At 71.5% G+C, this 51,934-nt stretch carries 44 protein-coding genes and 1 tRNA gene (1 of these 45 only partly in view); 26 read left to right on the top strand and 19 right to left on the bottom strand.

The window, feature by feature from the left end; all coding sequences use genetic code 11:
- Window positions 1-63: 63 nt before the first annotated feature.
- Entirely contained in the window at window positions 64-1,263 is a 1,200-nt protein-coding gene (locus tag AB0C15_RS12455) for an RtcB family protein (RefSeq protein ID WP_357351285.1), read from the bottom strand.
- Between the two features lie 370 nt (window positions 1,264-1,633).
- On the opposite strand from AB0C15_RS12455, the gene AB0C15_RS12450 reads away from it, so the two are divergent.
- Window positions 1,634-2,593, top strand: coding sequence for a YafY family protein (locus AB0C15_RS12450; RefSeq protein ID WP_357351284.1), 960 nt, complete (start codon window positions 1,634-1,636; stop codon window positions 2,591-2,593).
- Here the strand turns inward: AB0C15_RS12450 and AB0C15_RS12445 are convergent.
- Window positions 2,581-3,042 carry a hypothetical protein gene (locus AB0C15_RS12445; protein WP_357351283.1) on the bottom strand — a complete coding sequence of 154 codons (462 nt, stop codon included), beginning with the start codon at window positions 3,040-3,042 and terminating at the stop codon, window positions 2,581-2,583. The genes AB0C15_RS12450 and AB0C15_RS12445 overlap by 13 nt on opposite strands.
- Window positions 3,043-3,063: 21 nt before the next feature.
- Entirely contained in the window at window positions 3,064-4,371 is a 1,308-nt protein-coding gene (locus AB0C15_RS12440) for an RICIN domain-containing protein (protein ID WP_357351282.1), read from the bottom strand.
- A 157-nt stretch (window positions 4,372-4,528) separates the two neighbouring features.
- On the opposite strand from AB0C15_RS12440, the gene AB0C15_RS12435 reads away from it, so the two are divergent.
- The gene (locus tag AB0C15_RS12435; protein ID WP_357351281.1) at window positions 4,529-5,716 is read left to right on the top strand and encodes a spore photoproduct lyase family protein; all 1,188 of its coding nucleotides are present in this window, start codon (window positions 4,529-4,531) and stop codon (window positions 5,714-5,716) included.
- 2 nt (window positions 5,717-5,718) lie between these two features.
- Here the strand turns inward: AB0C15_RS12435 and AB0C15_RS12430 are convergent, their stop codons facing one another.
- Window positions 5,719-6,561, bottom strand: a complete 843-nt coding sequence (locus AB0C15_RS12430; protein WP_357351280.1) for a M15 family metallopeptidase — start codon at window positions 6,559-6,561, stop codon at window positions 5,719-5,721.
- Between the two features lie 321 nt (window positions 6,562-6,882).
- On the opposite strand from AB0C15_RS12430, the gene AB0C15_RS12425 reads away from it, so the two are divergent.
- Window positions 6,883-7,920, top strand: a complete 1,038-nt coding sequence (locus AB0C15_RS12425) for a LacI family DNA-binding transcriptional regulator (RefSeq protein WP_357351279.1) — start codon at window positions 6,883-6,885, stop codon at window positions 7,918-7,920.
- 153 nt (window positions 7,921-8,073) lie between these two features.
- Here the strand turns inward: AB0C15_RS12425 and AB0C15_RS12420 are convergent, their stop codons facing one another.
- From AB0C15_RS12420 to AB0C15_RS12410, 3 genes are all read right to left on the bottom strand, one after another.
- Window positions 8,074-8,871, bottom strand: coding sequence for a peptidylprolyl isomerase (locus tag AB0C15_RS12420; RefSeq protein ID WP_357351278.1), 798 nt, complete (start codon window positions 8,869-8,871; stop codon window positions 8,074-8,076).
- A 70-nt stretch (window positions 8,872-8,941) separates the two neighbouring features.
- Window positions 8,942-10,153: a D-alanyl-D-alanine carboxypeptidase gene (locus AB0C15_RS12415; RefSeq protein ID WP_357351277.1), complete on the bottom strand. Its 1,212-nt coding sequence runs from the start codon at window positions 10,151-10,153 to the stop codon at window positions 8,942-8,944.
- A gap of 47 nt (window positions 10,154-10,200) precedes the next feature.
- Entirely contained in the window at window positions 10,201-10,929 is a 729-nt protein-coding gene (locus tag AB0C15_RS12410) for a MerR family transcriptional regulator (protein ID WP_357351276.1), read from the bottom strand.
- 166 nt (window positions 10,930-11,095) lie between these two features.
- Between AB0C15_RS12410 and AB0C15_RS12405 the strand changes: the two genes are divergently transcribed.
- The gene (locus AB0C15_RS12405) at window positions 11,096-13,384 is read left to right on the top strand and encodes an excinuclease ABC subunit UvrA (protein WP_357351275.1); all 2,289 of its coding nucleotides are present in this window, start codon (window positions 11,096-11,098) and stop codon (window positions 13,382-13,384) included.
- Window positions 13,385-13,450: 66 nt separating this feature from the next.
- Here the strand turns inward: AB0C15_RS12405 and AB0C15_RS12400 are convergent, their stop codons facing one another.
- The 3 genes from AB0C15_RS12400 to hppD form a co-directional block, all read right to left on the bottom strand.
- On the bottom strand, window positions 13,451-13,870 hold the full coding sequence (locus tag AB0C15_RS12400) for a protein-tyrosine phosphatase family protein (protein WP_357351274.1): 420 nt from the start codon (window positions 13,868-13,870) through the stop codon (window positions 13,451-13,453).
- A 410-nt stretch (window positions 13,871-14,280) separates the two neighbouring features.
- Window positions 14,281-14,988: an RDD family protein gene (locus AB0C15_RS12395; RefSeq protein ID WP_357351273.1), complete on the bottom strand. Its 708-nt coding sequence runs from the start codon at window positions 14,986-14,988 to the stop codon at window positions 14,281-14,283.
- An 11-nt stretch (window positions 14,989-14,999) separates the two neighbouring features.
- A complete protein-coding gene (gene hppD / locus AB0C15_RS12390) occupies window positions 15,000-16,205 on the bottom strand; it encodes a 4-hydroxyphenylpyruvate dioxygenase (protein WP_357351272.1) in 1,206 nt (401 codons plus the stop codon).
- Between the two features lie 139 nt (window positions 16,206-16,344).
- On the opposite strand from hppD, the gene AB0C15_RS12385 reads away from it, so the two are divergent.
- The 7 genes from AB0C15_RS12385 (at window position 16,345) to AB0C15_RS12355 (ending at window position 28,967) form a co-directional block, all read left to right on the top strand.
- Window positions 16,345-16,848 (top strand): Lrp/AsnC family transcriptional regulator, encoded by a 504-nt coding sequence (locus tag AB0C15_RS12385; protein ID WP_357351271.1) that lies wholly within the window; start codon window positions 16,345-16,347, stop codon window positions 16,846-16,848.
- 79 nt (window positions 16,849-16,927) lie between these two features.
- Complete coding sequence (locus AB0C15_RS12380) at window positions 16,928-18,364, top strand: PQQ-binding-like beta-propeller repeat protein (RefSeq protein WP_357351270.1); 1,437 nt, start codon at window positions 16,928-16,930, stop codon at window positions 18,362-18,364.
- A gap of 124 nt (window positions 18,365-18,488) precedes the next feature.
- Entirely contained in the window at window positions 18,489-20,156 is a 1,668-nt protein-coding gene (locus AB0C15_RS12375; protein WP_238667174.1) for a fumarate hydratase, read from the top strand.
- Window positions 20,157-20,413: 257 nt separating this feature from the next.
- Window positions 20,414-23,395 carry a BTAD domain-containing putative transcriptional regulator gene (locus AB0C15_RS12370; protein ID WP_357351269.1) on the top strand — a complete coding sequence of 994 codons (2,982 nt, stop codon included), beginning with the start codon at window positions 20,414-20,416 and terminating at the stop codon, window positions 23,393-23,395.
- A gap of 257 nt (window positions 23,396-23,652) precedes the next feature.
- A complete protein-coding gene (locus AB0C15_RS12365; protein ID WP_357351268.1) occupies window positions 23,653-26,634 on the top strand; it encodes a BTAD domain-containing putative transcriptional regulator in 2,982 nt (993 codons plus the stop codon).
- Window positions 26,635-26,669: 35 nt separating this feature from the next.
- Entirely contained in the window at window positions 26,670-28,079 is a 1,410-nt protein-coding gene (locus AB0C15_RS12360; RefSeq protein WP_357351267.1) for a class II fumarate hydratase, read from the top strand.
- 288 nt (window positions 28,080-28,367) lie between these two features.
- The gene (locus tag AB0C15_RS12355) at window positions 28,368-28,967 is read left to right on the top strand and encodes a GNAT family N-acetyltransferase (protein ID WP_357351266.1); all 600 of its coding nucleotides are present in this window, start codon (window positions 28,368-28,370) and stop codon (window positions 28,965-28,967) included.
- On the opposite strand, the gene AB0C15_RS12350 is transcribed toward AB0C15_RS12355, so the two are convergent.
- A complete protein-coding gene (locus AB0C15_RS12350; RefSeq protein WP_357351265.1) occupies window positions 28,934-29,479 on the bottom strand; it encodes a CGNR zinc finger domain-containing protein in 546 nt (181 codons plus the stop codon). The two genes, AB0C15_RS12355 and AB0C15_RS12350, sit on opposite strands and share 34 nt — an antisense overlap.
- Before the next feature lie 86 nt (window positions 29,480-29,565).
- Here AB0C15_RS12350 and AB0C15_RS12345 point away from each other — a divergent pair, with 86 nt between their 5' ends.
- From AB0C15_RS12345 to AB0C15_RS12335, 3 genes are all read left to right on the top strand, one after another.
- A complete protein-coding gene (locus AB0C15_RS12345; protein WP_357351264.1) occupies window positions 29,566-30,552 on the top strand; it encodes a DMT family transporter in 987 nt (328 codons plus the stop codon).
- 13 nt (window positions 30,553-30,565) lie between these two features.
- Complete coding sequence (locus AB0C15_RS12340) at window positions 30,566-31,297, top strand: HAD family hydrolase (protein WP_357351263.1); 732 nt, start codon at window positions 30,566-30,568, stop codon at window positions 31,295-31,297.
- A gap of 172 nt (window positions 31,298-31,469) precedes the next feature.
- Window positions 31,470-33,161: a S8 family serine peptidase gene (locus tag AB0C15_RS12335; protein ID WP_357351262.1), complete on the top strand. Its 1,692-nt coding sequence runs from the start codon at window positions 31,470-31,472 to the stop codon at window positions 33,159-33,161.
- A 304-nt stretch (window positions 33,162-33,465) separates the two neighbouring features.
- Here the strand turns inward: AB0C15_RS12335 and AB0C15_RS12330 are convergent, their stop codons facing one another.
- Window positions 33,466-34,071, bottom strand: a complete 606-nt coding sequence (locus tag AB0C15_RS12330) for a hypothetical protein (protein WP_357351261.1) — start codon at window positions 34,069-34,071, stop codon at window positions 33,466-33,468.
- 210 nt (window positions 34,072-34,281) lie between these two features.
- Here AB0C15_RS12330 and AB0C15_RS12325 point away from each other — a divergent pair, with 210 nt between their 5' ends.
- Window positions 34,282-34,422 (top strand): hypothetical protein, encoded by a 141-nt coding sequence (locus AB0C15_RS12325; RefSeq protein ID WP_357351260.1) that lies wholly within the window; start codon window positions 34,282-34,284, stop codon window positions 34,420-34,422.
- Window positions 34,423-34,968: 546 nt separating this feature from the next.
- On the opposite strand, the gene AB0C15_RS12320 is transcribed toward AB0C15_RS12325, so the two are convergent.
- Window positions 34,969-35,628, bottom strand: a complete 660-nt coding sequence (locus AB0C15_RS12320; protein WP_357351367.1) for a helix-turn-helix domain-containing protein — start codon at window positions 35,626-35,628, stop codon at window positions 34,969-34,971.
- A gap of 279 nt (window positions 35,629-35,907) precedes the next feature.
- On the opposite strand from AB0C15_RS12320, the gene cysS reads away from it, so the two are divergent.
- Both cysS and rlmB read left to right on the top strand, forming a co-directional pair.
- Window positions 35,908-37,323, top strand: coding sequence for a cysteine--tRNA ligase (cysS, locus tag AB0C15_RS12315; RefSeq protein WP_357351259.1), 1,416 nt, complete (start codon window positions 35,908-35,910; stop codon window positions 37,321-37,323).
- On the top strand, window positions 37,323-38,453 hold the full coding sequence (rlmB, locus tag AB0C15_RS12310; RefSeq protein ID WP_357351258.1) for a 23S rRNA (guanosine(2251)-2'-O)-methyltransferase RlmB: 1,131 nt from the start codon (window positions 37,323-37,325) through the stop codon (window positions 38,451-38,453). Before cysS ends, rlmB begins: the two co-directional genes overlap by 1 nt.
- A 143-nt stretch (window positions 38,454-38,596) precedes the next feature.
- Here the strand turns inward: rlmB and ugpC are convergent, their stop codons facing one another.
- Window positions 38,597-39,688 carry a sn-glycerol-3-phosphate ABC transporter ATP-binding protein UgpC gene (ugpC, locus tag AB0C15_RS12305; RefSeq protein ID WP_357351257.1) on the bottom strand — a complete coding sequence of 364 codons (1,092 nt, stop codon included), beginning with the start codon at window positions 39,686-39,688 and terminating at the stop codon, window positions 38,597-38,599.
- 336 nt (window positions 39,689-40,024) lie between these two features.
- On the opposite strand from ugpC, the gene AB0C15_RS12300 reads away from it, so the two are divergent.
- The 4 genes from AB0C15_RS12300 (at window position 40,025) to AB0C15_RS12285 (ending at window position 41,943) form a co-directional block, all read left to right on the top strand.
- Window positions 40,025-40,101 (top strand) — tRNA-Thr (locus AB0C15_RS12300).
- A 248-nt stretch (window positions 40,102-40,349) separates the two neighbouring features.
- Entirely contained in the window at window positions 40,350-40,751 is a 402-nt protein-coding gene (locus AB0C15_RS12295) for an AraC family transcriptional regulator (protein WP_357351256.1), read from the top strand.
- A gap of 35 nt (window positions 40,752-40,786) precedes the next feature.
- Complete coding sequence (locus tag AB0C15_RS12290; RefSeq protein ID WP_357351255.1) at window positions 40,787-41,206, top strand: VOC family protein; 420 nt, start codon at window positions 40,787-40,789, stop codon at window positions 41,204-41,206.
- A gap of 92 nt (window positions 41,207-41,298) precedes the next feature.
- Window positions 41,299-41,943, top strand: coding sequence for a histidine phosphatase family protein (locus AB0C15_RS12285; protein ID WP_357351254.1), 645 nt, complete (start codon window positions 41,299-41,301; stop codon window positions 41,941-41,943).
- On the opposite strand, the gene AB0C15_RS12280 is transcribed toward AB0C15_RS12285, so the two are convergent.
- A complete protein-coding gene (locus AB0C15_RS12280; RefSeq protein WP_357351253.1) occupies window positions 41,931-42,473 on the bottom strand; it encodes a hypothetical protein in 543 nt (180 codons plus the stop codon). The two genes, AB0C15_RS12285 and AB0C15_RS12280, sit on opposite strands and share 13 nt — an antisense overlap.
- Before the next feature lie 131 nt (window positions 42,474-42,604).
- Here AB0C15_RS12280 and AB0C15_RS12275 point away from each other — a divergent pair, with 131 nt between their 5' ends.
- Both AB0C15_RS12275 and AB0C15_RS12270 read left to right on the top strand, forming a co-directional pair.
- Complete coding sequence (locus AB0C15_RS12275; protein ID WP_357351252.1) at window positions 42,605-43,372, top strand: enoyl-CoA hydratase/isomerase family protein; 768 nt, start codon at window positions 42,605-42,607, stop codon at window positions 43,370-43,372.
- 239 nt (window positions 43,373-43,611) lie between these two features.
- Window positions 43,612-45,243, top strand: coding sequence for a serine/threonine-protein kinase (locus tag AB0C15_RS12270; RefSeq protein ID WP_357351251.1), 1,632 nt, complete (start codon window positions 43,612-43,614; stop codon window positions 45,241-45,243).
- Window positions 45,244-45,310: 67 nt separating this feature from the next.
- On the opposite strand, the gene AB0C15_RS12265 is transcribed toward AB0C15_RS12270, so the two are convergent.
- The 4 genes from AB0C15_RS12265 to AB0C15_RS12250 form a co-directional block, all read right to left on the bottom strand.
- Window positions 45,311-45,754 carry an HNH endonuclease gene (locus AB0C15_RS12265; protein WP_357351250.1) on the bottom strand — a complete coding sequence of 148 codons (444 nt, stop codon included), beginning with the start codon at window positions 45,752-45,754 and terminating at the stop codon, window positions 45,311-45,313.
- A gap of 213 nt (window positions 45,755-45,967) precedes the next feature.
- Complete coding sequence (locus AB0C15_RS12260; protein WP_357351249.1) at window positions 45,968-47,176, bottom strand: hypothetical protein; 1,209 nt, start codon at window positions 47,174-47,176, stop codon at window positions 45,968-45,970.
- Between the two features lie 67 nt (window positions 47,177-47,243).
- Window positions 47,244-48,797: an FAD-dependent oxidoreductase gene (locus AB0C15_RS12255; protein WP_357351248.1), complete on the bottom strand. Its 1,554-nt coding sequence runs from the start codon at window positions 48,795-48,797 to the stop codon at window positions 47,244-47,246.
- Window positions 48,798-48,821: 24 nt separating this feature from the next.
- On the bottom strand, window positions 48,822-49,310 hold the full coding sequence (locus tag AB0C15_RS12250; protein WP_357351247.1) for an MSMEG_6728 family protein: 489 nt from the start codon (window positions 49,308-49,310) through the stop codon (window positions 48,822-48,824).
- Between the two features lie 96 nt (window positions 49,311-49,406).
- Here AB0C15_RS12250 and AB0C15_RS12245 point away from each other — a divergent pair, with 96 nt between their 5' ends.
- The 3 genes from AB0C15_RS12245 to AB0C15_RS12235 all read left to right on the top strand — a co-directional run.
- The gene (locus tag AB0C15_RS12245) at window positions 49,407-51,386 is read left to right on the top strand and encodes an NAD-binding protein (RefSeq protein WP_357351246.1); all 1,980 of its coding nucleotides are present in this window, start codon (window positions 49,407-49,409) and stop codon (window positions 51,384-51,386) included.
- Window positions 51,387-51,517: 131 nt separating this feature from the next.
- Entirely contained in the window at window positions 51,518-51,817 is a 300-nt protein-coding gene (locus tag AB0C15_RS12240) for a type II toxin-antitoxin system Phd/YefM family antitoxin (protein WP_357351245.1), read from the top strand.
- A protein-coding gene (locus tag AB0C15_RS12235) for a type II toxin-antitoxin system RelE/ParE family toxin (RefSeq protein ID WP_357351244.1) crosses the window boundary here: on the top strand, window positions 51,814-51,934 show its 5' end (the start). The gene runs 122 nt beyond the window's last position; only the first 121 of its 243 coding nucleotides appear in the window; it begins with the start codon at window positions 51,814-51,816; the stop codon falls past the right edge of the window. The genes AB0C15_RS12240 and AB0C15_RS12235 overlap by 4 nt, the downstream gene beginning before the upstream one ends.

Below are 51,934 nucleotides of genomic sequence, written 5' to 3'. Positions count from 1 at the left end.
GGGGTCTTCGTCGGCTTCTGCCCCGCGGCGGTGCGGGCCGGTCTCCCCGGCCCGCACGGCACGTCAACCCTTCACGCAGACCACCTGCTTGAGGTGCGCGACCACCTCGACCAGGTCCTCCTGCTGGGCCATCACCTCGGTGATGTCCTTGTACGCGCCGGGGATCTCGTCGACCACCCCGGCGTCCTTGCGGCACTCCACCCCGGCGGTCTGCGCGGCCAGATCCTCCGTGCTGAACGTCCGCTTGGCCTGCGCCCGGGACATCCGACGCCCCGCTCCGTGCGACGCCGAGCAGTACGCGTCCTGGTTTCCCCGCCCCCGCACCACGTACGACCCGGTGCCCATCGACCCGGGGATGATGCCCAGGTCGCCCCGGCCGGCCCGGATCGCGCCCTTGCGGGTCACCAGCACGTCCACCCCGTCGTAGGTCTCCTCGGCGACGTAGTTGTGGTGGCAACTGATCGGCTCGTCGTAGCCGACCTGGGGGAACTGCTCCCGCACCACGCCGCAGAGCAGCGCCAGCATGACCGCCCGGTTGCGCCGCGCGTACTCCTGCGCCCACCACAGGTCCCGCCGGTAGGCGTCCATCTCCGGCGTGCCGGCGAGGAACACGGCCAGGTCCCGGTCCGGAAGGTCGGCGTTGTGCGGCAGCCCCCGGGCCACCCCGATGTGCCGTTCGGCCAACTCCTTGCCGATGTTGCGGGACCCGGAGTGCAGCATCAGCCAGACCCGTCCCTCGTCGGCGCCGCCCTGCTCCAGGCAGACCTCGATGAAGTGGTTGCCGCCGCCGAGGGTGCCGATCTGCCGCTGTGCCCGCGTCTCCAGCTGCGCCACCCGCCGGTCCAGGCCAGCGAACCGGCCCCAGAAGTCGACCCAACCGGCCTGCTCCAGACCCCGGATCCGCCGCGGGTCGACCGCGTCCTTGCGCTGGGCGAAGCCGACCGGGATGGTGGCCTCGATCGCGGAGCGCAGGCCGGCCAGGTCGTCGGGGAGGTCGGCGGCGGTCAGCGAGGTCCGGACCGCTGACATGCCGCAGCCGATGTCGACGCCGACCGCGGCGGGCGAGACGGCCTGCCGCATCGCGATCACCGAGCCGACCGTGGCGCCCTTGCCGAAGTGCACGTCGGGCATGACGGCGACACCCTGCACCCAGGGCAGCGCGCCGATGTTGCGCAGCTGCTTGGCGGCCTGCGGCTCGATGGCGTACGGGTCGGTCCAGACCCGGACCGGGGCCCGGGTGCCGGCGAGGGGGGTGAATCCCATCGTGAGTTCCTTCTGTGAATGGTGACCGGAAATGGTCAGACACGGTGCGTGGATACGAAGAGGCCGCCCGATCCCGGTGGGATGGGGCGGCCGGCGGACGCGTCAGCGTCGGCGTCAGTCGCGCCACCCCGGCTCGTAGCGCCGCAACGGGCAGCAGGAAAGGGTTTTGGCGGTGGTTTGCCGAGGGGTGCCGGCGGGGAGCGGGCACCAGCGGGTGGCGGTGCGGACGCGTCGCGACATGGCGTACTCCCTCCGGGTCTGATCGGTTGGTGGTGCACCGACGACAGTAGGAGGGCAGCCTCGCGTCCGCAATGGATATCTCGTGATCGGCGCGCTCCCCTCGACCGGGTGGTAGGGCAGACTCGCGGACATGGTGGAGACCTCCGTACGCCTGCTGCGGCTGCTCACCCTCCTACAGGTGCGCCGGGAGTGGTCCGGTGCCGAGCTGGCCGAACGGCTCGCGGTCACCACCCGCACGATCCGCACGGACGTGGAGCGACTGCGGGTGCTGGGGTACCGGATCGAGTCACACCCGGGGGTGGCCGGCGGCTACCGGCTCGGTGCCGGGTCGGCGCTGCCCCCGCTGTTGCTCGACGACGACGAGGCGGTGGCGGTGGCCGTCGGGCTGCGGGCCGCCGCTGGCGGGTCGGTGACAGGCATCGAGGAGACCTCGCTGCGGGCGCTGGCCAAGTTGGAGCAGTCGCTGCCGGCCCGGCTGCGGCACCGGGTGGATGCCCTGCGCTCGGCGACGGTCTCCGCCGCCGGTGGTGGCCCGACCGTGGACGCCGACACCCTGACCGCCGTCTCCACCGCCGCGCACCGCCGGGAGCGGCTGCGGTTCGACTACGCCGGGCATGACGGCACGGTGAGCGTGCGCGACGTCGAGCCGTACCGGCTGGTCTACACCGGGCGGCGGTGGTACCTGCTGGGGTGGGACACCGATCGGGCCGACTGGCGGACCTTCCGCGCCGACCGGATCCAGCCCCGGGTGCCGACCGGCCCGCGCTTCGCGCCCCGGGAGCCGCCAGGTGGCGACGCGGTCGCGCACGTGCTGCGCGGCGTCGGCTCCACGGCCTGGCCACACCCCGCCCGGGTACGCCTGCACGCCTCGGCCGAGACCATGGCGCAGCGGATTCCCACCACGGCGGGCCTGCTGGAGGCGATCGACGAGGGGGCCTGCCTGCTGCACACCGGCGGGGAGTCGCTGGGCAACCTGGCCGCCTTCCTCAGCACCCTGCGGGTCGACTTCGACGTGCTCGACCCACCGGAGCTGCGCGCCGTCGTCCGGGACGTCGCCGCCCGGTTCGGTCGCGCCGCTCAGGTGTCGTAGAGGCCGTCCCAGGGCGGGTCGAAGCCCAGTTCGTTCGGAACGAACTCGGCGTGGTCCGCACCGTCGTAGTCCGCCGAACCGTCGACAAGCCCGAAGACGTGCCCGTCGACCTCGACCTGGAACAGCCCGATCGCGATGTCGCCGAAGGCCCGGCCCGGCAGCGCGTCGAGCCAGTCGACGAGGTGAGCCTCGGCCCGATCGACCGAGGCTTCCTCGTCCTCACTGGTGCCGGCGAACCAGATGTCCGAGTCGGTGTGCACACCGTCGGCGTCGAACCGGTGCAGCACCGCGTACCACCGCTTGTGGCGGTACCAGTCGTCTTCGGCCCCGGCACCGTCCGGCAGTGTCGCGGTGACGGAGCCGAAGAACAGGCCCTTGTCGTACCTGCCGATGTGGCGGGTGTGGTAGTCGGGTTCGTACGCGATCGGCACGCGGTCGGGAATCGCCATGGCCGTGAGGCTATAGCGCACCTACGACTGCGGCACCATCCGGAAGGACTGCGCCGCGGTGCCGTTGCAGGTGTACTGGATGAGCTGGACGCTGTCCGCGGTGGACGCTCCCGGCACGTCGAGGCACTTGCCGCTGTTGCGGTTGACCAGGCGGTAGTAGCCGTTGCCCTCGGGCTCGGCCCGCCACTGCTGGTTGTTGCCGCCGCTGTAGGACCAGAGTTGGATCGGCGCTGAGTCGGCGGTCGACCGGTCGGTCACGTCGATCACCTGGGCGCTGTTGTTGCGGTTGTTGACCCGCAGGTACCCGCCGCTGGTCGGGGCGAACTGGTACTGCTGGGCGGCGCTGTTGTTGCAGGCGTACTGCTGGATGGCCGTGCCGTTCGCGCTGGCCGCGGCCCGGGCGTCCACGCACTTGCCGTTGCCCCGGTTGACCACGGTGTGCCAGGCGGTCGGCGAGATGCCGTCCGAGGGCGGGGGCGTGGTCGGCGGGACGGTGCCGACACCGGCGAGCCAGTGCAGCCCGTCGATCAGCAGCTGGTTCTGCTGCGCGCTGTCGAAGGTGGAGGACAGCCCGGTGTTGGTGCTGTAGTTCATCGCGTTGTGGCCGAAGTTGGCGTACAGCATCTTGTACTGCCGGTTGCTCCAGACCAGCGGGTAGTAGCCGCCGTACCAGGACTGGTTGGGGTCGGTGCCCACCGGGAAGCTGGACGGGTCGACCGAGGCGAGGATGTCGATGTTGGGGTTCTGCCGCAGGTCGTTGCTCCAGGAGTACCACTCGCTGATCGACGACGGGAAGGTCGCCGGGAGGTTCCGGGAGGCCGCGTGGGTGCGGTTGTCGGCGCGCATCGTGACCCGGGTGGGCCCCCAGGTGTTCGTCTGGAACGAGCCGGTGCCGAGGAAGGTGTTGTAGTACCAGCTCCAGCTCGACGGGTTGGTGGTGAACGCGCTGACGTGGAAGCCCAGCCATCCCCCGCCGTTCTGCACGTACTGCTGGAACGCGGCCCGCTGCGCGGCGGGCGGCGCGTCGTCCAGGAACATGACGACCTTGTACTGGGCCAGGTTGGAGGTGTTCAGCAGACTCCAGTTGTTGGTGGCCTCCCAGGAGAAGCCGTACTGGGCGGCGGCCTGCGGGAACCAGGCCCGGGCGTCCTTGACGAAGTCGATGTGCGCGGCGTCCCAGGTGCCGTTGTAGAAGGCCAGGACCTTGAACGTCGGCGCGGCCTGCGCGCTGCGTGCCGCGCCGACCGCGACGCCGGCGGTCAGCGCGACGACCAGGGCGACGAACAACGAGAGGATTCGTCTGGTACGGGAGGAGAGTTCTGCGATCACCTGATCGTCCCTTCGGTGGGGACGCGCGCCGCCGCGTCGAGAAACATTTGTTCACAAGGTTTACAGATAGACGAAAGGTTATTCCTCTGACCTGTTCGCGTCAATCGCCGATGGCCCGAACGGGTGGGATTCCTGCGGCAGCGGGTACCCCGGCCCGGTGACCAGCCCGGACGCCGTCGACGTCGACGAGCCGCTCGCCGTGGACGTACCCGCCACTCCGCACGACGCCAGCGGCGAGCGGGTGCCGATCCGCGACCTGGCCGGCCTCGCGCCGCCGACCCGGCCCGCGCGGCGCTGGACCCCCGGTCGGGTGGTGGCCACCCCGGCCGCGCTCGACCAGCCGCACGGCCAGCGGATCATCGAGCGGATCCAGGCCCTGGGCATCGAGGTGGAACACCTGAGATCCAACCGGCTGACCGGGGTACGCGGACCCACCGACCGGGAGACCTACGCGCGGGCCAAGTCCACCCTGGCCATCGTGGTGAGCCCACCCGCACGGCGCGCCCTGCAACCCATCGCGCCAAGCGCCGACTGGCGGGTCGACCTGGCCGAGGGGTGCCCGGCCCACTGCCAGTACTGCTACCTCGCCGGATCGCTGTCCGGCCCACCGGTGACCCGGGTGTACGCGGACCTCGACGACATCCTCGCCGGGCTGGCCGAATACGCCGGGCGTGGGACGGTGACCAGCCGCAACGCGCGACGCGCCGACGAGGGCACCACCTTCGAGGCGTCCTGCTACACCGACCCCCTCGCACTGGAGCACCTGACCGGCAGCTGGCGCCGGGCGGTGCAGCACTTCGCCGACTGGGACGCCCCCGTCCAACTGCGCTGGACCACCAAGTACGCCGACGTGGACACCTTCGTCGGGTTGCCGCACGCCGGCCGCACCCGGGTCCGCTTCAGCGTCAACTGCGCCCCGGTGAGCGAACGGTTCGAGGGCGGCACCGCGCGGGTGCCGGACCGGCTGGCCGCGCTGCGCCGGCTCGCCCTGGACGGCTACCCGGTCGGGCTGACCATCGCGCCGATCATCGCCCTGCCCGGTTGGCGGGAACGCTACGGCGAGTTGCTCGACCAGGTCCGCGCGGCGGTCGACGGGGTGCCGGACCTGGACCTGACCGCCGAGCTGATCACCCACCGGTTCACGCCCGGCAGCAAGGAGGTGCTGCTCGGCTGGTACCCACGCACCCGACTGGAGATGGACGAGGAGTCCCGCACCCGCAAGCACGGCAAGTTCGGCGCGGTGAAGTACGTCTACCCCCGCGACACGATGGCCGAGCTGCGGGGCTGGTTCACCGACGAGCTGGCGGCCCGCGTACCGGCCTGTCGGGTCCTCTACTGGACCTGAGCTCACCCGACCGACGAGCGGGCGACCGGGGCGGCGAAGAACGTGTCCGGGTACGGCTCGTCGCGCAGGCTGTAGTGCCACCACTCACGGTCGTAGTTGACGAACCCGGCGTCGGTCATCAGCCGCTGCAACAACCGACGGTTGTCCTGCGGTGTCCCGGTGACGCGGGGGTCGGCGGTGTGCGCCCGTGGGTCGAAGCAGTCGAAGCCCGTACCCATGTCGATGCTGTTGTCGGCGAAGCGCTTCCCGCGCGGCGCGGTGCAGGCCACCAACGGCTGGCCGGGCCGGTACGGAGGTTGGCTGGCGGCGGGCTCGTCGACAAGGGTCAGGTCCAGGGTGCTGCCGCGGCTGTGCGCGGTGGGCGCCCCGATGTAACCGTCGGCGAAGAGCCTGTTCTTGGCCACGTCCGGGTAGAACTCGGCCTTGGTCTGCTGCTCGCCGGGGCGCTTCGACCAGGCGACGAAGTCGTCGACCGCCGGTTGCGGGCGGTAGCAGTCGTACACCTTGAGGCTGTGTCCACCGGTCAGCGCGGCGTCCTGGGCACGGCTCAACGCCTCGGCCGCCTGTTGGGTGAGCAGGCACAGCGGCTCGCGGTAGCCGGTGATCGGCCGGCCGACGAAGTTGTGCGGCGTGGCGTAGCGGATGTCGGCGTGGATGCGCGGGTCGAGGTCGGTCAGCACCACGAACCCCGGCAGCGGGGCTGCGGTGGAGGTGGACGGGGTAGGCGCGGGTGTGGGGCTCGCCGACGTCGGCTCCGCCGTGGCCGGCGCGGGGCGGGACTCCGGCGGCGAGCAGCCGCCGAGCAGCGCGGCGAGGGTGAGGACGACAGCCAGGCGGTGACGCACGATTCCTGTCTATCAGCCCAGCCGGGGCCGCCATCCCCGGATCCGCTCGGCCCGCCGGAAGTCGGCCCGTCCCCGGCCGCCGGACATCGCTGGAGTCGGGAAAGTCGGGTCGACGGTGCGCCGTCCGCCCGGTCGACAAGCGAAAGTGACCGAAAAAACTACGGAACTTTTCCGCAAATCAAGCGAAGCTTCGGTCGGCTCGGCATGTCGTCAGCCCCCGTCGGTGAGGCAAGATGGCCGGTGGGACGGGCACGCCGTTTCGGGACACACGGTGGGCGACGTGTTGTGGGTCGCCCCTCCGGCTCGGTGAAGGAGACGCGGGTGGGCGCGGACGACGGACGCAGGGTGACCATCACCGCGATCGCACGGGAGGCCGGGGTGTCGGTGCCGACCGTGTCACGGGTGCTCAACGGTCGCTCCGATGTGGCCCCGGACACCCGGGAACGGGTCGAGGAGTTGTTGCGCCACCACGGCTACCGGCGTCGGACCAGCCGCAGTGTTCGCCGCGCCGGCCTCGTCGACCTGGTCTTCAACGACCTGGACAGCCCCTGGGCCGTGGAGATCATCCGGGGGGTGGAGGACGTCGGGCACGGTGCGGGTGTCGGCACCGTCGTCTCCGCGATCCACCGGCAGCCGACCGCGGCCCGGCAGTGGTTGCAGAACCTGCGTACCCGGGCCACCGACGGCGTCATCTTCGTGACCTCGCACCTGAGCCCGCCGCTGCACGCGCAACTGCGTCGCCTCAACGTGCCGGTGGTGGTCGTCGACCCGGCCGGCGTGCCGGCCATGGAGGTGCCCACGATCGGCGCCACCAACTGGGCCGGTGGGCTCGCCGCGACCGAACACCTGCTCTCGATCGGGCACCGACGCATCGGCTTCGTGGCCGGGCCGACGCACCTGCTGTGCAGCCGCGCCCGGCTCGACGGTTACCGCGCCGGGCTGGAGGCCGCCGGGGTGCCGGTGGACGACACTCTGATCTACCCGGGCGACTTCTACCACGCCTCCGGGTTCGCCGGTGGAACGGCACTGCTCGACCTCGCCGACCCGCCGACCGGCATCTTCGCCTCCAGCGACCAGATGGCCTTCGGTGTCTACGAGGCCATCCGCCGCCGCGGGCTCCGCGTCCCGGACGACGTGAGCGTGGTCGGCTTCGACGACCTGCCGGAAGCCCGCTGGGCCTCACCGCCGCTGACCACCGTGCGCCAACCACTTGTCGAGATGGGACGGTTGGCGGCCCGGACGGTGCTGCGCCTGGCCCAGGGCGAGGGCATCGACTCGCCCCGGGTCGAGCTCGCCACCGAGTTGGTCGTTCGGGACAGCACCGCCGCCCCGCCGACCGGGTCGCCCGCCTCGGCGTGACGGCCGGAACTGCCCCGGAAACCGGTTGGACCACTTCCGGTCCGTTTCCGGAAGTTCCGGCCGCGTCGACGTCATAGCTGTCGACCAGCGCGGCACTCGTTCAGCTTCGACGGGCGCGGTGGGCGACCGAGGGTCACCCACCGCTCCGCACGGTCAGTGGTGGTGGTGCAAGCGGACGGCCTTGCGGATGCTCACCGGCAGCGCGGGCGCACCGTCGACAGGCGCCGGGTCCTCGGCGGTCGGCGCCACTCCCCCGGCGGCGATCCGGTCCAGGGTGGCCAGGCCGGCCGCGTCGACCTCGCCGAAGATCGTGTAGTTGGGGCGCAGCGCGGAGTTGGCGTAGACCAGGAAGAACTGGCTGCCGTTGGTGTCCGGCCCGGCGTTGGCCATCGCGAGGACGCCCCGGGCGTACACCTTGCGCTCCCCGGTCGGGTCGGTGGGCGCGGGCGGCAGGTCGGTCGGCAACTCGTCGCGGTACCGGTAGCCTGGGCCACCCTCGCCGGTGCCGGACGGGTCACCGCACTGCAGCACACTCAGCGTGGGATACGTGGTGAGCCGGTGGCACGACGTGCGGTCGTAGAAGCGCTTGCCGACCAGGTGCAGGAAGCTCTGCACCGTGCACGGCGCGGCGGCCCGGTCCAGGGTCAACCCGATCGGCCCATGGTTGGTCGCCAGGGTCACCCGGACGCTGCCCCGGGCCGGGGTGCGTCGCGGGTCGGGCGGCAACGGCACCGGCCGGGCCGCTGGCTCGTCCGGTGTCTCGGTGTACGCGCACGGGCCGTGGGTGGTGCGCGGCGGCCGGTCGGCGGCGTCCGGCGCGGCGACCGCGCTCGCGGACGCGCCGACGAGCAGCGCCCCGGCGAACACCGTCACCCCCGCGAGGCGGGTCAGGGCGCGCACCGGCCGGCGGGGTGCCGCCACTGCGGGACGCGGTTCGAGTTCACTCGACACAGGGATCCTCCTGGACTGGTGGTGCCAGAAAGACCGGAGTCTATGGAGGGCAGCGCCTGATGTCGATCCGTCAGGGCAACCGGCGGCGACGCCGCCACAGCAGGCCGCCCCACAGCGCCACCACCGTCGCGCCGCTCGCGGCGGTCACCGACCAGAGCCACCCCGAGCCGGTACGCGCCGGCCCGCTGGCCGCCGCCGGGCGGGGCGCGCCGGGTGCCGCGAGCGCGGACGGTGCCGCCGACGGGGTGGCGGTCAGCTCGCCGGGCTCGACCAGCCGACCCACCGTGGCGTCCCGGGGAAGCGTGAAGCCCCAGTCCAGCAGGGCCGCGCCCTGCTCCCAGCCGCGAGCCGGCGCCGACTCGGCACCCAGCAGGGTCACCACCAGCCGCCGTCCGCCGCGTTCGGCCGCCCCGACGTAGGTGTGCCGGGCCAGGTCGGTGAAGCCGGTCTTGCCGCCGAGCGCCCCCGGGTAGCGGTAGATGAGCTGGTTCTCGTTCTGGATCTCGAAGCCCTTGGTCCGTTGCGCCGGCTGGACCGGGATCGACGTCTGCTCGGTCAGCGCGTACCGGCGGAAGGTCGGCTGGGCGAAGCAGGCCCGGGCGATCAGCGCCAGGTCGTACGCGCTGGTGAACTGCCCCTTGCCGTCCAGCCCGGACGGGGTGACCGCGTGCGTCTGGAGCGCCCCGAGGTGGTGCGCGTGCTCGTTCATCGCCCGTACGCCGGCGGCGCTGTCCGTTCCGCTGCCGAGCCGGGCGAGGGCGTTGGCGGCCTCGTTGCCGGAGTTGAGCAGCAACCCGAGCCAGATGGTCTCGATGGTGTACCGACCGCCGGCGACCAGACCCACGGCCGAGGAGCCGGGCTCGATGTTCATGTCCGCCTCGGTGACGGTGACCGTCTGCTTCGGGTCGAGCCTGGGCAGCATCGTGGCCGCCAGCAGGAGCTTCTGCACGCTCGCCGGTGTGCCGTACTCGTGCGGGCCGCAACCGCCGAGCACCTGGCCGCTGTCCAGGTCGGCGACCAGCCACGACGTGGCGGTGACGCCCGGTGGCGCGGCGACGCCGGCCGGCACGACCAGGCCGGCCGTGTCCAGTGCCGCGCCACCGACGACCCGCTGCGAGGGCACCGCGGGTGGCGGCGAGGGCCGGGGCGGGCGGGACATCGCCGGCGCCGGAACACGGGGGCACCGCACCGTCGGTGCGGCGGCGGACGCTCCCGCCGCAGCCACCGGCACGGGAGCGAGCAGGACGGCGGACGTGGTGGCCGCCAGCAGCGCAGCTCTCATGTGCCCGACCCTAGTCACGAGGATCGGCCGGTGGGACGGGATGGCGGTCAATCCGCGTCGCCGCGACCACGCAGGTAGTCGTGCAGCGCGGCGCTGCCCCGCAGCCGGCGCAGGCTGCGGGTGTGCAGCTCCTGCTCGCGGCGGGCCAGCTCGGCGCGGACCCGCTGCGGGCTGCCGGTGCTGCGCAGCTCGTCCAGCACCGCCTCGATGATCTCGAACGGGTACGCCCCCCGACGCAGCAGCGCGATGACCTGCGCCGCGCGCAGCTCGACCTCGTCGTACACCCGGTAGTTGGTGCCTGGGGTGCGGCCCGGCCGCAGCAGCTCACGCTCCTCCCAGAGCCGCAGCTGCGAGGTGCGGACCCCGACCAGGGCGGCGACCTCGCCGATGCGGACGCCGTGGCGTCGCGCCGACCGGGCCGTCGGCGGGCTGGCCAGCACGGTCTCGAAGGCGCCGAGCACCCGGCGGATCTCGGCACGCTCCCGGTTCAGCTCGGCGTGGCCGCCGTCGAGCGCCGCCAGGGCCGCCGGCAGGTCACCGGCGTGCACCGCCGCCATGATCTCCCGGGTACGGCTCCAGCCGTGCCCCTCGGCCAACCGCCGCGCCACGGTCAACGCCCGCGCGTGCTCGCTGGTGAAGATCCGGTAGCCGCTTGCGGTGCGCCGCACCGGCGGCAGCACACCCACCTCGACGTAGTTGCGCACCTGCTGCACCGAGATCCCGACGGTGGCCGCCAGGTCCACCGCGCGCAGCCGATCCTTTCCCTCGGTGTTCACGACGGCAACCGTACTGGTTACGACGTGATTTGAGACTTTACGGGGCGTCCTGCCGCGCCATGCGTTCGAATGTCGCCGAAAGCCTCTACATGTGAATGAATGAGACAATGGAACCCGCCAGTGCTCGGCGGGGCGACGCCCCGCCACGATTCTGTGAAGGGTTCGCATGTCGCAGCCAGCATGGTCCGCCGCCGACAGCCACGACATGATCGAGGTACGCGGAGCGCGGGAGAACAATCTCGCGAGCGTCTCGGTCGACATCCCCAAGCGCCGGTTGACCGTCTTCACCGGTGTCTCCGGGTCAGGTAAGTCGTCGCTGGTCTTCGGCACCATCGCCGCCGAGTCCCAGCGCATGATCAACGAGACCTACAGCGCGTTCCTCCAGTCGTTCATGCCGAACCTCAACCGGCCGGACGTCGACTCGCTGCGCAACCTCAGCGCCGCGATCGTCGTCGACCAGGAACGGATGGGCGTCAACTCTCGCTCCACCGTCGGCACCGCCACCGACGCGTACGCCATGCTGCGGATCCTCTTCAGCCGGCTCGGCCAGCCGTCCGTCGGCGGCGCCGGGGCGTTCAGCTTCAACCTGCCCGAGGGCATGTGCCCCACCTGCGAAGGGCTGGGTCAGGTCTCCGACCTCGACGTCAACGCGTTGGTCGACGTCGAACGTTCCCTCAACGACGGCGCGATCACCGCGCCGAACTTCGCTGTCGGCTCCTGGTACTGGCAGACCATCGTCGGCTCCGGCCTGTTCGACCCCGACACCAAACTCCAGGACTTCACCCCACAACAGTGGGAGGACCTCCTACACAAGCCGGCCACGAAGATCAAGGTGGGCAGCAACAACTGGACGTACGAGGGGCTCGCGGTCAAGGTCAAGCGGCTCCTCCTGGCCAAGGACCGCGAGTCGATGCAACCGCACATCCGCGCCTTCGTCGACCGGGCGGTCACCTTCACCAGCTGCGGCGACTGCGGCGGCACCCGACTCAACGCGGCGGCCCTGTCAGCACGGATCGCCGGACGCAACATCGCAGACTGCTCGGCCATGCAGATCAGCGACCTGGCCGCGTTCGTCCGCACCGTCGACGACCCGGGGGCCGCGCCGCTCGTCGCCAACCTCCGCGACCTGCTGGACTCCCTGGTCGAGATCGGCCTGGGCTACCTCAGTCTCAACCGCGAGTCGGCGACCCTCTCCGGTGGTGAGGCGCAACGGGTGAAGATGGTCCGGCACCTCGGCTCCAGCCTCTCCGACGTCACGTACGTCTTCGACGAGCCCACCGTCGGCCTGCACCCGCACGACATCGCCCGGATGAACGACCTGCTGCTGCGACTGCGCGACAAGGGCAACACGGTGCTTGTGGTGGAACACAAGCCGGAGACCATCGCCATCGCCGACCACGTGGTCGACCTCGGGCCGGGCGCCGGCACCGACGGCGGTCAGATCTGCTTCACCGGCGACATCCCCGGTCTGCGCCGCTCCGACACGCTCACCGGGCGGCACCTGGACCACCGGGTGACCCTGCGTTCCGACGTACGCCGACCCACCGGGCAGCTCGCCATCCGCCAGGCCGACCTGCACAACCTGCGCAACGTGGACGTGGACATCCCGCTCGGGGTGCTCACCGTGGTCACCGGCGTGGCCGGCTCCGGCAAGAGCTCCCTGATCCACGGCTCACTGCGCGGCCGGTCCGGCGTCGTCATCGTCGACCAGTCCCCGATCCGCGGCTCACGACGCAGCAACCCCGCCACCTACACCGGGCTGCTCGACCCGATCCGCACCGCCTTCGCCAAGGCCAACGGGGTCAAGGCCGCACTGTTCAGCGCCAACTCCGAAGGCGCCTGCCCGACCTGCAAGGGAATCGGGCTGACCTACACCGACCTGGCCATGATGGCCGGCGTCGCGAGCATCTGCGAACGGTGCGAGGGGCGACGCTTCACCGACGAGGTGCTCACGTACACGCTGCGCGGCAGGAACATCAGCGAGGTGCTGGCCATGTCGGTCACCGAGGCGCACGCGTTCTTCCCGCACCCCATCCTCAACCGGCTGGTCGACGTCGGGCTGGGCTACCTCAGCCTCGGCCAGCCGCTGACCACCCTGTCCGGCGGGGAGCGGCAACGACTCAAGCTCGCCATCCACCTGGCCGAGAAGACCACCACGTACGTCCTGGACGAGCCCACCACCGGCCTGCACCTGGCCGACGTGGACCAACTACTGGCCCTACTCGACCGCATGGTCGACGCCGGCAACACGGTGATCGTCATCGAGCACCACCAGGCGGTCATGGCACACGCCGACTGGCTCATCGACCTCGGCCCCGGCGCCGGCCACGACGGCGGGCGCCTCGTCTTCACCGGCACACCAGCCGACCTGGTCGCCACCGGCGACACCCTCACCGCCACCCACCTGCGCGAATACGTCAACGCCCCGGCGGCTGCCCCGGCGGCGGTCAGGTGACGCGGCGGCCGGCCCGGCGGCTGCCCCGCCGGCGGTCAGGTGACGCGGCGGCCGGCCCGGCGGCGGTCAGGTGACGCGGCGCAGCCAACGCCGCTGCCAGGGGGTCTCCACCGCCTTCGGGTGGTAGCCGGCCCGAACCCACGGCACCGCCCGCTCGACCGGCAGGCCGTCGAGGATCGCCAACGCGGCCAGGGCCGTTCCGGTGCGACCCAGCCCACCCCGACAGGCGACCTCGACGCGCTCACCGTCGCGCGCCCGCCGCAGCGCCTCCCGCAGGGCGTCGAGAGCATCGGCGCGGTCGAGCGGCACCCAGAAGTCCGGCCACCGGATCCGCCGGTGCGGCCACGCCGGCTCCGCACCAGGGGCCAACAGCACGGCGAAGTCGGCGGGCGAGGTCGCGGCGGCGATGCGGCGTCCGCGTACCGTCACCCCACTGGGGAGCACGAGTACGCCCGGCTGCTCGGACCACGGCTGCGCGTCAGTCACCCTGACATTGTGCCGCCAGACAGCGCCGCCCCCGGCCTTGTGAGCCGGGGGCGGCGCTGGTGTCGGTGTGCAGGTCGCCTCTCGGCGAGTGGCACGACGCGGCTCCAGCCGAACGGTATTCCGCGAAGGCGATATTAGGTGAGGCCCGGGGACACTGAGTCACACCGACACTGTCCACAACCAGCCGTGGCCCGACGTTGTTCCCGCACCCGCTTCCTCGGGTTTCTCGGGCTTCCGCCCACTTCCACAGGTCCGCTGGACCGCCGGTCGCATCGCTGGACGGCCGGTCGCCTCCTCCCGACAACGACGCCGCCCACCCTGACGTCGACATTTACCGCGGCCACGACGAATCCGCGAACATCCTCACCCAGGGTCTTCGGCGGACACTCATGTTCGCTCGCTCCGCTCGCTCACGTGGACACCTTAACGACGATGGTTCCGGCGAACTTGTCGTGGAGGCACTGCTGCCACGGCTTGTCCCAGAGCTGCCAGAGCCCGTCGGCGTAGCTGCACCCCGGAACCAGCGACGAGGCCAGGAACTGCACCAACCAGCGCCGGCCGGCCATCCCGCGGTCCAGGGTGCGGGTCGGGTCGAGCGGCACCACGCGCAGGTTCATGACCTTCTTGCCGAGCGTCTGGCCGCCGCGCTTGAGGTACTCCACGTGGTAGAGCCAGTAGAGCCCGAGCATCAGCGCGAAGAGCGCGAGCTGGAGCAGCAGGATCGGCAGGAAGAACTCGACGATGAAGGTGCCCGGGTCGGGCTCCGCCAGGGTGCCGTCCGAGTTGGTCTGGCTCAGCTCGGTGAGCATCCGCCACCACAGGACGAAGAAGGCCGGCATGAACAGCACCAGCAGGACGGCACTCGCCAACGCCGTGTCGATCAGCCAGGCCAGCAGCCGGTCGCCGAAGCCGGCCAGCGGCTGACCGCTCGGGCTGAGCGGGGGAGGGGGCGGGCCGGGCGGCGCGGCGTACCACTGCGGCGGGGCGTACCCGGGTGGGGCGTACTGCGGCGGCGCGGCGTACCCCTGCGGGTGTGGTCCGGGCGGCGGCGCGACGCCGCCGGCAGCGGGCTGAGGCCCACCGGCCGGCGGCGTCGGGTACGACGGAGGCTGCGTCACGCTCGCAAGTGTTACAGGTTGCCGCGGGCTTCCTGCTCCCGCTCGATCGCCTGGAAGAGCGCCTTGAAGTTGCCCTTGCCGAAGCCGAGCGAGCCGTGCCGCTCGATCAGCTCGAAGAAGACCGTCGGACGGTCCTGCACCGGCTTGGTGAAGATCTGGAGCAGGTAGCCGTCCTCGTCCCGGTCGACCAGGATCTTGCGGGCCTTCAGCTCCTCGATCGGCACCCGGACGTTGCCGATGCGCTCGCGCAGTTCCGGGTCGTCGTAGTACGAGTCGGGGGTGTCCAGGAACTCCACCCCGGCGGCCCGCATGGCGTCGACGCTGGCCAGGATGTCGTTGGTGGCGACGGCGATGTGCTGCGCGCCCGGGCCCTGGTAGAACTCCAGGTACTCGTCGATCTGCGACTTCTTGCGGGCGATCGCCGGCTCGTTGAGCGGGAACTTCACCTTGCGGGTGCCGTTGGCGACGACCTTGCTCATCAGCGCCGAGTAGTCGGTGGCGATGTCGTCGCCGACGAACTCCGCCATGTTGGAGAAGCCCATCACCCGCTTGTAGAACTCGACCCACTCGTCCATCCGCCCCAGCTCCACGTTGCCGACCACGTGGTCGACGGCCTGGAAGAAGCGCTTCGGCTGGATGCCGGCGTCGATCATCGGCTGCCGGTCCACGATCGGGCCCCGGGCCACGAAGCCGGGCAGGAACGGGCCGGTGTAGCGGGACCTGTCGACGAGGGTGTGCCGGGTGTCGCCGTACGCGGCGATGGCGGCCATCCGGACCGTGCCGTGCTCGTCGGTCACCTCGTGCGGTTCGACGACGCTCGCGGCGCCCTGCGCGATGGCGTGCGCGTACGCGGCGTCCACGTCCGGCACCTCGAGCGCGATGTCGCTGACCCCGTCGCTGTGCTTCGCCACGTGCTCGGTGCCGTCGGCGTCCGGGCGCACCGCGCCGGTCAGCACGAAGCGGGCCGATCCGCTGGTCAGCACGTACTGGGCGTGGTCCCGGTAGCCCTGCTCGGGGCCGCGGTACGCCACGCAGGTCATGCCGAAGGCGGTGGAGTAGTAGTGCGCGGCCTGCTTGGCGTTGCCGACCAGGAAGTGCACGTGGTCGAGCCCACGGACCGGGAACGGGTCGTGGCTGACGTCGTGGTCGACAGCGCCGACGAGCCGGTCGATGTCGACGTCCTCGGTCGACTGGGGTCGGTCGATCGCCTGGGTCATGGTGGGCTCCCTCGCGTACCGGCCGGCCTTGTGGGCCGCCGTGGTCGGTTCTTGTGGCGAGGATCGCTGCCCCGACGTCGGCTGGGCAACTGTTGCCAGAATGGCTGGTCAGGTTGCGCATTCGGTATGGTCTGCACTCATGAATGGTGAGCAGAATGTACAGCTCGATGCGCTCGACGTGCGCTTGATCGAACTGCTCGCCGAAGAGCCGCGGATCGGGGTGCTGGAGTGCTCCCGCCGGCTCGGGGTGGCACGCGGCACCGTGCAGGCGAGGCTGGACAAGCTTGTCGAACGGCGGGTCATCAGGGGCTTCGGCCCCGAGATCGCGCCGGCCGCGATCGGGTTCGGGGTGACCAGCTTCGTCACCCTGGAGATCAGTCAGCGGCACGGCCACGACCCGGTCACCGCTCACCTCGCCGCCATCCCCGAGGTGTTGGAGGCGCACACCATCACCGGCTCCAGCGACCTGCTCTGCCGGATCGTGGCCCGCTCCAACACCGACCTGCAACGGGTCATCGACCAGATCGTCTCGTCCGCCGGCATCACCCGGGCCTCGACGATCATCGCGCTGGCCGAACAGATCTCCTACCGCACGCTGCCGCTGGTGCGAAGTGCCGTTCGGGCCGAGGGAAGGGTGCTGTAACACCTCCGAGCCCAGAAAGCGCGGCGACACGGCGGCGAGGGCGTACGGAAGATCCGTGATCGTGGCTACGGTGTGCGGTGTGGCGAAGGGGAGCGTGCGCGGTGGGCTGCTGCTTGGCCTCGCCGTGGTCGTCGCGCTCGCCGCGACCGGCGTGTGGAACCCGTTCCCCGGCCTGTGGGACTGGGTGGACCGCAGCGAACCCATCTCCGAGCCCGACGTGGTCTGGCAGCAGCGGGTCGGCGGCACTCCACGCAGCGTGACCATCGCCGGCGACGCCGTCGTGGTCGAGCAGCGCACCCGGGTCGAGGCTCGCAGCCTGGCCACCGGCGGCCAGCTCTGGGAGCGCAAGGCGGACTGGGCGGCGGTCGCCGGCGGCGACCGCGACCCGGTGGTGGCCGTGGGCAAGCTCCTGGTCAAGGGGTACGAGCTGCTCGACCCGACGACCGGGGCGACCCGGCGGCGTGACGACGACGCGGTGGCGGTCTGGACGTACCGCAACCTGCTCCTCGACGCCCGGTGTGTGGACGCCACCGACTGCACCCTGAGCGCCTGGGACCCGCGCGGCACCGCGCCACTCTGGACGGCCTTCCTGCCCGGGGTGCACAGCGGCCTGCTCGCCGACAACCCGGGTCTGCGCGGCACCCGTCGGCTCACCGCCACCCGGATCGACGACGGCGTGGCCGGCGCGGAGGCCGCGCCGCCGCTGCTCGGCTTCCCGGTCGACGGTCGGGTCCACGTGGTCGACACCGCCACCGGCCGGGTGTTGCAGAACGTCGAGCCCAGCCGGGACGAGCGGCTCTCCGTGGTGGGCGGCCGACTGCTGCGGATCGCCGCCCGCTCCCAGGACGGCACCTGCTACTTCGCCATCTCCGCCCGGGACTCGGCGACCGGGCAGGAGGCCTGGCAGCGGGCCGGCGTCAACCTGCGCACCGCCGACTCCGCGGGCTGCGTACAACGCGAGGACCCGCAGGGGGCCCGCAACGTGATCATCGGCGTCGCGCCGGACGGCCGCGAGGCGGTCATCGACGGGTACGACGGGCGACTGCTCTGGGTCGGTGAGCCGGGCACCAGGCTGATCGCGGTGGACGACCGTCAGGCGCTGTTCCGAGCCGCCGACAAGCGCTCGATGATCGCCCGTGAGCTGGGCACCGAGAAGGTCCTCTGGACGCGACCCGCAAGCGGCAAGTCCGGGGCGGCGCTCACCCCGTACGCGGCGGTGGTGTCCGACGAGAAGCCGTCCCGGCTGGCGGCGCTGGACCCGCGTACCGGCCGGGAGCTGGCCGCGCTGCGCACCTCGGCGAACGCCCTCGCGGTCGGGTCCCAGGGCATGATCATCGGTGAGGGGCGGGAGATCGGGTACGTCCGCTTCGGCGCGCCCGGAGGATCGCCCACCCGCCCGCCGAGCGATGGTGGGAATCCCAAGCCGGGCAGCACCGGCCCCGGCCGGCCGGACAACGACGACTGCGGGCCGAAGGGCGAACTCTGCCCCGACCCGGGCGGCGGCAAGGACGGCTGAGCGGCGGTTCGCGCGACGATCCGGACGGCGGCCGGGCCCGGTACGCCTGGTGGATGAGAGCGGCGTCCCAGGACCCGCCCGGCGGGTGGGAGTGATCGACCGGTCTGCCCTAGGCTTGCCGCTCATGAGCAGTGCCGCCGCATTCTCGTACGCCCCTCTGCTGCCGACCGGCCCGGACCAGACGGACTATCGCCTGGTCACCGACGAGGGCGTGGACGTCGTACACGGCCCGGGAGGCCGCCGGTTCCTCACCGTGGAACCGGCCGCACTCACCGCGCTGACCGCCGAGGCGATGCACGACATCGCGCACTTCCTGCGCCCCGCGCACCTGGCCCAGCTCCGGGCGATCATCGACGACCCGGCCGCCTCGCCGAACGACCGATTCGTCGCGCTGGACCTGCTGCGCAACGCCAACATCGCCGCCGGCGGTGTGCTGCCCATGTGTCAGGACACCGGCACCGCCATCGTGATGGGCAAACGCGGTCGGCACGTGCTCACCGACGGCGCCGACGCGGAGGCCATCTCCCGGGGCGTCTACCAGGCGTACACCAAGCTCAACCTGCGCTACTCCCAGCTCGCCCCGCTGACCATGTGGGACGAGCGGAACACCGGCAGCAACCTGCCCGCCCAGGTGGACCTGTACGCCGAGGACCCGGACGGGCACCCCGACGCGTACAAGTTCCTCTTCATGGCCAAGGGCGGCGGCTCGGCCAACAAGTCGTACCTCTACCAGGAGACGAAGGCGCTGTTGAATCCGACGCGGATGATGCAGTTCCTGGAGGAGAAGCTGCGGCTGATCGGCACCGCCGCCTGCCCGCCGTACCACCTGGCCATCGTCATCGGCGGCACCTCCGCCGAGTACGCGCTGAAGACCGCGAAGTACGCGAGCGCCAAGTACCTCGACGCGCTGCCCACCTCCGGCTCGATGAGCGCGCACGGCTTCCGTGACCTGGAGCTTGAGGCGGAGGTGCTGGAGCTGACCCGCAACTTCGGCATCGGCGCGCAGTTCGGTGGGCGGTACTTCTGCCACGACGTACGGGTGGTCCGGCTGCCCCGGCACGGTGCGTCCTGCCCGGTGGCGATCGCCGTCTCCTGCTCGGCGGACCGGCAGGCCGTTGCCAAGATCACCCCGTCGGGCGTGTGGCTCGAGCGCCTCGAAACCGACCCGGCGCGCTTCCTGCCCGACGTCACCGACGACTCGCTCGACGCCGAACTGGTCGTCCGGGTCGACCTCAACCGGCCGATGGACGAGATCCGCGCCGAGCTGTCGAAGTACCCGGTGAAGACGCGCCTCTCGCTCTCCGGGCCGCTCGTCGTCGCCCGGGACATCGCCCACGCCAAGATCGCCGAGCGGTTGGACGCCGGTGAGCCGATGCCGCAGTACCTGCGCGACCACGCGGTCTACTACGCCGGCCCGGCGAAGACCCCCGAGGGGTACGCGTCCGGCTCGTTCGGCCCGACCACCGCCGGCCGGATGGACGCCTACGTGGAGAAGTTCCAGGCCGCCGGCGGCTCGCAGGTGATGCTGGCCAAGGGCAACCGGTCCGGTCAGGTGACCCGCTCCTGCCAACAGCACGGCGGCTTCTACCTCGGCTCGATCGGCGGCCCCGCGGCCCGCCTCGCCCAGGACTGCATCAAGCACGTCGAGGTCCTCGAATACGCCGAGCTGGGCATGGAGGCGGTCTGGAAGATCGAGGTCGAGGACTTCCCCGCCTTCATCGTTGTCGACGACAAGGGCAACGACTTCTTTGCCGAGGTCACCAAGCCGGTGCTGACCGTCGGCCGCCGCTGACCCCACGGGCACGCGAACGGGCGCCGGGCGAATTCGCCCGACGCCCGTTCTGTCGTCCGTGCTCTGCCGACATCGGTACGCCCGCCCCGCTGGGGTGGGACGGGCGCACCGCCCCCGTCGGATGCCGTCACCGACAACCCACAGTGAGTGTGCTCAGCACCGCTGTTGATCCGCTATCGGATCGCTATCGCCTGACCGAGGCGAGCTGTTACCGCCGGACTACGCTGCTGGAAGTTGCACAGTGAAGCGAGGAGCAGATGCGGTTCGGGATCCTGGGGCCCCTGCGGGTGGGCGGTGGCGAGTCCACTGTCACCGCGGGACGCGACCGGACCGTGCTCGCCACGCTGCTGTTGCGGGCCGGCCGCCTCGTGCCGGTCGACGAGTTGGTGGACGCCGTGTGGGAGGAGCATCCTCCAGCCACCGCCCGGGCCCAGTTGCAGAGCTGCGTGTCGCGGCTGCGCCGCCGGCTCACCGAGCTGGGGCTGCCGCCGGAAACAATCATCACCGATCCCGTCGGATACGGCGTCCGGGTCGCCCCGGATGGCCTGGACGCCGACGTTTTCGGGCGTACGGTCGAGGCGGCCCGCACCGCCGTCGCAGCCGGTCGGGAGGTCGAGGCGAGTGAGCTGTTCCGGTCGGCCCTGGCGCTCTGGCGCGGGCCGGCGCTCGGCGGCATCGCCAGCCGCAGCGTCCGCCGCCGCGCGCAGGCGCTCGACGAGCGGCGCCTCACCGCCCTCGAGGAGTGCGTCGACCTTGAGCTGCGCCTCGGGCGGGCCGCCGAGCTGATCGGGGAACTCGCCGAGAACGTCGACCAGCATCCCCTGCGGGAGCGTCTGCGTGGCCAACTGATGCTCGCCCTGTCGTCGGTCGGTCGGCAGGCCGACGCGCTCGCCGCCTACCGTGAGGGCCGGCGGTTCTACGCCGACGAGTTGGGCATCGAACCCGGTGCCGAGCTGCAGGAACTGCACCAGCGCGTACTCGCCGGTGACCTGGCACTCGGCGGCGCGGAGGAGCGGACCTTCACCCCGGTCCGGGCACTGCCCCGGGCGATCAACGATTTCATCGGACGGCAGGAGACTCTCAACCGGCTGGTGAAGGAGATCGAGGAGGACGACGCCCGAATCCAGCTCGTCGACGGCATGGCGGGCAGCGGGAAGACGACGCTGGCCGTGCATGTCGCCACCGCGCTCGCGCACCGTTACCCCGACGCGCATCTCTTCATCGACCTGCACGGGCACAGCGAACGGGAGCCGATCCCACCCGCCGTTGCCCTTGCCACGCTGCTTCGTCAGCTCGGTGTCCCGGGTGACCGGATCCCCGCCGGCACCGACGAACGTGCCGCCCTGTGGCGGAGCAGAATGTCCGGACGCCGGGCGATCGTGGTGCTCGACAACGCCGCGAGCGCCGCTCAGGTCGTACCGCTGCTACCCAGCGGCCGGGACTGCCTCACCCTGATCACGAGCCGCCGCCGGCTCGCCGGTCTGGACGGTGGCAAGCCGTCGTCGTTGGCCGTGCTCGACCCCGAGGAGGCGGTGGAACTGCTCGGACGGGTGGTCGGCGCCGACCGGGTCGACGCCGAGCCGGAGGCGACCATCGAGGTGATCGCCCGCTGCGGGCACCTGCCGCTGGCCATCCGGCTGGCGGGGGCCCGACTCGCCCACCGGCCCCGCTGGCGGGTCCGCGACCTGGCGGACCGGCTCGCCGCCGGACGGAACACGCTTAGCGAGCTGTCGGCCGGGGAACGCTCCGTCGGGCAGGCATTCGCTCTGTCGTACGCACAACTCGACCTCGACCAACAGCGGATGTTCCGGCTGCTCGCGCTGCATCCCGGAGGCTTCTTCGACGATCGGGTGGCGGCGGCGCTCGCCGACCTGCCGCTGCCGGACGCCCAGGACCTGCTGGACAATCTCGTCGACGCGCACCTCGTCGACGAGCCCGAGGCCGGCCGTTTTCGCTTCCACGACCTGATGCGCGAGTACGCCCGACAACTGCTGGAGACCGACGAGACCGCAGCGAGCCGGACGGCCGCCATCGTTCGACTCCTTGACCACCACCTGCATGTGGCCCACGCCATCTCCGGTCGGATGGAGCCGGTGTCCAGCCGATCCGCCCTGATGCTGCCGGAACCTCCCCGAGCCGACCTGGTGCGAGCATCCGTCGCGGACGGCACCGGCTGGTTCGACGCCAATCGGGCCGCACTTCCGGCGCTGGTGCGGTTGGCCGCCGCCGAGGGGCAACTGGAACGGTGCTGGCAGCTGGTCCGCACATCCTGGTTCTACCTGTACTCGCACGGCCACCTGGACGAGCTGATGGACACGCACACAGTGGCACTGCACGCCGCCGAGCAACTGGGCGACGCGGGGGCCATTGCGACAGTGCAGAACTATCTGTCCTCCGGCTACTTCCGGCTCGGGCGCTATCCGGAAGCCATCGACCTGATGGAGCGAGCGCTCCGGTCGCGTCAGCGGCTCGGCGACCTGCGTGGCGAGGTGACCGTCCGTCGAAACCTGACCGTCGCGTACGGCGCGAACTGGCAACTGGCTCCCGCGATGGCTCACTCCGCCGCGGCCCTGGCGCTCATCACCGCCGGCGACCAGCCGGTGGAGGTCATCGCGATACTCAACAACCAGGCGCTGTTGCTGTTGGCCTGGGGTCGCTATCCGGAGTCGCGGCAGGTCTCGCGGCGCCAGTTGCACCTGGCCCGCGAGGTCGGGGACATGAACAACGTGTTCAACGCCCTCGGTCACCTGGGCGTGGTGCGTGCCCGACTCGGCGACTACCCGGGCGCGCGCCGGTTCCTGCGGCTGGCGTTGCAGTTCAAGCGCCGGGAGGGCAACCGCTTCGGCGAGGGTGAGGTCCTCAACGAGTTGGGCAGCATCGAGCGGATCCTCGGCCGGCCGGAGGAAGCCGCGATGCTGCATCGCGAGGCGCTCGCCGTGGTGGTCAAGTCCGGAGACCGCCTCGCCGCCTGCATGTCACGTAACCTGCTGGCCCGTGCGCTCCTCGACCAGGGGGACGCGGCCAGCGCCGTGGACCTGCACCGCCGGGTGCTCGCCGATGCCGTCCGGATGGGTGCCCGGCACGAGCAGGCCCGGGCGCTGGACGGCATCGCCCGTTGCCTGCGGGACACCGACCCGGCCGCGGCCCGGTCACACTGGATCCGCGCGCTGGCCCTGTACGAGCAGATCGAGTCGCCGGACCAGCACGAGGTGAGCCGACTGCTCACCGAGTTGGGCTGAGGGATTATCACGCGTGGAGGCGCCAGGCTGCTGCCTGGCGCCTCCAGCGTCGGTAGTTCTGCACCGACATCGGTACGCCCACCCTCCTGGGGGTGGGACGGGCGCACCGCCCCCGTCGGATGTCGTCACCGCCAACCTGGAACAAGTTTCCGGTGTGCCGCCCTCGATCCGCTCTCACATCGCTATCACCACGCTGTGTCGGGCCGTGACAACGGGACTACGCTGCTGGTTGGGGTGCCACGGGGGTGGAGGAGCAGATGCGGTTCGGGATCCTGGGGCCTCTGCGGGTTGGTGGTGGCGAGTCCACCGTCACCGCGGGTCGGGATCGAGTCGTGCTCGCCACACTGCTGCTGCGTGCCGGTCGGCTCGTGCCGGTCGACGAGTTGGTGGACGCGGTGTGGGAGGACAGCCCTCCAGCCACCGCCCGGGCCCAGTTGCAGACCTGCGTGTCCCGGTTGCGCCGCCGGTTCGCCGAACTCGACCTCGCACCCGAACTCATCGTCACCGACCCGATCGGGTACGGCGTCCGGACCAGCCCGAACGACCTGGACGTCGAGGTCTTCGTTCGGGGGGTGGAGAGGGCCCGGGGCGCCGTGGTGGCCGGCCGGCTGGCCGAGGCGCGCACGGGTTTCCGTGCCGCCCTGGCGCTGTGGCGAGGGCCGGCACTCGCTGGTATCCCGAGCGTCAGCGTCCGTCGTCGCGCGCAGACGCTCGACGAGCAACGCCTCTCCGCGCTTGAGGAGTGCGTCGACGTCGAGCTGAGGCTCGGCCGGGCCGCGGAGCTGATCGAGGAACTGGCGGAGAGCGTCGATCGGCATCCGTTGCGGGAGCGCTTGCGCGGTCAACTGATGTTGGCCCTGTCGTCGGTCGGACGGCAGGCGGACGCCCTCGCCGTCTACCGGGAGGGCCGGCAGACGTACGCCGACGAGTTGGGCATCGAGCCGGGCGCCGAGTTGCAGGAGCTGCACCAGCGGGTACTCGCCGGCGACCTCGCCCTGGCCGGTCGACCGGCCCGACCCGCCGGCCCGGTCCGTGCACTGCCCCGGGCGATCGGGGACTTCATCGGTCGGCAGGAGACGGTGGCCCGCCTGGTCAAGGAGATCGAGGAGGACGGCACCCGGATCCAGGTGGTCGACGGAATGGCCGGCAGCGGCAAGACCACGCTCGCCGTACACGTCGCGACAGCGCTCGCCGACCGCTATCCCGACGCGCAGCTCTTCATCGATCTGCACGGGCACAGCGAACGCCGGCCGTTGACGCCGGCCACGGCCGTGGCCGCCCTGCTCCGTCAGCTCGGTGTGCCCGCCGAGCGGGTGCCGGAGAACCTGGACGACCGGCTGGCGCTCTGGCGGATCGAGCTGGCCGGACGCCGGGCGTTGGTGGTGCTCGACAACGCCGCCACCGCCGATCAGGTGGCACCCCTGCTGCCCAACGGTCCGCACTGCCTCGTGCTCATCACCAGCCGTCGTCGGCTGGTCGGGCTCGACGAGGGTCGGCCGTCCTCGCTGCCGGTGCTCGACGCGGACGAGGCGATCGAGCTGCTCGGTCGGGTGGCCGGCGTGGAGCGGGTCGCCGCCGAACCGGAGGCGGCGGCCGAGGTGGCAGGCCGGTGCGGTCACCTGCCCCTGGCCATTCGGCTGGCCGGCGCACGACTGGCGCACCGGCCGCGTTGGCGGGTCGCCGACCTCGCCGAGCGGCTGGTCACGGGAGCGGGGCCGCTGGCCGAGCTGACCGCCGGGCAGCGCTCGGTGGGGCAGGCGTTCGCCCTGTCGTACGAGCAGGTTTCACCGTCGGCGCAGCGGCTGTTCCCTCTGCTCAGCCTGTATCCGGGGGGCCGTCTCGACAGCCGGGTGGCCGCCGCCCTCGCCGAGCTGCCCCTGACCGACACCCAGGACGTGCTGGACGAGCTGGTTGACGCGCACCTGGTGGACGAGGTACAGCCGGGCCGGTACCGCCTACACGACCTGCTTCGCGAGTACGGCCGGCTGCTGCTCGCCGGCGCGGAACGGCAAGCGGAGCGCCGGGCCGCCCTGGAGCGGTTGCTGGACCACCATCTGTCCATCACGTTGGCGATCGCCCGGAGGATCGAGGCGGCGGGCAGTCGTCGCAGCATTCCCGCGGACACGCCCCGCCGTCCGGATCTGCTTGTGGTGCCGGTGGCTGAGGGGTGGGGGTGGTTCGAGGAGAACCACGCCGCGCTCACCGCTCTCGTGCGGGTCGCCGAGGAGGAGGGCTTCCCGATCCATTGCTGGAAGTTGGCCAGGGCCTGCTGGCGGCTCAACTTCGACCTCGGGCACCTCGACGAGGTGATCGAGACCCACACGATCGGGCTTCGAGTCGCCGAGCGGCTGGGCGACGAGGCGGCCATCGCCGTGATGCTGAACTACCTCGCCTCGGCGTACTTCCGGCTGGCCCGCTTCCCGGAGGCGATCCGGTCGGCGGAGGTGGCGCTCAGGTTGCGCCGTCAGCTCGGGCTGCGCGGCGACGTGATCAGCACACTGTGGAATCTCGGCGTCTCGTACGCCGCGAATGGTGACTTCCGGCAGGGCAAGGCGAAGTTCGACGAGGCACTCAGCATGACCCGCAGCCTGGGCGGCGCGCACGAGCTGACCAATCTGCTGCACAACCTGTGTTACGCGTCGATCCGGTGGGGGCGGTACGACGAGGCGCTGCGGCACGCCCGGCTGCACCTCTGGCTGGCTCGCCAGGCGAAGGATCCCCGGCAGACCCACAATGCGCTGGGGCAACTCGGGATAACTCGGCACCGGATGGGCGACCTGGCTCCTTCCCGCCGCCTGCTGCGGGTCGCGCTGTCCCTCAAACGCCAATCGAGCGACCGTTTCGGTGAGGGGGAGGTGCTCAACGAGATCGGCGTGATGGAACGCGCCGCCGGCGATCCGGAACGTGCCGCGGCCCTGCACCGGGACGCGCTGGTGGCGATGATGGAGGTGGGCGACCGACTGGGCGAGTGTGCCTCGCGCAACCTGTTGGCCCGGGCGATCCTGGAGCAGGGGGACGCCGCCAGTGCGCTCGACCTGCACCGCCGGGTGCTCGCCGACGCCGACCGACTCGGCGCCCGCTATGAGAAGGCCCGAGCGTTGGAGGGCGTCGCTCGCTGCGTACGGGCCACGGATCCGCCGGCGGCCCGCGCGCACCTGGAACAGGCGCTGATGCTGTTCCGGCAGATCGAGTCGCCGGACCGGCACGAGGTGGAGCGGCTCCTGGCCGAGTTTGGCTGACGGATCATCTGCGAGTCGGCCACGGGCGCGGCAGGATGGTGAGCGTGACGACTCCAGAGGCGACCGGTTACCGCATCGAACGCGACTCGATGGGCGAGGTGGAGGTGCCCGCCGAGGCGCTGTGGCGGGCGCAGACCCAGCGCGCGCTGCAGAACTTCCCGATCTCCGGCCGGGGCCTCGAACCGGCGCAGATCAAGGCCCTCGCCCAGATCAAGGGCGCCGCGGCCGAGGTCAACGGTGAGCTGGGCGTGATCGACGCCAACGTGGCCGCCGCCATCGCCGCCGCCGCCGCGCACGTGGCCGAGGGCGGTTACGACGACCAGTTCCCGGTGGACGTGTTCCAGACCGGCTCGGGCACGTCGTCGAACATGAACACCAACGAGGTGATCGCCACCCTGGCGACCCGTGAGCTGGGCTCACCGGTGCACCCGAACGACCACGTGAACGCCTCCCAGTCGAGCAACGACGTCTTCCCGTCCTCCATCCACCTGGCGGCAACCCAGTTCATCGTGGAGGACCTGCTGCCGTCGCTGGCCCACCTGGCGGACGCGCTGGAGGCCAAGGCCGCCGAGTTCGAGACGGTGGTCAAGGCCGGGCGTACGCACCTGATGGACGCCACGCCGGTCACCCTCGGCCAGGAGTTCGGCGGGTACGCCGCCCAGGTCCGCTACGGGATCGAACGCCTGGAGGGCGCGCTGCCCCGCCTGGCCGAGCTGCCGTTGGGCGGCACCGCCGTGGGCACCGGCATCAACACCCCACTCGGCTTCGCCGCCGCCGTGATCGACAAGCTGCGCGAGTCGACAGGTCTGCCACTGCGCGAGGCGCGTAACCACTTCGAGGCGCAGGGCGCGCGGGACGCGCTCGTGGAGACCTCGGGGCAGTTGCGGACCGTGGCAGTCGGCCTCTACAAGATCGCCAACGACATCCGCTGGATGGGCTCCGGCCCCCGTGCCGGCCTGCGTGAGCTTCGCATCCCCGACCTCCAGCCCGGCTCATCGATCATGCCGGGCAAGGTCAACCCGGTGGTCGCCGAGGCGATGCGGCAGGTCTGCGCCCAGGTGGTCGGCAACGACGCGACGGTCGGATTCGCCGGCTCGCAGGGCGACTTCGAACTGAACGTGATGCTCCCCGTGATGGGCCGCAACCTGCTGGAGTCGATCCGCCTGCTCGCCGCGGTGAGCCGACTCTTCGCCGACCGTCTGGTGGTCGGCCTGGTCGCGGACGCCGAGGTCTGCCTGGCGTACGCCGAGGGCTCACCCTCGATCGTCACCCCACTGAACCGCTACCTGGGGTACGACGAGGCCGCGTCCATCGCCAAGGAGGCGCTGGCCAAGCAGACCTCGATCCGCGAAGTGGTGATCTCCCGGGGCCACGTCGACTCCGGCAGGCTCACCGAGACCCAGCTCGACGAAACGCTGGACCTGCTCCGGATGACCCACCCCTGACCCACCCCACGCTGGGCTGACTCACCCCGCCCCGCCCCGCCGAGATCGTGCTCGATCCTCGGTGGGGTGCGGGATGGTGGTGACTCGGTCGGGGCGGGATGGCGGTGACTTGGCCGGGCCCGTGTTCGTTGTCGACGCCTACTCCTGGCGGCTCTTCGTGGCCGTGCCCGCGCGCGGACCCGACCACCTCGCCCGCGACGGTGCTCTGGGAAGTTGTGTGGATCTTGGACGGCCCTGGGGAGGAAAAGGGGTCGACGGGGTTTTGAGCGGGGGCGGATGATCCGGGCTGTGGGTGACGATGGCGTGGGTGTGCCGGCGGGAACCGAGCGGCTGCGGCTGCGGCGGCTGACCAGGGCCGACGTGGAGGCGCTTGTCGAGTTGGACAGCGACCCCGAGGTGATGCGGTTTCTGACCGGTGGCGTCGCTACCCCGCTTGCCACCGTGCGGGACGAGCAGTTGCCGAGGTTGCTGGCCCAGTACGACAGGCATCCCGGGTTGGGTCGGTGGGCGGCGCACGATCGGGAGTCCGGGGCGTTCCTGGGTTGGTTCGCGCTCGACCCGTCGGAGGATGGCGCCGAGGCCGAGTTGGGCTACCGGCTGCGTCGCGAGACGTGGGGACGAGGGCTGGCCACCGAGGGATCGCGGGCCTTGGTGCGGTACGCCTTCGACACCGTCGGGGTGCGTCGGGTCTGGGCCGAGACGATGGCGGTCAACGAACGCTCCCGGCGGGTGATGGTGAAGGCCGGGCTGCGCTACGTGCGGACCTTCCACCCTCAGTGGGACGACCCGATCCCGGGCACCGAGCAGGGTGAGGTGGAGTACGAGGTGCGGGCCGAGGAGTGGGCGACCGTCGGTCAGGAGCGGCCGGCGGCCCGGCGGGCGCGGTAGGCGGTCACCGCGGCGCGGTTGCCGCAGCCGGCCTCGCAGAACCGCCGGGACCGGTTGCGGGACAGGTCGACCACCACGTTGTCGCAGTCCGGGTACTCGCAGATCCGCAACCGGCTCAGCTCGCCGGAACGGACCATGTCCGCAATGGCCATGGCGGCCTCCACCGCGATCCGGGTGGCCAGCGGCGCGTCGCGGGGCACGGCGTGCAGGTGGTACGGCTCGTCGTCGTGCTCGATGAGCTGGGGCAGCGCCCGGTGTTCCAGCAGCAGGCCGTTGACCACCGTGACGATCTCGGGTGGCTCGGCGTGCCAGATGCGGCGCAGTTGGAGTCGCAACTCCCGGACCGCCCGCAGCTCGTCGTCGGTGTGTTCGTGCCGGCCGCTGTACGAGTAGCGGACGAAGAACGCGTCCAACGCCGCGATGTCGGGCAGCAGCTCACCGTCCCGGCCCGCGGTGTTGACAAGCGCCGCGGCGGCGATCAGCGAACACTCGGTGTCATGAGCGAATAGCAACTTGACTCCTGTCATGGCTTCCGCTTAGCGTCATCAGCACAAGGATAGTTTGCTCATGACACGGTGCCCATTGCGAGGAGCGCGACATGCACTCACGACCTGCTGCCGGCGTCGGGTTGGCGCTGCTCGCCGCATTCACCTTCGCCACCTCCGGCACCTTCGCGCGATCGCTCGTCGAGGCCGGCTGGTCGGCCGAGTCCGCGGTGATCGCCCGCGTCGGCGTGGCCGCCCTGGTGCTGGCGATCCCCGCCCTGCTGTCGCTGCGGGGCAAGTGGCACGTGCTGCGCAGCAACGCCACGGCGATCGGGCTGTTCGGGCTCCTCGGGGTGGCGCTGGCCCAGGTGTGCTTCTTCAACGCCGTGCGCTACCTGCCGGTCGGTGTCGCGCTGCTGCTGGAATACCTGGGCATCATCCTCGTCGTGGTCTGGATGTGGCTGCGGCACGCCCAGCCGCCCCGTCGGCTCACCGTCGCCGGGTCGGTGGCCGCGCTGGCCGGGTTGGCGTTCGTGCTCGACCTCGCCGGCACCGCCGACTTCCACCCGGTGGGCGTGCTCTGGGGGTTGGGCGCGGCATTCGGCCTGGCCGGCTACTTCGTGCTCGCCGGCCAGGTCGACCCTCGGCTGCCCTCGGTCGCCATGGCCAGCGGTGGCATGGCCGTCGGCGCCGCGGTGCTGCTCCTCGTCGGGTTGACCGGCCTGCTGCCGCTGCACGCCACCTTCGGCGAGGTCACCTTCGCCGGGCAACCCACCAGCTGGCTGGTGCCCATCGCCGGGCTCTCGCTGGTGGCCGCGGTCATCGCCTACCTCGCCGGTATCGCTGGCAGCCGGATCCTCGGCCCGCGCCTGTCGTCGTTCGTCGGACTGGCCGAGGTGCTCTTCGCGGTGCTGATCGCCTGGCTCTTCCTCGACGAACTGCCCACCGGCTGGCAGCTGTTCGGCGGTACGTTGATCGTCGCCGGCGTCGCCCTGGTCCGTCTCGACGAGCTGCGTCGGCCGGCTGCGTTGGACGTGCCGGCCTCGCGGCCCGTGCCGGCCACCTCGGCCCGGCCCGAGGTCGCGGTGGACGGTCGGTGAGAGGATCGGCGTCGTGCTGACCACTGTGGTGTTCGACGCTGACGAGACGCTGCTCGACCTGCGGCCAGCGGTCACCGGGGGGTTGGTGGCCGTCCTCGACGAGATGCGGCGACGCACAACGGCGGCGGCCGGGGTCACGCTCGACGAACTGGAGTCGGACTGGGGTGCGGTGTTCGGCGAGCTGACGGCGGCCCCGGTGGTGGAGATCCGGCGCGCCGCACTGGCCCGTTCGCTGGCCCGCGCCGGACTGGTCAACCACCTGGACGAGATCGCCGACCTCTTCTTCACCCGGAGGTTCGCGCTCACCCGACCGTTCCCGGACGTACGACCGGCGCTGGCCACGCTGCGCGACAGGTACACGTTGGGCTTCGCCACCAACGGCAACAGTCGCGCCGAACGGTGTGGGCTCGCCGACGAGTTCGCCTTCGAGTTGTACGCCCACGAGAACGGCCTGCCCAAGAAGCCGGCCCCGGAGTTCTACGCCGCAGTGGTCGCGGCGGCCGGGGTGCCAGCCGGTCAGATCGTGTACGTCGGCGACTCGTGGGAGCACGACGTGGTGGCCCCCCGGCGGGCCGGACTGCGATCGGTGTGGCTGAACCGGCTCGGCCTGCCGCGCCCCCTCGGCCTGCCGCGCCCCCTCGGCCTGCCGCGCCCCCTCGGCTGCACGCCGGACGCCGAGATGTCGAGCTTGGTCGATCTGCCAGCCGCGCTGGCGACTCTGCGGGTCGATGCCGTCGGCGTCTGAGTCGACGACGCGGTCGAATGGGCAGAGTGGCGTGGTTGGTGCGTATGTCGATGCGGCCCGTGCGGGCCTCGAAACTCAACGGATTCACCACCATAACGGGCGCTTGGCTGGCGTAATCCGCATCGTTGTTGTGTGATGGCTGCCACGTCCCTCAACGAGAGGATCCGATGTGGTGAGCAAGCGCTTCACCGCCCGCACGGTCGCTACCGCGGCAGTGCTGGCACTTACGGCTACGGGGTTGGGTGTGCCGGCGAACGCCGCGCCGAGCAATTCCCGCACCTTCACCGTCGTCGCCGAGGACGGCGTCGCTGCGGACACGGCCGTCGCCGCGATCCGGGCAGCAGGCGGCACGGTGGTGTCCCGGTCCGACGAGGTCGGCATGTTCCAGGTCAGCAGCGACCGGGCCGACTTCGCCGCCAGGGCGACCGCCGCACCGACGCTGATCGGCGCCGCCGAGCAGAAGGCCATCGGCCGCAAGCCGAAGCTTGACCGGGTGGAGCAGGAGCACCTGACTGCCGCTGCCGGCGCTCGGGCCGGCGCCAACGCTGCCCGGAAGGGCGCCAAGCTCGACCCGCTCGATGACAAGCTGTGGGGCCTGGAGATGATCCGGGCCGACAAGGCCCGCAAGATCGAGCCAGGTGACCGCCGGGTGACCGTCGGCGTCCTGGACACCGGCGTCGACGCCAGCAACCCGGACATCGCGCCGAACTTCAACTGGTCGCTGTCGCGCAACTTCGCGCCGGACCTGATCGACGTGGACGGCGCCTGCGAGGTGCCGAGCTGCCTCGACCCGGTCGGCACCGACGACGGCGGGCACGGCACCCACGTGGCTGGCACCATCGGTGCCGCGGCCAACGGCTTCGGCCTCTCCGGCGTGGCCCCGAACGTTTCGCTGGTCGAACTCAAGGGTGGCCAGGACTCCGGCTACTTCTTCCTCGACCCGGTGGTCAACGCCCTGGTCTACGCCGGCAAGTCCGGGATCGACGTGGTCAACATGTCGTTCTACGTCGACCCGTGGCTCTACAACTGCACCGCCAACCCGGCCGACTCGCCTGCGGACCAGGCCGAGCAGCGGGCCATCATCAAGGCGATGAAGCGCGCGCTGACCTTCGCGCACAACAAGGGAGTCACCCTGGTGGGTGCGCTCGGCAACAACAACGAAGACCTGGGTGCACCGCGTACCGACGTGACGAGCCCCGACTACGGCGCCGACCCGTACCCGCGACCGATCGACAACGAGAGCTGCTGGAACCTGCCCACCGAGGGCCCGCACGTGATCGGCGTGTCGTCGGTTGGCCCGTCCGGCAAGAAGTCGGACTTCTCCAACTACGGCACCGAGCAGATCTCGGTCGCCGCGCCGGGAGGCTGGTTCCGGGACGGCTTCGGCACCGACACCTTCCGTACCGACGCCAACATGATCCTCTCGGCGTACCCGAAGCATGTGCTCCAGGAGGAGGAATCGGTCGACGCCGACGGCAACATCGTCGCCGGCTTCGAGAACTCGGTCTTCAAGCAGTGCAAGGCCAACGGTGAGTGCGGCTACTACACCTACCTCCAGGGCACCTCGATGGCGTCTCCGCACGCCGCAGGCGTCGCCGCGTTGATCGTCAGCCGCTACGGCAAGGCGCAGGGCCGGACTGGCTTCGGGATGTCGCCGGACCAGGTCGAGCAGCACCTTTACCGCACGGCCGCCGAGCACGCCTGCCCGGAGCCGCGCCTGCAGCAGTACCGCAACGAGGGCCGGGACGAGACCTACGACGCGTACTGCGCCGGTGGGGTGAACTTCAACGGCTTCTACGGGTACGGGATCGTCGACGCCTACGCGGCGGTGAAGACCCCGTTCAAGCCGAACGCCCGCCCGTAGCGCATATCGCGCTGCGGCGGCGGCCCGAACGCTACCGCTGCCCAGGCCCGGTCGACGCTCGTCGACCGGGTCTGGGCTCGTCCGGGACCGCTGCCCGTCATCGTCTGGGCCCTGTGGAGGCGTGTCGTCCTGGACCTGTCGTCCTGGGGTCCGCCGGCTTGGGGCTCGCCGCGTCGGGCGGGCCGTCTCGGGCTCGGTCCGGGCCGTCGCTCGGGCCCTCATCATGATCGACTCGGTTTCCTTGAAGGCGCGGTGTTGGCGCCTGAAGGATGGCGCGGTTTCCAGAAAGCCGAGTTGATCCTGGTCATCTGGGCGATCCTCGTCGCCATCCGCGGCTGACCAAGGCTTCGCGCACCTCCCGAAGCACCGACGGGAACTCGCCGTGCAGCCGTCGGCTGGTGACGTGCAGGACCAGCCAACCCGCACCCACCAGCTGATTCAGCCGACGGCGGTCGCGGTGCAGCTGCTCCGGGTCGGAGTGCCACTGTCCGTCGTACTCCACCGCTACCCGATAGTGCGGCCAGGCCAGATCGGGGTGCAGAACAAGGCCGGTGGGCAGGCGTATCGGATGTTGAACCGCCGGGCGCGGTAGCCCGCTCAACACCAACCGCACGCGTAGGTGTGACTCCGGCGGCGACTCGGCTCCGCCGTCAGCCATGTCGAACACCCACCGCGCTCGTCGCCCACCGGGCCGATCAGCGTTGCGGGCAGCCATGGCCTCCAGGCTGTCGCGGTCGACCAACTCCTGCCCGAGCAGCGAGTCGACGATGGCGACTGCCCGGACCGGGTCGAGCCACAGGGCCGTCTCCCAGGCGGCCCGCCCGGGGTCGGATCGGGGGATCGGGACGTCCCGCTCGTCACACCGGAACGTGCCGGCCGGGGCCGACCCGTAGTCGTGATTGGCCGCCACCGTGCCTGCTGCTGCGGCGGCCGTTGGGCGGGACGGGTGCCTTGCGTGGCGTGGTGACACTGCACCGACAGGTGGACGCCCAGCTCCCGTAGGTCGCGCCGCGTCACGTGGGCGTGCGTCTGTCGGTCGTCTCGTGCCCGGCGATCGTCGTGTGGGTCGCACCGCCAGCTCAGGGACCCCACTCGCGATCAGTGGAGTGGTGGCGTTGACGTGCACGCGGAGGCCGCGCTGTGGGCCGACCCGCAGCGGTCGAGGCACGAGGACGTGCACATCGTCGGTGAAGCTCGCGGCATGGTGAACGCCGTGCAGGTAGGCGGCGGACGGACCGCCGACCACCACTCCGGGCGGTAGCCGGAGAAGAGCGGCACGACAGGCGAGGGCGTGGTCCCGGTCCAACCGGGAATCGGCGTAGATGTCGTGGCGCAACCGCACCCAGGCGGAGTTGCGCAACTGATGCTCGGTGAGCAGGCCGTGCCGGACAGCGTCGGAGCCGCGGAAGACCTGCCAGGCCAGGGCATCGGGGCGATGCGGACGTGGGGGCATGACGAGCAGCCTGCCGACCACCGGCTGGCCACCGAAACCCCTGTGGACAACCCAGCCCTCGCGTGCCGCCGTACCTGTGGACAACCGACGATCCGTTCGCCGATCTTGGTATGGAACCTGCCCAGGGGTCGACCAACCTGGACATCGGGGCTGGCGGCGGGCTGTGATCCACTCGCGTTTCTGGAAATCGGGTGGTCACCGGCTGCGGTATCGCGCGACTTCCGTGAAGCCGAGTCGATCAAGCCTGGCACGACCGGAACGGACGAAGCCGAGGGAGCGCCCGGCGGTGAGGCGGCTCGCTGCGCCGAGGGAGCGCCCGGCGGTGGGACGGTGCCCGGCGGCGGGGTGGCGGGGTCAGCTGAGGGCGATGGTGATGGCTCGGGCGGCGGCCAGCACCTGCGGCCCTGTCGTTTCGACGTCAAGTGGAGCGAGCGCGACCACGCCGACACTGGCTTCCAGACCGGGTACGCCGAGCACCGGTGCGGCCACCCCGTACGCCCCGGCCTGCAACTCTCCGCTGCTGCTCACCGGCTCTGCCGCCCCGATTCGGCCAGCCAGGATCGCCCGGCCCGCCGCTCCCTGGTCGAGTGCGTGCCGAGCCCCGGCCCGGTACGCGACGTGGAACGACGTCCAGCTCGGTTCGACAACGACCAGGGCGACACCCTCTCCACCTTCTACGACGGTCAGGTGCGCGGTCGCGCCGGCCTGCTCGGCGAGGCTGCGTAATGCGGGTAGCGCACCCTCGGCGAGCAGTGGTTGGGCCCGTCGGGCCAGGTGCAGCAACCCGGCGCCGAGGCGCAGCCGACCGTCTTCGTCGCGGCGCAGCATGCCGTGCCCGGTCAGCGCACTCACCAGCCGGTAGACGGCCGCCCGCCCGATGCCGAGTTGATTCGCGGCCTCGGTGACGGTCAGACCACCAGGGGCATCGGCGACAAGGTGCAGCAGCCGCAACCCCCGGTCGAGCGTCTGCGACGTCTCCCGGCCCCGCCCCGCGACCACGTCGGCCCGCCGCACGCCGGCGTCGGCCGGTCCGAAGGCTGCCGCGTCGGCCGAGCCGGAGGCCCGCCCGAACGCCGCGTCGGCCGAGCCGGAGGCCCGCCCGAACGCCGCGTCGGCGCGCCGCACACCGGCGCCGGTCTGCGCGGAGGTCCGCCCGACGGTCGGGTCGGCGGGGGCGGTGGGGTTGGCTGGCGTGTCACCGGAGCCACCGGAGCGTGCGGTCGCATCCACGCCTGGCAGCGTACGACCCGGCACCGGCGGACCCGGACAGGCACGGACAGCTACCCTTGTACGGTGACGCTACGCCTGTATGACACCGCCACCCGATCGGTGCGGGACTTCGTCCCGCGGGAAGCCGGCAAGGTGGGGGTCTACCTGTGTGGTCTCACTCTCCAGGCGCCGCCGCACATCGGTCACCTTCGTTCCGGCGTCAACTACGACGTCCTGCGTCGCTGGCTGTCGGCCACCGGCTACGAGGTCACCTTCATCCGCAATCTGACCGACATCGACGACAAGATCCTGGTCAAGGCGGGCGAGCAGGGTCGGCCGTTCTGGTCGATCGCGTACGCGAACGAGCTGCTGCTCGCCGAGTCGTACCGGTCGTTGAACGTGTTGGCGCCCACCTATGAGCCGCGCGCCACCGGGCACATCCCCGAGATGCACGAGCTGATCACGAAGTTGATCGCCGACGGGCACGCGTACCCGGCGAGTGACGGCTCCGGTGACGTCTACTTCGACGTGGCGTCCTGGCCGGCGTACGGGTCGCTGTCGGGTCAGTCCCCGGACGCCATGCAGTCCGCCGGGGACGCCCCGGATCGGGGCAAGCGGGATCCGCGCGACTTCGCGCTCTGGAAGGGCGCCAAACCGGACGAGCCGGCGGACGCCTACTGGCCGTCGCCGTGGGGGCTGGGCCGTCCGGGCTGGCACATCGAGTGCTCGGCGATGTGCTGGCGTTATCTCGGCCCGGAGTTCGACATCCACGGCGGTGGGCTGGATCTGACGTTCCCGCACCACGAGAACGAGATCGCCCAGTCCCAGGCGGCCGGGTTGCCGTTCGCCCGCTTCTGGGTGCACCACGGGCTGCTGAGTATCGGCGGGGCCAAGATGGGCAAGTCCGCGGGCAACGCGCTGGGCCTGGCGTACGTGGACTCGCTCGGGGTGCGGCCGGTGGAGCTGCGCTACTACTACGCCGCCGCGCACTACCGCTCGGTGATCGACTACTCGGAGGATTCGCTGCGCGACGCGGGCACCGCGTACCGGCGGATCGAGGGTTTCGTGCAGCGGGCCGCGGAGCGCGTCGGTGCCGGGCAGCTCGGTGAACTGCCCGCCGGCTTCGTCGCGGCGATGGACGACGACCTCAACACGTCAGCCGCGCTGGCTGTGCTGCAACAGCACATTCGGGACGGCAACACCGCGCTAAGCGTCGGCGACGATGTGACCGTCCGCACCACGCTGGCCGTGGTACGGGCAATGCTGGATATCCTCGGGCTCGACCCCCTCGACCCGTCCTGGACCGGCGGCGGCCGATCGGACGATCTTCGTGCCGTGGTGGACTCCCTGATCGCGCTGGCCCTGGAGCAGCGTGCGCAGGCGCGGGGCCGCAAGGACTGGTCCGCCGCGGACGCCGTGCGTGACCAGCTCAAGCTGGCCGGTGTGGTGGTCGAGGACACCCCCCAGGGCCCCCGTTGGACTATTGGAGAGCAGGACTGATGGCCGGCAACTCGCAGCGCCGTGGCCGGCGACTGACGTCGAAGGCAGGCGCCCCCAAGGGCACCGGCGGCAAGAACAAGGACTCGTTGGCCGGGCGGGGTCGCACCCTGCCCGCGGACGAGCGGCCGTGGCACAAGGGCTACTCGGGCACCGAGAAGTTGCCGCAGCGCACCGCCTGGAAGCAGGACAAGGAGCGCCGCGCGGCGGCCGAGGAGGGGCGCGCCCCGAAGATCGGCCAGCCCGGCTCCAAGGACACCACCTGGGGCAAGGGCGGCGGTCGGGGCGTACCCGTCGGTCGGGGTGCCACCGGCGGGCGGGGCGGCAAGCCCACCGGGCGGTCCGGTCCCCGGGTCGCGCCGGGGCGCAAGTCCAACCCGTCCAAGGACTCCCCGGAGCTGCTGGTCGGGCGTAACCCGGTGCTGGAGGCGCTGCGCGCGAACGTGCCGGCGACGGCGCTCTACACGGCGCAGGGCATCGACATGGACGACCGGATCAACGAGATCATCCGGACCGCCGCCGACCGGGGCATCGCCAACCTGGAGATCAGCCGCGCCGAGTTGGACCGGATGACCGGCGGGGTGCTGCACCAGGGGGTCGGCTTGCAGGTGCCGCCCTTCGCGTACCAGCCCTTCGAGGACTTGGTCGCCGCCGCCCTGGAGCAGCAGGCTCCGCTGCTTGTCGCGCTGGACGGTGTCACCGACCCGCGCAACCTGGGTGCCGTGATCCGGTCGGCTGCCGCGTTCGGCGCGCAGGGTGTCTTCGTACCCGAGCGTCGTGCCGCCGGGATCACCGCGACCGCCTGGCGGACCAGTGCCGGCGCGGCCGCGCGGGTGCCCGTGGCGCAGGTGACCAACCTGACCCGGTCGCTGAAGGCCTGCCGGGACGCCGGCTTCATGGTCGTCGGTCTCGACGCCGACGGCGACACCGACCTCTACAACCTGGAGGCCGCGGTCGGGCCGCTGGTGGTGGTGGTCGGTTCCGAGGGGCGCGGTCTCTCCCGCCTGGTCGGCGAGACCTGCGACCTGACCGTCAGCATTCCGATGATCTCCGAGGTCGAGTCGCTCAACGCCAGCGTGGCGGCGGCGGTCGCCCTGGCCGAGGTCGCCCGTCGGCGCTCCGTCGAGCTGTAACGCACATCGAACGAAGGCCCTCTCCCGCCGAGCGCGGGAGGGGGCCTTCGTCGTCAGGCGTCCCGGCCGGCTGAAGATCCAGTTTCGGTACGACGAAGGGGCGGCCCGCCGAAGCGGACCGCCCCTGTCGGTACGGCGTTACGTCAGATCCGGCCACCGGTGGTGGCGTGGAAGACGTGGCTGCGACCTGCCACCGGCTTGACGAACACGGTGTCACCCATGTTCGGCATGCTGCGCCGGTCGGTGCGGACGACGAAGCGCTCCGAGTTGCCGCCGAGCGCGGCGTGGCCGTAGACGTTGGCGTCCGAGCCGAGGTCCTCGACCAGCTCGACCACGACCGGCATGCCGCCCTCGGTCGGGCTGACCAACTCGCAGTCCTCCGGGCGGAAGCCCACGGTGACCTTGCCGTCGCCACCCTCGGCGCGGGCCGCCTCGACCTGCTCCCGGGTCAGCGGGATGTACATCTCGGCGAACTCGGCACCCTTCTCGTTCAGCGGAACGGTCTTGATGTTCATGGCGGGCGAGCCCATGAAGCCGGCGACGAACACGTTGGCCGGGGTGTCGTAGAGCGCCCGCGGGGTGTCGACCTGCTGGAGGACACCGTCGAGCAGCACCGCGACCCGGTGACCCATGGTCATGGCCTCGACCTGGTCGTGCGTGACGTAGACGGTGGTGACGCCCAGCTTGGCCTGCAGGGAGGCGATCTGCGTACGGGTCTGCACGCGGAGCTTGGCGTCGAGGTTCGACAGCGGCTCGTCCATGAGGAAGACCTGCGGCTCGCGGACGATCGCCCGGCCCATCGCGACACGCTGCCGCTGACCACCGGAGAGGGCCTTCGGCTTACGGCTGAGGTACTCCTCCAGTTGGAGCAGCCCGGCCGCCTCCTTGACCCGACGGTCGATCTCCGACTTGGAGGTCTTGCGCAGCTTGAGGGCGAACGCCATGTTCTCGTACACCGTCATGTGCGGGTAGAGGGCGTAGTTCTGGAAGACCATCGCGATGTCGCGGGCCTTCGGGGGAAGGTGAGTAACGTCACGCTGGTCGATGTAGATCGAGCCGGCGTCCACGTCCTCCAGGCCGGCGAGCATCCGCAGGCTGGTGGACTTGCCGCAACCGGAGGGGCCGACCAGGACGAGGAACTCGCCGTCGCCGATCTCGAGGTCCAGCTCGTTGACGGCGGGACGCTCTTGGCCCGGGTAGACCCGGGACGCCTTGGAATAGGTGACCGTAGCCATGGTGAAGCGCTTCCTTTCACCGGCAGGAACGTGCCGGACGATCCGAGTGAAGGAGCAACCGGCACGTAGCCGTGCCGGTCATCGGACGGCGCGCGGTCGCGGGGGCGCCCGTCGTCGTCCGTGAGTGAACCGTAAACGCGTTTCCCCGTGCTGCCAAGGTCGGGGGCCGTCGAACGTCGCGGACGGCCTACGCATTCCGGTCACTCCGGCACGGTCGGACATCAATCGACGCGGCGCTACGCGGGCGTGCGTCGGGTTGTTGACGATTCCCGTGCTCGGGAGGGATCGCGAGCGGGATAACCGGACGTCAGTCGCTATGCTGACCTCGACACACGCGCCCCTGTAGCTCAGCTGGCCAGAGCACTCGCCTTGTAAGCGAGATGTCGCCGGTTCGATCCCGGCCGGGGGCTCCAATTACATCAGACCTTCCCGATCGGCGCTGCCACAAGTGGAGCGTTGGCGGGCATCGCTTCCCGACTTGTCGCCCGCCTGAGACAGGCGGCAACCGGGGGTTCGGGCCGCCTTTGGCGGGACCGTTGCCGTGGACGAGGAAGATCCGACCATCCGCCACGGCGGATGCCCCGACGCCGGCCGACCTGACGACGAAGTGCCTGGCGGTAGCCTGGGCTCCGGCGGCGAGCGGAGTGGGGCCGGGGGGTCGATGAGTCGCGCGGTGGAGGAGTCGAACCGGGCGATGCTGCGCGCCCGGGACGCGATGGACCGGGCGTACGCCGAGCCGCTGGACATTCCCACGCTGGCCCGGATCGCGCACGTCTCGGAGGCGCACTTCATCCGAACCTTCCGGGCCACCTTCGGCGAGACCCCGCATCGCTACCTGCAACGTCGCCGGGTGGAGCGGGCCATGTCGGTGCTGATCGAGACCGACCGGGACGTAACGGATATCTGTTATGCCGTCGGCTTCGGCAGCCTGGGCACGTTCAGCCGAACGTTCCGGCAGATCGTCGGGCAGTCTCCCTCGGACTTCCGGCGTCAGCGCGCCGCGCCGGCCAACGTGCCGTCGTGCTTCACCAAAGCCTGGACCCGACCCAGCAGTTTTGGATAAGCCGCAGGTCACGGTCTGCCTCTAACGTCATGGGCATGACGATGAACGCGATCAGCCGCTCCCAGATCTACGTCCTCGACCAGGATGAGGCGCTCGACTTCTACGTGAACAAGCTGGGCATGGAGGTCAACACCGACCAGGACCTCGGCTTCATGCGGTGGCTCACGGTCAACCTGCCCGGCGACCCGGAGCGGGAGATCCTGCTGGAGAAGCCGGGCCCGCCCGCTCTGGACCCGGCGACCGCCGAGCAGGTCCGGGAGCTGCTCACCAAGGGCGCCCTCGGGGGGTACCTCTTCATGACCACCGACGACGCCCGCAAGACGCACGAGGATCTCGTGGGGAAGGGCGTCGAGATCACCGACGAGCCGACCGAGCGCCCGTACGGGATCGACTTCGGCATCCGGGACCCGTTCGGCAACAAGATCCGCATCGGCCAGATGTTCCCCCGGGCGTAGGGGGCGGCGGGCCGGTGTGCCCGCCTGGGCCCTCGGTTGGCACCGGGAAGTGCGGGTCGAGCCCGTACCTCCCGGTGTGTTGAGCTGGGGCCATGGTGACCCGGTTGCTCTACCTGACCCGACACGCCGAGCAGGACCTGTCCGAGCCGAGTGGCCCGGATGCCGGCGAACCGGACACCGGCCTGTCGGAGCGCGGCCGGCAGCAGGCCATCCTGCTGGGCGAACGCCTGCGGGCCCGCCGGTTCGCCGCCGTCCATCACGGGCCGCTGCGCCGGGCCGCGCAGACCGCCGAGCTGATCGCCAAGTCGCTCCCCGACGTTCCGGTGTACGAGACGGAGCTGGCCGGCGACCACCTTCCACACGACACGGATCCAATTGGCCTGCCGCCCGCGTACGCCGAGTTTCTCACCCAGTTCTCGGCGGCCGAGCGGGTCGACGGGCCGCGAGTGACGGCGGACGCGGTGCGGCGGTTCGCCGGCCCGGTCGGCGAGGGGCCCGCCGACGGCGAACCGATCCGTGAGCTGGTCGTGACGCACAGCTTCCTGATCGCCTGGCTGGTGCGGCACGCCCTCGACGCGCCGGAGTGGCGGTGGCTGGGGTTGAACTCGCACAACGCGGGTCTGACGGTCATCCGGTACAGCGCGGCCGGCCCACCGGGTCTGATCGCCGTCAACGACGTGGCGCACCTGCCCCAGGAACTTCGGGGCACCGGCCTGCCACCGGACTACCTGACATAGGTCTTGGTGGTCCGCAGCAGCAGCTTGACCACCGCCTGGGTGGCCGGCGGAGGGGTCCCGTCTTCCGGGCAGGTGGTGTAGACGGTGTCGTTGCTGGCCACGCTGAGGCGGTAGTGCATGGCGTCCGAGCACTTCGTGGCGGTGGTCGGCCGCCGGGCCTCGGTGGCGAGCCGGGGGTCGGTGGCCAGTCCCGCCAGGGTGCCCTGGTCGGTGGCGGCGAGTCGACCGATGCGCCGACCGCCGGCCCGATCCGTCACGGTCCACTGACCGTCCGGCTCGACGACGACGGACTCACCGCGCGCGGCGAAGCCGCCGGTGATCCGCAACGTCACCCGGGGGGCCACGGCGCTGGCGCTGGCGCTGGGGGTGGCGGTCGGCTGCGCGGTGCCGATGCTCGGGGCGGCCGGCCCGGTGGCGGTGGTGGCCGAGGGCTGGCCCGAGGTGGTGGGGGCTCGGTCGACGCTTGTGCAACCGGTCAGGAGCGCGGCCAGAAGTGCGACCGTGACGGCGGTCGTCGATGCGGGTCTCATCTCCGTCGGACGCGCGACCCGAACCGTTGGTTCCCACCCGGCCGGCTTCGCTAGGGTCGCCGCACCGGCGTGCGTGACGCCGGCGGGCAGGGTGGCGGCGTCGCTCCAGGTGACGCGAGAGGGGAGCGGACGTGTCGGACGCCGAGTTGACGATCGAGGTGACCGGGCCGGTCGCCACAGTTGTCATCAGCAACCCGACCCGGCGCAACGCGATGACCGCCGCCATGTGGCGTCAGTTCCCCGTACTGCTCGACCGGCTGGAACCCGACCCGACCGTACGGGCGTTGGTGCTCACCGGCGCTGGCGACGCCTTCTGTGCGGGTGCCGACCTCGGTGACCTGGCCGAGTTGCTCGACGCCGGTGACGCCAGCATCGCGGTGGCCGCCGAGGAACGGTTGGCGCGCTTCGCCAAGCCGACGATCGCCGCCATCCGGGGCGCCTGCGTCGGCGGTGGGGCTCAGCTCGCGGTCGCCTGTGACCTGCGGATCGCCGAGGACGACGCCCGTTTCGGCGTACCCCCGGCCCGGCTCGGGCTGGTCTACCCGGCGCCGACGACGCGCCGGCTGGCCCGGCTGGTCGGCCCGTCCGCAGCCAAGCACCTGCTGTTCACCGCCGAGCTGATCGACGCCGAGCGCGCTCTGCGGATCGGCCTGGTCGACGAGGTGGTGCCCGCCGACCGGCTCGCCGCGCGGGTTGGCGAACTGACCGCGACCATCGCCAAGCGGTCACCGCTGAGCATCGCCGCCGCCAAGGAGATCATCGACGAGCGGGCCGAGCCCGCGCGGATCGCCTGGTGGCACCGGAAGGTGACGACCACCGGCGAGGCCCGGGAGGGGGTCGCGGCGATGAGCGAGCGGCGTACGCCGCGCTTCGCCTGGCGGCCACCCGCCGACAACTGAGGGCCTTGCCTGCCGCCGGTGCCCGCAACGACGCCGCTACCCGAGCGCGCGAGGCCACATCAGGCCGGACGGTTACTCGGTCGGCGTTTCGACGGTCGTCGTCGATGGGTAGATCCCGTTCCAGGCGTTCCTGCGCGCCCACCCGACGCTCGGCGAGCGGTAGCCGAACAGGTCCCACCCATCGCGATATCTCGATCCCGGGTACCGGATCCACGGTCCGGTGCGGCAGGCTGTCCGTTGTGCAGCGTGATCAGTTGCTCGCGGGCCGCTACCGGCTCCTGGAGCGCCTCGGCAGTGGCGGCATGTCGGCCGTGCATCGGGCGTACGACGAGGTGCTCGAACGGGACGTGGCGGTGAAGGTGCTGGTCGGGTCGGACACCGACGCCCGCCGACGGATCCGGGGCGAGGCCACGGCTGCGGCCCGGTTGTCGCATCCGCATGTCACGGGCGTCTACGACTACGGCGAGTCCGAAGTGGACGGTGCGCAGGTCCCGTTCGTGGTGATGGAGCTGCTCGGCGGTCGCACCCTGGAGCACCGGCTGGCGGCCGGGCCGTTGCCGCCGCGTGCTGGTCTGCGGGTGTGCGCGGAGGTCGCCTCGGCGCTCGCCGCCGCGCACGATCAGGGGTTGGTGCACCGCGACATCAAGCCGGGCAACGTGATGCTCACGCCTACCGGCGCGAAGGTGCTCGACTTCGGCATCGCGGCGGCCGCCGGTGCTCCGGAGATCGATTTCGAGGGACGGCTGATGGGCACGCCGGCGTATCTGGCGCCGGAGCGGTTGCGGGCCGGCGAGGTGTTGCCGGCCAGCGACGTGTACGCCCTCGGCCTGCTGCTGCACCGGGTGCTCACCGGCCGACTGCCCTGGCCCGCCGAGCCGCCGGTCCAGGTGCGCCATCTGCACCCGCACGTCGAGCCGGGTCCGCTGCCCCCGATCGATGGCCTGCCGCCCGAGGTGCACCGTCTCTACCGTTGGTGCCTGGCCGACGACCCGGCGGACCGGCCACCGGCCACGGACGCGGCGCGCATCCTCTTCGTCGCCGCAAGCGGAGTCGCCCCCGATGCGGTCGCCATTGCCACCGAATCCCCGGCGACCGTAGCCAAAGCGAAAAGCACCGGGTCGACGGGCACGCGGGCGACCGGCGCCGAGTCGGCCGGCACCGAGTCGACGGGCACGGGGGCGACGGGCACCGAGTCAGCCGGCGCCGGGTCGGCCGGCACCGGGTCGACGGGCTCCGAGTCGGCCGGCGCCGTTTCGACGGGTGGTTCGACGGTGCGGGTGGGGCGTGTGCCGTGGCGTCGACGGCGGGCCGTGCTGACCGTCTGCGGTGCGGTGCTCGCCGCGGTGGCGCTGGCCGGGTCGCTCGGCGACTTCAGCAACCGTCGAGTGGGGCAGAGCGCCTCGCCGACCGCCAGTGGCCCCGGCACCACCACGGTGGGCATGCCCAGTATCGAGGAGCCGACCGTCGCCCTCTCCGCCGGCCCGTCGGCCGTGCCGACGAGCGGGAACCCTGCGCCAGCTACCCGGACCGGTCCTTCGACAGGTCCGGGCGGGACGGTGGCCCCGGGTCCGACGCCCACCACGGCAGGCCCGACCCCGACAGGTGCCGCGCCGACGCCCACCCCCACCCCCACCCCTGGCGACGGCGTGCCTGTGGACGCGCGCGGCGGGACGGTCACCGCGCGCTGCGTGGGGAAGTCGGTCGAAGTGCTCGCGGTGGCGGCCAAGCCCGAATTCCGGGTCGAGGCGTACGACCCGGGGCCGGCGAAGCAGATCGTGGTCGTGCTGACCTCAGCGGAACACCGCAGCGAGATCCGGGTGCAGTGCCCCGCTGGCCGCCTGAAGCCAAAGGTCATGGAACGCGCGGTGTAGGGGGCCGGCGGGCGCCGCGCCCGGAACGTACCCGGGACGCGGCCCCCCGTTCCCGCCGGCCGGTCCGTCACCGCCCGGCCAGCGCCCCCCAGCCCGGGTGCACCGGCTCCCGGCGCAACGGCATGCCCGCCTCCGCCGGCGTCCGGTCCCCCTTGCGCTGGTTGCAGGCGTAGCAGGCGGCGGTGGTGTTCCGCCAGGTGTTCCGGCCGCCGCGCGAGCGGGGCAGGATGTGGTCGATCGTGGAGGCCGGGCCGTCGCAGTAGGCGCAGCACCTGTCGTCGCGGCGCAGCACACCGGCGCGCGACCAGGCCGGCCCGGAGTTGAACCTCCACCTGGTGACCACGAAGCGGACCAGCCGCACCACCCGGGGCATCGGGAAGACCCCGATCACCCGGTCCGGCTCGGCCTCGTGGATCTCGGCGACCCGGCGGCAGAGCATGCGTACGGCGTGTTGGACGGTGACCCGGTGCAGCGGGCCGAGGTCGGCGTTGATGACGAGGACGGCGTCCACCGGGACTCCTTTCCAGATGGCGGACGGACAGCAAGAAGCCGCCCGGTCCGGCTGTCGGACGGGGCGGCTCAGCGCGTACGGGTACGCGTCAGTCGGGCCGGCCCGCCCGGGGACCTTCCGCTCGGTAACCGTCGCCGGGCAGCTTCGACGGCACGGTGGTGACGTGCGACATCGTCATGAGCTGCTCCCGCGGTGGTGGTTGACCTTGCGCGCTCACGGTAGGTCCGCGCGGGTGACGCGGGCAACGTATTTCGATCGGCCGGTCTCCTCGGGGCGCCGTTGGCGACGGGTGCGCGGAGTCGCCTTCGCCGAGGTCTGGGCGGTGGTCAGTGGCCGGTTCAGCCGCAGGGCCATCCGTGCGGTGAGTTCGCTGTCCAGCAGGGGTCGGTTGACCTCGCCGGCGACCGTCAGCGCGGGCCCGGAGACGGACCGCCAGATCGCGGCCAGCCCGGCGCCGAGGCCCACCAGGGCGACGGTGGCCCGGGTGGTCGGTGAGCCGGCGGCCGCGGCGGCACTGACCCCGACGACCGCGAAGAGCACCAACAGCAGGGGTACCAGCACCGGCCAGAAGATGCCCCGGGCCGCCTGCGCCACCAGTCGCCGGTCCCGGATGATCAGGTTCCGGGCGATCACCGCGTAGTCCTCCTCGTCCAGCAGGTCGCGGGGGTGCAGGCCGCCGGTGAGCACGTCGCGCCAGAGGTCACCCTGGCCGCGCAGTGCCCGGCTCAGCACGGCGGGCGTCGGTTCGGCCGGGTCCCCGTGGCCGGCCCGGTCGACGGCGCTCGCCCAGGCGGTGAGGGACCGGCGCACCACCGCGGCCGAGTACGGCGGCAGCACGCTCGCCAACTCGTCCAGCCACCTGCTGATCTGGACCTGCCGGCCGCCGAACTGCCGGAGCAACGCGGTGACGTCGCCGGCTCGGACGGTGTCGGCCACCGAGCGGCCCAGGCGGTAGGCCAGCCCGACCCGGTGGTTGGCGGCCATCGCCCACCGCAGCACCTCCACGTTGAGGTCGTCGAGGGCGAGCAGCAAGGGCACCGGGTCGGTGGGGTCGGGCGGCCCCGGGTCGGGGAGCAGGGCCCGGGCGGCCGACGTGTCGGGTACCGGCCCGGTGTGTCGGGTGAGGTCGGCGATCTGGGCCAGGGCGACGTCCACCCCGTCGAGGTACATCCGCATCCGCCGGTGGGCGGACATCTCGGTGAGGTTGGAGAGTTTGGCCGGTGGTACGGCGGGGCGGGCGTCGACGAAGGCGCGCGGCTCCGCCTGCTGCCCGTGGTGGTAGGCGTCCGCCATCCACCAACCCAGCCGGAGTGCGGTGACGATGCAGGCGCGCTCGTCGCGGATCAGCGGGTACGCGTCGTCGCGGCCGACCTCGTCGACCGTCGAGGCGTGCTCTGTGCCGGCGCGGTGCAGTGGTGACATCTTCCGCTGCCCTCCCGCCCGGCCGATCGACGGTTGATCATTCGAGCGTACGGCAGCGTACTGTGGCTTATGTGGTGTTTTGTCGATTTGCCCCGGCGCGACCGGCCAACAGCCCGCGCGGTCGGATCGAACGCACCGGCTCGGCCGCGCCACCCGCGGTGCGCAGGATGTGGTTCGCGGCGATGATCCCGGTCGCGGCGGAGCGTTCCATCAACGCGCTCGGGAAGCCCGTGGCGATGCCGTCACCGGCCAGGTAGAGGTTCGGCGCGTCGGTGCGTACCCCCGGTCGCCAGGCGTGGCTGCCCGGCGTGAACGCCGGCGCCTGCGCCTCCACCCGGGCCCGCAGTTCGCGGACCCGCAGGTCGCCGGCCTCCGGCCAGAGCGCGACAAGTTCGTGGCGCATCCGCTCGGCCAGCTCCTCGGCCGGCACGCCCGGCTCGCAGGCGTACGCGTGCAGCTCGATGACCGACCCGCCGGTCTGCCGGGCCCAGCGCCGCGGCTCGTTCTCCAACCGGTGGTAGAGGGTCACCGAGTCCAGAGTGGGCTGGCGGGACACGCCGCTGAACACCGCCCGATCGGCGGCCACGTCGCCGTCACACCAGTAACGCGCCACCGCGTACGGCGGGCCGGGGGTGCCGAAGGCCGGCATCCGTGCCGCCAGCTCGGGGGCCTGTTCGGCCAGGTCCGGTGAGGCAGCGACCAGCGCGGCGAGCGCCGGGGGGTCGACGGCGAGCACGACGTGACCCGCCGGATGACTGCCCCCGTCGGTGGTCGTCACGCGCCAGCCGTCGGCGTCCCGGTGCACCCCGGTGGCGGCGCAGTTGGTCGACACCCGGCCGCCGTGCTTCTCCACGTGCCGGGTCAGCGGCTCCCAGATCGCCGTGGCGTAGTCCTCGTCGGGGCAGTCGAAGGCCAGGCCCTCCGGGTTGCCGAGCAGGTAGAAGTGGAACTGGGCGACCATCTCGGCGGCCGACATCTCCGCCTCGTGGTTGAAGAACGAGTGCGAGAAGACCTCGAACAGCATCGCCCGCGCCCGGTCCGGAAGCCGCAGCGACGCCAACAACTCGTCGGCGGTGGTGTCGTCCAGCTCGGCGTAGGTGCGCACCGGGTCGTAGCTGAGCAGTGGCAGCGCGGCGTCGCGGTCCATCAGCCGCAGATCGGCCAGGCGCAGGCTCGGGCTGCGCAGCAGCAGCGCCAGCAGGTTCGCCGGTGGGGCTGGCGGCAACTTGCCGAACTCCTCGGTCGGCCACTGCTCGCTGAGGATCGGGTAACCCGGTATGGGCTTGAGGAAGCCCAGGTCACCGCCGACCCGGCGGAGGATCGACCGCCAGTTGTAGTACTGCCGGAAGAACGCGTGGAAGCCGTGCTCGTTCTGCTGACTGCCGTCGGCGAGCGCCTCCGGCCAGGCACCCAGTCGACCGCCGAGCGTCGGTGCCGCCTCCAGCACCGTGACCGCCACACCCCGTTCGGCGAGCACCACCGCCGCCGACATGCCGGCGATGCCACCACCCACCACGAGCGCCGTGGTCGGTCGCGGCACGCGGGCGGCGCCACCACCGCCCGGGTCCACCAGGTGCTCCCGTACGCCGATCAGCCGACCTACCACTTGCGACAGCGCCATGCGCCCAGTCTGCCCCACCTTGGTTCAGTCGGCCGGTAGGCAACGGCGGGGGCGGTCGGAGGTGGGCCAGACGTACTCCAGGTCCTCCGGCACGTCGTCGCCGAACAGCGGGCGATAGTGCGTCGGGTCCTTGCGCAGCAGCGACGAGCGGTGGCTCAGGTGCAGGTCGTCGCGGCCCAGCCACGGCGGCAACTCGCCGGCCTCGGCCAACTCGTCCTGGGTCCGTACGACACCGGCCCCGCACGCGTCGGCGAGGTCGACGGTCATCGTGGTGGCGCAGGTGTCGGCCCGCCCCGGCTCGGTCCAGACCGCGCACATGTCCAACCCGTAGCGGACGAGCGCCTCCTCGTACCCGGCCCACATCTTCACGGCCGGATGGTTGCGCCAGCCGTACCCGGGCCGGGTGAGCCCGCGCAGCACCTGGATGGCCTCCACCCGCTGCTTGCCCAGCCGCTTCTGGTCCAGCGTGCGGGCGCTGGCCAGGAAGCCCGGGTACGGGAGGAACGTCTGCATGCCGCTGCTCTACCCGCCGCCGGTGCGGACATACCTGGTCACCGGGATGATCCGGACGGGGTCGCCCTCCCCGGCCGTGCTGATTACGATCCGGGCATGGCGGAGCCGTGGCGGGACCGGGCGCGACGGGCGGTCGAGTGGAACTGGCGGCTGCGGTCCGTCGGTGATCCGCGCCCGCACTACGTGATCTGTGGGAAGGACGCGCTCGCCTACTACGTGGCCCGGGCGATGCTCGAATCCGAACTGCCGGTCGGCGGGGCCCGGGTGACAGTCGTGGTGCCGGAGCGTTACCGCAGCAACGGGCCGGACGTGGCCGGCCTGCGCGGGGTCCGGGTGGTCCGCTCGGACCGCCTGGACGTGGCCGCCTTCGAGGCTGCCGGCCTGGCCGGAGCGACCGGGCTGGCCCTGCTGCACCAGGACGACGTGGGCAACCTGCACGCCGCGCTCTGCGCACAGGCTGTCGACCAGCGGGTCCGGCAGGTGCTGCGGATGTTCAACGGCACCCTCGCCGACGGCGTACGCAAGCTGCTCAAGGCCCCGGTCGAGGTGCTCTCCGACGCCGAGATGGCCGCACCGGCGTTCGTGGCCGCCGCGCTCAACGAGGTCGACCCCAGCTCCTTCCAACATCGGGACAAGACGCTTCGGGTGGCGCGGCGGGCCGACGTACGACCGCAGGACGTGGTCTGCGCGCTGGCACATCTCACCGAGGCGCAGGGGGTCGAGCTGCTGCCGGCGGAGCAGGCCGGCGCCGACCTGGTGCTCGCCGAGGCGACTGGTCAGCCACCGGGCACCGAGGTCGCCGCCCGTCGGCTGGTCCGCGCGCGTCGTCGGCGTCGCCCGGTCACCGTGGTGGTGGGCGCGGTACGCGGCTTCGCCACCCGCAAGATCGGCATCGCGGTGATGGTGGTGCTCGCGCTGATCGCGGTGCTGGGGGCGTTGATCTCCCGGGCCGAGGACGTCTCTCCGGTGGAGGCGCTGTACCTGACGCTCGTCACCACGCTCAGCGGCGCCGACCCGGACACCACCAAGGCGGCGGACGCGCAGATCATGCAGGTGGTGCTCAACCTGGCCGGGTTGGCGCTGATCCCGCTGATCACCGCGGTGGTGGTGGACGGCATCGTCAACGCCCGGCTGGCCCTGCACACCGGCCGGTTGCAGCCGGCCCGGGCCGGGCACGTGGTGGTGATCGGCCTGGGCAACGTCGGCACGCGGGTGATGGCCCAACTGCGCGAGTACGACGTCGAGGTGGTGGCCATCGACAAGGACCCGGAGCCGCGCGGCGCCGCCCTGGCCCGCCAACTGGAGGTGCCGCTGATCGTCGGCGACGCCGCGTTGCCGGAGACGCTCGCCGCCGCGTCGGTGGCCGACTGCCAGGCGCTTGTGGTGGCGTCCACCGACGACGTGGCCAACCTGGAGGCGGCGCTTGCCGCCCGCGACCTCCGTGCCGACCTGCGCGTGGTGCTGCGCCTCTTCGACGGCGACTTCGCCGAACGGGTGGAGGAGACCTTCGCGCTCGGGGTGTCCCGATCCGTCTCCTACCTGGCCGCCCCGGCCTTCATCGGGGCGCTCACCGAACGCGCCGTGATCACCACCATCCCGGTCGACAGGCACGCGCTGCCGGTCGCCGAGGTGCCGGTCGCCGCCGGCTCGGAGCTGGACGGCCGACCGCTCGACGTGGTCAACCGGGACGGCCAGGTCCGGCTGATCGCACGCACCCCGGCGGGCGGTGCCAGGACGATCTGGTGGAAGGACCTCGACCCTCGGCAGGTGATCTTCGCCGGGGACCGGCTGACAGTTGTCGCCCGGCGGCGCGGGCTGGACTGGCTGACCCGGCAGTGCGCCCCGCCCGCCCACCCGGTCCAGGTGCCCCGGCCGGGCGGGTCGGTGCACGGCGGGCTGCCCACCCCGGCGGCGGCGTCCCCTCCGGTGCCGGGCCAGACGGGCTCCGAAATCGCCGCGTCCGCCCCTGGTGCGGCGTATCCCGCTCCTTACGTCGAAGGCGCTTCTATGACGACCAGCGGCGGCCTACCTCGCGAAGAGACCAGCCAGCACGACAGGACCGGTGAGGTGAGCTGATGCCACCCGGCGGTGCGGCTGGCCCGATCGAGCGTGCCATCCACAACGGAACGTCAGCGTCGGCTAGATGATCGTCTGCTCAATGTTCTGCGCGGTAGAGGTAGTGCGGTACCGCATGGTACTGTTTTGCCATGGAGAGGATCACGCTGCGGGAGTTCCGGGACGGCGCGGGTCGGGTGCTGGACGGTGTCGAACGCACCGGTGAGCCGGTCATCATCACGAAGTACGAACGGCCTGTGGCCGTACTCGTCGGCATCGACGAGTGGGAGGAGATTGAGGCGTTCCGGGATAGTCGAGACTCTGCGGTAATCGCCCGGTCTCGTGCCGAAGGCCAGTTCGTGCCGCTGTCGGCGGCGCTGGAGTCGCTCGGAGTCGATCCTCGTGAGGTGGAGGCGCTGTTGGCCGAGCGGTCCAATGGTGAGGCCGCGTGAAGGTTCAGGTCGACCGGGACGTGCTGGTCTGGTTGCACAAGCAGCCTCGTAACGTGTTCCTGACCGTCCTCGGTGCGATCCTCGGCTTGGTCTCCGACCCTGCGCCGCGCAACTCGA

Source organism: Micromonospora sp. NPDC048835 (assembly GCF_040649995.1).
Taxonomy (GTDB): Bacteria; Actinomycetota; Actinomycetes; order Mycobacteriales; family Micromonosporaceae; genus Micromonospora.
This window is presented reverse-complemented; position numbering and strand designations above follow the sequence as displayed.

Bases quoted from the DNA above. Each gene is read 5' to 3' on its own strand.
- AB0C15_RS12295 (WP_357351256.1), top strand. From the start codon at position 40,350: ATGAGTCGCGCGGTGGAGGAGTCGAACCGGGCGATGCTGCGCGCCCGG.
- AB0C15_RS12375 (WP_238667174.1), top strand. From the start codon at position 18,489: ATGAGCAGTGCCGCCGCATTCTCGTACGCCCCTCTGCTGCCGACCGGC.
- hppD (WP_357351272.1), bottom strand. From the start codon at position 16,205: ATGACCCAGGCGATCGACCGACCCCAGTCGACCGAGGACGTCGACATC.
- AB0C15_RS12245 (WP_357351246.1), top strand. From the start codon at position 49,407: ATGGCGGAGCCGTGGCGGGACCGGGCGCGACGGGCGGTCGAGTGGAAC.
- AB0C15_RS12260 (WP_357351249.1), bottom strand. From the start codon at position 47,176: ATGTCACCACTGCACCGCGCCGGCACAGAGCACGCCTCGACGGTCGAC.
- AB0C15_RS12445 (WP_357351283.1), bottom strand. From the start codon at position 3,042: ATGGCGATTCCCGACCGCGTGCCGATCGCGTACGAACCCGACTACCAC.
- AB0C15_RS12365 (WP_357351268.1), top strand. From the start codon at position 23,653: ATGCGGTTCGGGATCCTGGGGCCTCTGCGGGTTGGTGGTGGCGAGTCC.
- AB0C15_RS12360 (WP_357351267.1), top strand. From the start codon at position 26,670: ATGGTGAGCGTGACGACTCCAGAGGCGACCGGTTACCGCATCGAACGC.
- AB0C15_RS12290 (WP_357351255.1), top strand. From the start codon at position 40,787: ATGACGATGAACGCGATCAGCCGCTCCCAGATCTACGTCCTCGACCAG.
- rlmB (WP_357351258.1), top strand. From the start codon at position 37,323: ATGGCCGGCAACTCGCAGCGCCGTGGCCGGCGACTGACGTCGAAGGCA.
- ugpC (WP_357351257.1), bottom strand. From the start codon at position 39,688: ATGGCTACGGTCACCTATTCCAAGGCGTCCCGGGTCTACCCGGGCCAA.
- AB0C15_RS12240 (WP_357351245.1), top strand. From the start codon at position 51,518: ATGGAGAGGATCACGCTGCGGGAGTTCCGGGACGGCGCGGGTCGGGTG.
- AB0C15_RS12250 (WP_357351247.1), bottom strand. From the start codon at position 49,310: ATGCAGACGTTCCTCCCGTACCCGGGCTTCCTGGCCAGCGCCCGCACG.
- AB0C15_RS12345 (WP_357351264.1), top strand. From the start codon at position 29,566: ATGCACTCACGACCTGCTGCCGGCGTCGGGTTGGCGCTGCTCGCCGCA.
- AB0C15_RS12370 (WP_357351269.1), top strand. From the start codon at position 20,414: ATGCGGTTCGGGATCCTGGGGCCCCTGCGGGTGGGCGGTGGCGAGTCC.
- AB0C15_RS12285 (WP_357351254.1), top strand. From the start codon at position 41,299: ATGGTGACCCGGTTGCTCTACCTGACCCGACACGCCGAGCAGGACCTG.
- AB0C15_RS12405 (WP_357351275.1), top strand. From the start codon at position 11,096: ATGTCGCAGCCAGCATGGTCCGCCGCCGACAGCCACGACATGATCGAG.
- AB0C15_RS12450 (WP_357351284.1), top strand. From the start codon at position 1,634: ATGGTGGAGACCTCCGTACGCCTGCTGCGGCTGCTCACCCTCCTACAG.
- AB0C15_RS12415 (WP_357351277.1), bottom strand. From the start codon at position 10,153: ATGAGAGCTGCGCTGCTGGCGGCCACCACGTCCGCCGTCCTGCTCGCT.
- AB0C15_RS12280 (WP_357351253.1), bottom strand. From the start codon at position 42,473: ATGAGACCCGCATCGACGACCGCCGTCACGGTCGCACTTCTGGCCGCG.
- AB0C15_RS12455 (WP_357351285.1), bottom strand. From the start codon at position 1,263: ATGGGATTCACCCCCCTCGCCGGCACCCGGGCCCCGGTCCGGGTCTGG.
- AB0C15_RS12385 (WP_357351271.1), top strand. From the start codon at position 16,345: ATGAATGGTGAGCAGAATGTACAGCTCGATGCGCTCGACGTGCGCTTG.
- AB0C15_RS12255 (WP_357351248.1), bottom strand. From the start codon at position 48,797: ATGGCGCTGTCGCAAGTGGTAGGTCGGCTGATCGGCGTACGGGAGCAC.